This is a genomic window from Streptomyces daqingensis (assembly GCF_014645895.1).
GTDB lineage: Bacteria > Actinomycetota > Actinomycetes > Streptomycetales > Streptomycetaceae > Streptomyces > Streptomyces daqingensis.
Genome location: NZ_BMMP01000026.1, coordinates 1 through 57,671 on the forward strand (window position 1 = coordinate 1; position 57,671 = coordinate 57,671).

Consider the following 57,671-nt stretch of genomic DNA (forward strand, 5'->3'; position numbering starts at 1 on the left):
CAATCACCACCGCGCACACACCGCGCTCGGCGGCCAACCACCCGCCAGCCGCGTCCCCAACCTCACGGGGCAATACACCTAGGGCGGCCGCACGTCCGGTGCGAGCGGGGCTCGAACCGCATGAGGCAACGGCCCCGTCAGTGCGAGCCGCGCCAGTCGTCGCCCTCCACGATCAGCCCCGCGACGAGCGCGCCGGACATGCCCGCGTGAGCGAGCCCGCCCCCCGGGTGCGCCCAGCCGCCGGCCCTGTAGAAGCCTTTCGTCGCCGTCCTGTTGGGCGGACGGCGTTCCGTGCCGCTCCCGCCTCGCCTGCCGCCCGCGGATCCGGCGAGAGCGGGCGCGGGTACGAGCCCCGCGGGGGCTCCCGTCTCCGCCTCGATGTGATGGGGCGTGCGGACCTCGCGCCAGAGCGTCCGCGGTCCCAGCCCCAGTCCTGCCGCGTCGGCCGCGGCGACCAACTCTCCGGCCAGCCGCTCCGCCTCCGCCTGCCCGGGGACCCCCTCGGGGCCGACCGAGACCGACAGCACGGCAGTCTCGTGCGCGGCGTCCGGTGTGAGAGAGGCGTCGTCGGGGCGGAGCACGGTCAGGGGCTGCCCGGGGGCGTCCGCTCGGTGGACGACGGTGCGGTGCACGGTCTCGGCGGGACGTCCGCCGCGCAGCGCGAGAAGCACCGTGAGGCGTGAACGGGCGGGGACAGCCGCCAGGGCCGCTCCGTCCGTCCCGGCAGGCGCGCCGTTCCGGTCCGGCGGCCACCAGCAGCCGGCGATCACGGCGTCCGCGTAGACGTCGGGCGACGCGGCCAGGCACAGACCCGTCACCCGGCCGCCCTCCTCGCGTACGGCCGTCACCTCCGAGTCGAACCTGAAGCCCACCCCGCGCTCGAGGCAGCGCTCGTACAGCGCCTGGGCGAGCGCCCGCATCCCGCCGCGCACGTACCAGCTTCCGAAGGTGTGCTCGATGTAGGGCAGCACCGTCGCGCTCGCTGGGGCCGTCCGCGGATCGAGGCCGTAGGCGTCGGCGCAGCTGCTCAGCATGGCGCTCAGCCGGGGGTCGCGCAGTTCGTCGGCGGCGACCTCCGCGAGGGTGGGGGCGCGACGGCGCAGCAGGCCCCGGCCGCGCAGCGCGGGATACGGGTCGCGGTCCGGGACGGACCCGTGCGTCCGCGGCCCGACGGCGCTGAGCGGCTCCTCCAGGAGGGGCCGCCTGGTGGCTTCCCAGACCTCACGGGCCCGGCAGAGCAGGTCCGCCCAGCGCCCGCCGGTCCCCGGGCCCAGCGCCGCGTCCAGCGCCCGGACGGTGCCCGCGCGGGAGGCGTGCGGCAGCGACACCGTGGTGCCGTCCGGGAAGACGTGCCGCACGGCGGGATCGAGCTGTACGAGGCCGACGCGCTCCTCCAGCGGTTCGCGTCCGGTCTTGACGAACAGGTCGCGGTAGACGGCGGGCAGGTGCAGAACCCCGGGACCGGTGTCGAAGCGGAATCCGTCCCGTTCGTAGCCGCGCACCCCGCCTCCGTACGTGCCGGTGCGCTCGTGGACCGTCACCTCGTGCCCCGCCACGGCGAGCCGTGCGGACGCCGCAAGTGCGCCCAGGCCGGCGCCGATCACCGCGATACGTGCCATGACGAGGGACTTTAGCCGGGCGCCCCGAGCGCGGTTCGGGCGGTGCCCCTGCCGGGCGTCCGCTGCCCGCCGCGGCCGGGCCGCGCGCATGTCTCTGGTGTTCTCCGCCCGGGCGGGAGCGCGGACGGCTGAGTAGCGCTACTCAGTGGAGCAGTTGAGTATCCGAGCGGATGGGCGGCGCCGCACCGGGAGGGCAGAGTGATGCGCACAGCAAGGGGAGTTGCCCCGGCACCGCCGACACGGGGTGGCGGAACGGGGCAGCACCCCTTGCCGGGGGAACGCGGGTCACGGGGGCCCGCGGGGGAACGGGGAAACGGGGGAGTGGGGGAAGACCGTGCGCGGCCCCTCGAACCGGGTCGCCCGGGCGGACGCTCGCAGCCACTGCGGGCACCGCCTCGGCTACCGGGGCCGTGCACACCCCCCGACCCGTCCCTGCAGCAGCAGGGACAGTGCCGCGTGCACGTCGTCGAGGGAGCGCTCCGGCTGGAACGCCTTCCAGTCCAGTGCCGCCACGAGCACCATGCCGACGAGGGCGGACGCCGTCAGCGAGATGTCGATCTCGCCGCTCAGTTCGCCTTCCTCGACTCCGCCCCGCAGCTGCTCCTCCACCACGGCGACGGCCTCCTGACGTACCACCGCCAGCGTCGAGTTCCACGCCCTGTTCGTCCGCCACAGCTCGGCCACGTACAGCTGCGTGAAGGCGGGGTAGCGGTCGATGAAGGCCAGCCCGGCGCGCACCATGGCATCGAGTGCGTCGACCCGCCCGCCCCCGGCCCGCGCGGTCGACTCGGCAGCCTCGCGCAGGTCGGCGGTGAGCAACTCCACGCCGTACCGCAGCAGTTCCTCGAAGAGTTCGTTCTTGCTGGCGAAGTTGTAGTAGACGGTGCCCTTGGCGACGCCGGCCCGGTCGGCGATCTCCTCCACCGTCGTGGCGGAGAAGCCCTGTTCGGCGATGAGCGTGACCGCCGCGCCGAACAGCTTCTGGCGGGTCGAGCCGCGGTTGCGGCGGACGCGCGCGCCGCCGCTCCCACCGCTCCGGCTCCCGCTGTTACCGCTGGCGGCGTGCGCGTTGCGCGCGCCGCCGGGCCCCGGCCCGCCGTCCGGGGTGGTGCTCGTCATCGGTCCGGTCCTCCTCGCGCGGCGCGGCTCACAGGGCGATCTCCGGGTGCAGGCGGTCCAGCGTCCACACCTGCTTGCTCCGCGCCGTCCACGCGGTCAGTACGAGCGCGCTCACGGTGAAGGCCAGCAGCACCAGGCAGGCCCGCCAGACCGGCCACGGATCGCCGCCCGTGACGAGGTGACGCAGCCCGTCGACGACGTAGCTCATCGGCAGGTAGGGGTGAACGGCGTTGAAGAACCCCGGGCTGGTCTGTATCGGATACGTCCCGCCGGCCGACGTCAGCTGCAGCATCAGCATTGCGAGGACGAGGATGCGCCCGGCAGGCCCGAAGCGGGCGTTGAGCAGCTGCACCACGGCCGTGAAGCACGCCGTGACCAGAACCAGAAAGCCGACGGCGGCCGCCGGCCGTGCGAACTGCAGTCCGAGCCCCCAGTGCAGCACCGCGATCAGCGCGCCCGTCTGTGCGACACCTATCGCCGCGACCGGCAGCCAGCCCGCCAGGGCGATGCGCCTGGCCGGGGCGCCGGCGGCGAGTGCACGCTTGTTGAGCGGCTGGAGCAGCATGTACGCGATCATCGCACCGACCCAGAGCGCGAGCGGAATGAAGTACGGCGCGAATCCCGTGCCGTAGTTGGGCGCCGCATGCGCCTTGGCGGAGGAGAGGCCGACGGGGTCGGACATCACGTCCGTACGCTCGTCTCGCTCCTTCTCGCCGTAGTCGGGGATCTTCTTCGCGCCCTCGTGCAGTCCGTGCGACAGCTGCGAGGAACCGTCGGCGAGCCGGTACATCCCGCCGTTCAGCGTGTTCGCGCCGTCCGACAGCCGTCCCAGGCCGGCATCGAGCTGCGCCGCGCCGTCCCGGGCGCGAACGAGCCCCGCGTCCAGCTTGGCCGCTCCCGCGGATACCTTGTGGGCGCCCCGGTCGAGCTTGTGGATCTTCGCGACCGCCGCGTCCATGTCCTCAGCGAGGTGCGGTGCCCGGTCGGCCAGGGCGTTCGCCTGCTTCTGGAGCTTCGCCAGGCGGGCGTCGAGACGGTCGAGGTCCGTCTGCTCGCGCACGACGCCGTCGACATCCTCCGCGACGTCGGCCGCGGTACGCGCCGCAGTGACCGCCTTCTTCAACTGCGGGCAGGAGGCGTCCAGTTCGACGGGCCCTCCACAGCGCACCCGGTGGAGGCGGGCGAGGGCGTCGGCGGCCTTCCGGGCGTCGGCGGCCACCTTGCCCGTCCTCTCGGGGAGACCGTCCAGGTTCTCCCGCAGGGTTCCGCTGAGGCGTGCGACGTCGCGAGCGGCCTTGCCGATGTCGTCACCGTGCTCGTCGAGGAACGGGCGGACCTTGCCCGCGACTCCGTCGACCTTCGTCGCGAGCTTCCGCGTGCCGTCGGCGACCTGCCGCGAGCCCTTCTTCAGCTCACCCGCGCCGCTGTGCAGCCGCCGCGTGCCGTTCTTGAGCGTGCCGCTGCCCTTCTCCGCCCTGCCCAGGCCGTCCTCGAGCTCCCCGGTGCCCTTCCTGGCCCGGCCGATGCCGTCGCCGAGCTTGTCGGCTCCTTTCGCGGCCTTCGCCGTCCGGTCGTGCAGCGTCGAGAAGGAGACGAAGATCCTGTCGTAGAAGCCGCGCGACGCCTTGCCGGAGGCGGCGGCCCGTACCTCCGAGAAGACGGTGCGCGAGATCTGCCCCACGATGTAGTTGCTGGCGTCGTTCGTGCGCACCTTCAGGGCGCCGGTCCGCGGATCGCTGCCCGAGCTGGAGGCCACGCGGTCGCTGAAGTCGGCGGGCACGGTCAGCGACAGGTAGTAGCGCCCGTCCTCGACGCCTCGCCGTGCGTCTGCGGCGTCGGTCTCGCGCCAGTCGAACGTGTCGCTCTCGCGCAGCCCTTCGACGATCGAGTCGCCGGCGTCCAGCCGTTCGCCGTCCGCCTCGCTGCCCCTGTCGTCGTTGACGAGCGCGACCGGCACCTTGTCCAGACGCTCGTACGGGTCCCAGAACGACCACAGGTAGAGCGCGCCGTAGAGCAGCGGCAGCAGCATCATCGCCGCCATCGCCGCACGGGGCAGCCTTCCCCTCCCGAAGCGCTTGAGCTCAAGCGCGGCAAGCTTCGGCGAGCGCATCCGCCGCATCCCCCTCCGTGGTCGTGCCCGGCTCGCGGGCCGGTCCCTCTTCGTTCCCGGCTCCCCGGCCTGCGGACGAGTTCCGGCTCGCGCCTGCGGGCGCGCGGCCCGTGCACACCGTGAGCGCGTCGCCCGGCGCCTGACTGCACGCCGCGAGAACCGTCGTCCCCGCCTCGGCGACGGAGCGCAGCAGCGACCAGGCCTGTCCGGCTTCGTCATCCGCGAGCTTCAGCCCGACGTCGTCGACTGCGAGCAGCCGCGGTTCGCCCAGCAGCGCGATCGCGACGGACAGCCGCAGGCTCTCCAGCCGCTCCAGGTCCCGTACGAGCGTGCGCGGGCCCTTCGGCAGGGAGTCCAGGTCGAGACCGGCGGCGGACAGCGAGGCGTCGAGGCGTGCGCGGGAGGCCGCGGCGCGACGGGCGGGCGGGGTGAACAGGGCACGCAGCGAACCGTCGAACCGCCGCCGCAGCAGCATCTGTTCGCGCAGCTGCTCGGCGACGGACAGGCCGGGCTCGAGGTCGGTCACCCCCGGAACGGCTCCGAGCGCGCTGACACGGCGGACGGCTGCGAGCTCACCGGGCAAGCGGTGCCCGCCCACGACCGCGTGGCCGGAGGTCGTCCTCATCCGCCCCGTGAGCGCCAGCAGAAGGCAGGTGCGCCCCGAACCGGACGGGCCCTCCAGGGCGATGAGCGATCCCGCCGGCGCGGCGAAGCAGATGTCCGCGAAGACCTCTCCCCGGGGGCCGGTCAGGCCGAGGTCCTCAGCACGTACCTCAGCCCCCGCGCGGCCACCCGAGCCGTCGCCGGGCCGGGGTTCCTCCGGCGCATCGCCCATGTCTTCCGCCTCTCCGCTCTCCGCCGCGCGCACCGCGTCGTACCGTCGCGCAGTTTTTGTACTGACTGGTCAGTTCAAAAGTATGCCCGACCATGCAACGCTCCCCTCCGGGCACCCCCTTGAGTAACGGCGGGCCCCGGTACGGGGGCGGGCGCGAGCGGAACCCGGAGCGGCATGGGGCGGCGTCCGGGAGGGCCCGGAGCCCGAACTGCCCCGAGATGGGAGGTCACGCCGCAGCGGCGGGTGTTTGCGCAGGTCAGGGCCGATTGTCAGTGGTGTCCTCCACGATGGGCACATACGGCCGAACCGGCGAAGTGCCAGACGACGACAGGAGGTTGGTTCCCGTGCGGCGACATCCTCGGGGAGCGCCCCCGAACTCCTCACAGGCGACACCGGCAAGCGACGTCCATCCAGTGCTGCGCCGCGCGGCCGCCCCGCCGGCCGCTCTGGACCTGCTGGCCCAGGCACAGCACGGCCTGGACGAGGCGGCGGCGATGGAGACGCCGAACGAGCGGTACGCCATCGCGCACCTGGCGGCACTGCGCACCGCCGCGGCGGTGCTCGCCGTCCACGGCCGGCCCGAGAGCAGCGAGCGGCGCAGGCGCGCCATCCGCAGCGCATGGGAGGTGCTTCCCGAGGCGGCTCCCGAACTGTCCGAGTGGTGCCTGCTGTTCGCCTCCGGCGCCCCGAAGCGGGCGCGGGCGGAGGCCGGCATCCGGGGCGCGGTCAGTAAGCGCGAGGCCGACGACCTCGTACGCGACACCGAGGTCTTCCTGCGGCTCGTGGAGCGGATGCTCGTCTCGCAGCCGGCGCTGCCGCAGCCGCGCGTCGCCCCGGCCGACGACGAGCAGGGCGGAGCGGGCGCACCGGACGGGCCGGCAGGCCTTGCCCAGCCCATCGCGGGCCGCGCTTCGGGGCGAATACGGACCAGGAGCAGCCGCGCGGGGCAACCGCGGAAGCGGGCGGGCTGACGCCGGAGTCCGTGGCGGGCCGCCGTGCAGACCGGCCCTCACGGCGGCCGTGCGGCGCGCTGCCGTGCCACGGCGGCCGCCGCACCGTCCGTACGGGCCGGGGCGGTAGCGGGCCTGCGTGCTCAGGGGGATCGGCAGGGCGCACGAAGGCAATAGGGTGGGGCCTGCACGCCCCTGAGCCGCCGAGGAGCACCGTCCAATGTCCCGCCCCAGCGCATCACTCCGCACCGCCGTGGTCTGGGACGTCCTGCGGGGCGCTCTCGACCAGCGGGTCAAGACGTCCGGCAGCGAGTCCCTGGACGTACTGGACACGGGCGGCGGCACCGGCAACTTCGCCGTGCCCGTCGCCGAACTCGGACACCGGCTCACCGTCGTCGACCCGAGTCCCGACGCCCTCTTCGGCCTGGAGCGCCGCGCGGCGGAGGCGGGTGTCGCGGACAGGGTGCGGGGAGTCCAGGGCGACGCCCACGGTCTCTTCGACGTCGTCGAGCGCGGCGGCTACGACGTGGTGCTCTGCCACGGAGTCCTGGAGTACATGGACGATCCCGCCGAGGGCCTGCGCAACGTCGTCGCTGCGCTGCGCCCCGGAGCGGGCACGCTCAGTCTCCTCGCGGCCGGCCTCGGCGGCGCGGTGCTGGGGCGCGCCATCGCGGGCCACTTCACGGAGGCGAGGCACGCGCTCACGGCACCGGACGGACGCTGGGGCGAGAGCGACCCGATGCCGCGCCGGTTCACCGCGGAGCAGCTGACGGAGCTGATCGAGGCCACGGGCATGACGGCCGGTGCGGTGCACGGGGTGCGGGTCTTCGCCGATCTGGTCCCCGGAGCCCTGATCGACACCGAGCCGGACGCGGAGGCGGCGCTGTCGCAACTGGAGGCGGCGGCGTCCGAACTTCCCGCTTTCCAGGCCGTCGCGAGTCAGCTGCATGTCCTCGCCGAGACGCGGTACCACGGCGGGTGAACAGCGAAGGCCCCCTCGCGCCACGGGGCGGCGACCACCGGGCAGGCGCAGCAGTGCATCGGAGCTCACCCGATCAGCTGTTGACCGCCGTATGATCGGTGCACGCGGTTCGGCATGGCGGAAAGGCGGTGCGGGAATGCACGAATTGAACGGTCTCGCGCTCACGTCCGCCGTCTCGGCCCTGGTGAGAGGTATTGGCGCAGAGGGGCGGGTTTCACGGGGGCGATTCCCTGCCTATCCTTGGATGGTCGCATCCGGTCGCCCCCGCGACCGACGAGTAGGAGGACTCCGTGCCGCTCTCTGAGCACGAGCAGCGCATGCTCGAGCAGATGGAGCGAGCGCTGTACGCCGAAGATCCCAAGTTCGCGACAGCGCTCGAGGGAAGTGAGCTGCGCAGGTACACCCGCAGGCGGGTCTACCAAGCCGTCGCAGGCTTTCTGGTGGGCATCGCGCTGCTCATGGCCGGTATGGTCGCGCAGCAGATCTGGATCAGCGTCGTCGGTTTCCTCGTCATGCTCGGCTGCGCCGTGCTCGCGGTGACCGGTTGGCGCAAAGCCCCCAAGAACGGCGAGCAGCAGGAGCAGGGAGCTGCCCAGGGCAGCAGAGGAGGCAGCAGCGGGGCCCCCACCCGCCGTCAGCCACGCGCCCGGCGTTCGATGATGAACCGTATCGAGGAGCGGTGGCAGCGCCGCCGCGACGAAGGCCAGTAGCCCCTGGGGCACACGGCCGGTGAGCCGGCGAGTACAGCGCCGAAAGCGACGTCCTCCTACGTGACATGGCTGTGGGGCTTCCTTCCGTACCGCGGAAGGAAGCCCCACAGCCATGTCGTGATGCCGGACTGCCGCTGCTGACGGGCGGACCGTACAGGCGCGCGGCCGGGTCCCTCGGGGTCGGCCCCGGCCCAGCCGAGGGCCCAGATCGGCCACCCCCGAGGATCCCAGCCCCAAGCCGCAGCGGCCCGATCGGCCCCGGCCCCCGCCCGGCAGCCCCCGCGGGTCGCCGCCGAGGGCGCGGACCGGGGCAGGCGCCGGGACAGGGGCTCGAAGAGGAGCCGGCCGGCCTACTTGGCGAAGCGCACGCGCAGGGCCGCCGTCCACCGCTCACGCATCCGCGTCAGCCGCCCCGTCACCCGCCATATCACCCGAATGGACGAGGGCGGCAGCAGCAGTGCGCGGATCCGCAGGCCGCGGGGGGCGGCCTCCCGCAGCGCCCGGCTCACCTCGAGCACGTCCGCACGCACCTCCGCCCCTTCCTGCGGCCCGGGCGCGTACAGCACCCGTTCCACGACGAGGGCCACCCGGTACGCGGCCTCCGCCGCTTCCTGCTCCAGGTCGCCGATGCGGGCGATGCGCTCCGCCGCCTTCCTCGGAGTCGCCGAGTCCTCCGGCACCGCCCCGTAGTCCCAGCCGGTGTCGACGAGTTCACGCCAGGCCGCGAGGACGGCGTCCCCCGGATCGGCTCCGGGGGCGGCACGGGCGGGCAGCCTCCGCGCCCGCAGGCGTCTGCGCCACAGCATCGGCAGCAGAGGCACACCCACCGCGAGCAGCACCAGCGCGGCCACCCCCGCCGCTCTGCCGACCGGGGCACCGTCGTCCGTGCCGCCGCTGTCCGGGGGCGGGGCGGCCTGGCCGCACTCGGGGTCGAGCCGCTTCTCCTCCGCAGTGCACTCGTCCGACTCGGACGGCGTGGGGGTCGGCTCCGCGCTCTGACCGCGGTCGGGCAGCTGCTCGGCGGGGTTCTCGCTCGGGTCGGGGGTGTCCGGCTGCGCGTATGCCGGCGGGGTGCCCCGCGTCGGGGTCGGCTCGAAACGGGTCCAGCCCACTCCCTCGAAGTACAGCTCCGGCCAGGCGTGCGCGTCCTTCAGCCCGACCGCCATCTGCCCGTTCGCCCCGGCGGTCCCCGGGGTGAAGCCGACGGCGACGCGGGCGGGGATCCCGAGGGTGCGTGCCATCGCCGCCATCGAGAAGGAGAAGTGGACGCAGAAACCCTCCTTCGACTTCAGGAAGTTGGCGATCGCGGCCGACCCGCTGCCGGCTTTGGCCTGGGTGTCGTAGGTGAAGCCGCCCTCGGACGCGAACCAGTCCTGGAGGCGCACCGCCCGCTCGTAGGCGTTCGTCGCGCCGCTCGTGATGCGCAGGGCGGTGCTGCGTACGACCGTCGGCAGCGACTCGGGGACCTTGGTGTACTCCTCTGCGACCGGCTCCGGGGGGTCTGCCGCCCGCCGCAGCTGCCGCTCGGTCGGCTGCACCATCATGCTCTCGACCACGTAGCGCGCTCCGCGGGTCGTCTCCCCGCGGTCGCCGACGAGCGTGCGGCCCTCCGGTTCGAAGCGCCACGACCCGCCGATGTTCACGCGGCTCGCCGGATAGGGCATGGGCAGCCACGTCTGCGCGTACCAGTCGGCCGCCACGACAGTGCTGCGGACCCGCTCCGTGGCCACGTCGGGGGAGAGACCCGGGGGCGACGGCAGCGGATCGGGTACCGCGTCTATGCGGCGTTCCGAAGGCTTCCAGGAAGCGCCGTTGAACTGGTCCAGAGCGACGATCCGCATATACATGTCCTGCGTGTCGCGCGTGCTGGTCGTGTACGTCAGCGCCGTGCGGTCCTCGGGCTGGTTGAGGCTGTCCTGCAGCGCCACCAGGGGGTTCACCGCCGAGATCGTGCCGCCGTTCTCGCCGACCCCGCCGCTGCCGTTGCGGGCGGCGTCCAGCAGCCCGCTGCCCATCGACGGGAGCACCGCCGGGACGATGAGCGCGAGGCCGAGGCTGAGGGCGCCGATCCGGCGGCCCGTCCGTACGGGCGCGACCGCCGGGCCGTCGACCGACCCGGGCTGCGCAGGCGGAGCGCCGGGGCGTCCCCGGTCGGTGAAGACCAGCCCCCACTGGGAGAGCCGCTCGCGTCCCTCCGCGAGCAGCAGCAGCAGGTAGCCGCCGGCTGCGCAGAGGAACCACGGCCAGGCCGCGCCGTCCCGCGCCAGCCCGGCCGCGACGGAGTACAGCGCCAGCAGCGGCAATCCGGCCGGAGCGGCGCTGCGGAACGTCACCGCCATCGCGTCGACGAGCAGGCCGATCACGAGGACGCCGCCGACGAGCATGAGGCGTATGCCGTCCGTCACCGGCGCCGGTATGGCGTACCGGCCGACGTCGTGGCCGCCCTGGCTCAGCAGGCGCTGGAACTCCTCCAGGGCCGCGGGCCCGGGGATCATCCCGGCGAGCGCCTCGTCGCGGGCGAAGAAAAGCGTCAGCATCAGCAGCGACACCAGCACCTGCACCGCCACGGTCAGCGCACGTGCCAGCGGGACGCGGCGGGCGGCGGCGCCCACGAGTGTCTGTCCCCCCAGCAGCAGCGCGGCCTGCAGCAGCCACGTGGCCGGGTCCACCAGCGGCAGCAGCGCGCAGGCCGCTGCCAGCGTGGCCAGCGCCGCGCAGAGGGCGAGCCGTCCGCGTCCGCTCATCGCTCCAGCCCCTTCACCGTCGAGTTGTCGGCCTCCTGCCACAGGGCGGACATGGCGATGCCGGGGCCGCCGCGCAGCGCCGTCCAGCCCGACTCGCGCAGCACGCGCAGTGCGGGCTCCCCGCCCTCCTCGGGACGCGGCGGCGGTGCCGTCGCGTCACCGGTGTACGGCGTTCCGCCCCCTGGTCCGCCCGGCGGGCCGACGGTCCCTTCAGGGGCGTGGCCGGCGTCTTCCCCGTCCCAGGCGGGCTGCGCGGTGAAGGCGACCGCCCTGCTCGTGCGCTGCCGCATCCGGCCCACCGTGAGCGCCTGCTCCTCGTCGAGATCGCCGAGGAAGGCGACGAGCAGCCCCTCCTGGCCGCCGGTGCCGCCGCGCAGGATGTCGTAGGCGTACGACATCCCCGGCTCGGCGGAGTGCTCCACCAGCGCGAGGGTGTCCAGCAGCAGTCCGGCCGTGTCGGAGGAGTCACCGGCGAAGCCGACGCCCTCGGGGCCGGGCACCATCGTGCCGGTGTCGGTCAGCAGCCGCACCGCGTAGCCCTTCTCCAGCAGATGCAGGCAGACGGACGCGGCACCGGACACCGCCCACTCGAACGGCGAGTCGGGGCCGGTGCCCGTGTAGGCGTCGCGGCGCGTGTCCAGCAGCACCGTGCAGCGCGCCTTCTGCGGCTGCTCCTCGCGCCGCACCATCAGCTCGCCGTAGCGGGCGGTCGAACGCCAGTGGACGCGGCGCAGGTCGTCGCCGTGGCGGTAGCCCCGCGGGATGACGTCGTCCTCGCCGGCGAGCGCCAGCGACCTCTGCCGTCCGTCGCCGTAGCCGGTCGTGTCGCCCGACATCCGCACCGACGGCAGCGCCTCGACCTGCGGCACCACCGTGAGCGTGTCGAACGTGCTGAAGGAACGGGTGAGTTCGCACAGCCCGAACGGGTCGGTCAGCCGGAGCTGCATGGGCCCGAGGGGGTAGCTGCCGCGCATGTCGGACCTCACCCGGTACGAGACCTCCCGCTGCCCGCCCGGCTCCAGGCGGTCCAGTACGAATCGGGGCCTGGGCCCCAGCACGTAGGGCACCCGGTCCTGGAGCATCAGCAGCCCCGTCGGCAGGCGGGAGACGTTGTCGACGCGCAGATGCACCCGTGCCTCCGAACGGGCCGGCACGCGCGCGGGGGAGAGCCTGCGGGACCCGGCCACGCGGTAGCGCGTGCGGTAGAGGACGAGCACGCAGACCAGGGGCAGCGCCATCAGCAGCATGCCCACGCGCAGCAGGTCCGCCTGCCCGAGCAGGTAGGCGCAGACGGCTGCCGCCACGCCCGCCGCGAGGAACGACCGGCCACGTGTCGTCAGCCCGGCGAGGGCGGTGCGCAGCTGCCCGCGCTGCCTCTCGTCCTGGCCGGGCACGGTCCCGTCGTCCGGAGGCTCCTCGCCGCGGCGCACCCTGCTCCGGCCGCGCCCTCGACGGGCGGCGTCCGCTCCGGCAGCCGCACGCTCCGACATCAGTAGCCTCGCGGCGGCTGCTGTCCGTAGCCGTCGGGGGGCGGCGCGACGTTCGCGCCCCCCTGCGTGGCGCTCGGTACGGGCACGCGGTGCAGGATCTCGCCGACCACCTGCTCTGCCGTACGTCTGCTCAACTGCGCCTGCGCGGTGGGCAGCAGCCGGTGCGCGAGCACGGGGACGGCCAGCGCCTGCACGTCGTCCGGCAGTACGAAGTCACGGCCGGCCAGGGCCGCACCGGCGCGGGCGGCGCGCAGCAGGTGCAGCGTGGCGCGCGGCGAGGCGCCGAGCCGCAGGTCCTGGTGCGTGCGCGTCGCCGCGACCAGGTCCACGGCGTAGCGGCGCACCGGATCGGCGACGTGGACACCGCGCACCGCTTCGATCAGCTTGCTGATCTCGTGGGCGTGCGCCACCGGCTGGAGGTCTTCCAGCGGTGAGGCGCCGCCGTGCACGTCGAGCATCTCCAGTTCGGCCGCCGGGCTGGGGTAGCCGATGGAGACCCGCGCCATGAACCGGTCGCGCTGAGCTTCGGGCAGGGGGTAGGTGCCCTCCATCTCGACCGGGTTCTGCGTCGCCACCACCATGAAGGGCGCGGGTAGTTCGTACGTGTGGCCGTCGATCGTCACATGGCGCTCCTCCATCGACTCCAGCAGCGCGGACTGGGTCTTGGGGGAGGCGCGGTTGATCTCGTCACCGATCACGATCTGCGCGAAGATCGCACCGGGTTTGAACTCGAAGTCCTGGCGCTGCTGGTCGTAGATGCTCACGCCCGTGATGTCGGACGGCAGCAGGTCCGGCGTGAACTGGATGCGCCGCACAGAACAGTCCACGGACCGGGCGAGCGCCTTGGCCAGCATGGTCTTCCCCACGCCCGGAACGTCCTCGATCAGCAGATGCCCCTCAGCGATGAGCACGGTCAACGAGAGCCGCACGACCTCGGGTTTCCCCTCGATCACCGACTCCATCGAGCGGCGCACCCGATCCGCCGTGCTGCTCAGATCGCTGAGGTCCGCTCGCTCGTCATACGTCGTCACCGGCACTCCTCGGCCATCCCCGTCGCTCATCTGCTGCTCGTACACGCATTCTTCACGCCGGCGGCGCCCCGCGTCACCGTTCCCGGGGGATCTCTGGGTCGATCTCGCGGAGCAGACCGGTCTTCACGTCGAAGACGAAACCGCGTACGTCGTCCTTGTGCAGCAGGAACGGCGAGGTCCGCACCCGCTGCATGGACTGCCGCACGTCCTGGTCGAGATCCTGGAACGCCTCGACGGCCCAGGACGGCCGCTGGCCCACTTCCAGTTCCAGCTCGTGCCGGAAGTCTTCCGTCAGGTTGAGCATTCCGCAGCCGGTGTGGTGTATCAGCACGACGGTGCGGGTGCCCAGAGCGCGCTGGCTGATCGTCAGGGAGCGGATGATGTCGTCGGTGACGACTCCGCCCGCGTTCCGGATCGTGTGGCAGTCACCGAGTTCGAGCCCCAGGGCCTCGTGCAGGTCGATACGGGCGTCCATGCATGCGACCACGGCGACGTTGAGCACCGGACGGGCGTCCATGCCGGGGTCGGTGAAGTCCTCGGCATAGTGGGCGTTGGCCTCGACGAGGCGGTCCGTCACCGTCCCGGCGCCGTTCCTGCTGTCAAGGGCGGATTCTGAGGATGGCGGAGATTTCCGCTGGTAGGTCGACATGGGGACGACGTTAGACGGGCTCGGCCCGTATGGCTTCATCCGGGTGAGGACGAATCGGTCGGACGGCCGTTCTGTGAGGCACCCCACAGGCCGCGGGGCGCCTTCCCAACGCGCCTGCGCGCTTGTTGACCGAAGGGACGAGTGGACTAAAGTGGCGCGAAGTGGGAGGCGAGACGCTCCCGGGAGCTGAATTCCCCGCGTGCGCTGGGCGTACGTGCGGCTCGGCCTCCTCCCGCTCCGGCCTCCGGACCCCTCTTCCCCGGTACCGCGGGCCACTTCCCCTTCGAGCGGGTGGGGACCAAGCAGCACGTGGGCAGGAAAGGGCGCATGACGACCGAGGAACAGCCCACCAACGAGGAATCCGCAGTCCGGGAACGCCACAATCCGGTGATGCTGCGGCGGTGTCTCGACCTGCTCGCCCCCGCGCTCGCGGAGCCCGGCGCGACGGTCGTCGACTGCACCCTGGGCCTCGGCGGCCACAGCGAGGCACTGCTGGGCACCTTCCCCGCCGCCCGCCTCATCGGCCTGGACCGCGACCAGGCGGCGCTGCGGCTCGCGGGTGAACGGCTCGCCCCCTACGCGGACCGGGCCACCCTCGTGCACGCCGTGTACGACGAGCTGCCCGAGGTCCTCGAGCGCCTCGGCGTGCCGCGCGTCCAGGGCGTCCTGTTCGACCTCGGCGTCTCCTCGATGCAGCTGGACGAGCCCGAGCGCGGCTTCGCCTACGCCCAGGACGCCCCCCTCGACATGCGCATGGACCAGACGCGGGGCCGCAGCGCGGCCGACGTGCTCAACACCTACCCGCCGGGCGAACTCGTCCGGCTGCTGCGCGTGTACGGCGAGGAGAAGCAGGCCAAGCGCATCGTCGAGGCAGTCGTGCGGGAGCGCGCCGAGCGGCCCCTGACGAGCAGCGCGAGGCTCGTCGAACTGATCCGCGACGCCCTGCCGCAGGCGGCCAAGCGCACCGGCGGCAACCCGGCGAAGCGCACCTTCCAGGCGCTGCGGATCGAGGTGAACGGCGAGCTCGAATCGCTGGAGCGCGCGATTCCGGCCGCTGTGGGGGCGCTTGCCGTGGGAGGACGCATCGCCGTGCTGTCGTACCACTCGCTGGAAGACCGGTTGGTCAAGCGGGTGTTGACGGCGGGAGCCACCACCACCGCGCCGCCCGGACTGCCCGTCGTGCCGGAGCAGTACCAGCCGCGGCTCAAGCTGCTGACCCGCGGTGCCGAACTCCCCACCGAGGACGAGATCGCCGAGAACCGCCGCGCCGCACCCGCCCGGCTGCGGGGCGCCGAGCGCATCAGGGAGGAGCACACGGCATGAGTGCACAGCGGCTGTCCCGGCTCGCCCGGCTCGTACCGGCCGGAGCGAGCGCGGCCCGTACCCCGTTCGTGCTGCTGGTCGTCGTGATACTGGGCGCCGGCCTGCTGGGCCTGCTGCTGCTGAACGCCGCCGTGAACCAGGGGTCCTTCCGGCTGAGCAAGCTGGAGAAGCAGACGGGCGAACTGACCGACGAGCAGCAGGCGCTGCAGCAGGAGGTCGACTCCTACTCGGCGCCGGGGGCGCTGGAGAAGCGCGCCCGCGACCTCGGCCTCGTGCCCGGCGGCACTCCCGCCTTCCTCATGCCGGACGGCACGGTCAAGGGCAAGCCGGAGAAGGCCACCGGCGACCCGAAGCAGGAGGAGCGGTGAGCGAACGCCCGCGTGACCCGCGCCGCACCGGCCGCCCGGCGTCACGTGCGGGCCGCCCCGCGCGCGGCGCCGACTCGCCCAAGTCCGCCGGGAGCAAGGGCAGGGGACCGGGGGGCAGGTCCGCGCCGGGCAAGTCCGCCGGGAAGGCGGCAGGCCGTACGAAGGCCGTCGGCGCCAAGGCTCCTCTGCCGCCCCAGGGCGGCCGGCTGCGGCTGGCGCGTGCCCGTCCGCGTCTGCGGCTGATCGCCTTCGGCCTGACGGTGGTGATGCTGGCGTTCACCGTGCGGCTGCTGCAGGTGCAGGCCGTCGACGCCAGCGCGTTCGCCGACAAGGCCGCCGTCAACCGGTACATCACGGTGCCGCTCGCTGCCGAGCGCGGCACGATCTCCTCCAGGGACGGCGCCGCCCTCGCCACCACGGTCGACGCCTACGACGTCACAGCCGACCCGTACCTGTTCACGTCCAAGCAGACCGGCGTGAGCGACGCCCCGGAGCGCGCCGCGGCCCTCCTCGCCCCCGTGCTCCACGAGGACGAGCAGGAACTGACCAGGAAGCTGTCCCGGAAGAAGACCCGCTACGTGCTGCTCGCGCGGCAGCAGACGCCGCGGACCTGGCAGGAGATCAGGAAGCTGAAGCGGAAGGTCGCCGCGGAGGCGTCCGAGGCGGCCGCGAGCAAGAACGCGGGGAAGGCCGGGAAGGCCACCGCCGACGTTCTGGCCGGCGTCTACCGCGAGAAGCACCCGAAGCGCGTCTACCCCAACCGTGAACTGGCCTCCGCCGTGCTCGGGTTCGTCAACTCCGAGGGCAAGGGCGGCGCGGGCGTCGAGGCCATGCTCGACAAGAAGCTGGCGGGCCGGAACGGGAAGATCACCTACGCCCAGTCCGGCGGCCGCCAGGTCCCCACGGCGGGTAAGCGGGAACGCCCCGCCCGCGCCGGCGCGGACGTGCAGCTCACCCTCGACCGCGACATCCAGTGGGCGGCCCAGCAGGCCATCGGGGAGCAGATCGAGGAATCCGACGCGGACAGCGGCTACGTGGTCGTGCAGGACACCCGGACGGGTGAACTGCTGGCGATGGCGAGCGCCCCCGGCTTCGATCCCAACGACATCTCCCGCGCGGACCCGGCCGCCCTGGGCAACGCCGCGGCGCAGGACGTCTACGAACCCGGTTCGACCAGCAAGCTGATGTCGATGGCCGCGGTCCTCGAGGAGGGCAGGGCCACGCCGCTGACGAAGGTGACCGTCCCGAACCGCCTCAAGCGCGCCGACCGCGCCTTCGCGGACGACGTCGACCACGAGACCTGGAAGCTGACGCTGAACGGTGTCCTCGCCAAGTCCAGCAACATCGGCACCATCCTCGCCACCGAGCAGCTGGGGAAGACCCAGAAGGAGGCCAACAAGGTCCTCCACCGCTATCTGAGCGACTTCGGCATCGGCAGGCCCACCGGGCTCGGGCTGCCCGGGGCGACCTCCGGCATCCTCGAGCGTCCCGAGAAGTGGAGCGCGTCGCAGCAGTACACGATCCCGTTCGGCCAGGGCCTGTCCCTCAACGCCGTCCAGGCGGCCTCGATCTACTCCACCATCGCCAACGGCGGCGTCCGCAAGGTGCCCTCACTCGTGCGCGGCACGACGGGCCCCGACGGCGTCTACACCCCGGCGCGCAAGCCGGACAGCCGCCGCGTCGTCAGCGAGAAGACGGCCGGGACGCTCGCCCGGATGCTGGAGTCGGTCGTCAGCGACATGGAGGGAACGGGCACCACGGCCAAGATCCCCGGGTACCGGGTCGCGGGCAAGACGGGTACGGCCAACCGGGTCGATCCCAAGACCGGCCGGTACAAGGGGTACACGTCGTCCTTCGCGGGTTTCGCCCCCGCTGACAAGCCGCGGGTGACGGTCTACTGCGCGGTGCAGAATCCGAAGAAGGGCAGCTACTTCGGCAGCGACGTGTGCGGGCCCGTCTACAAGCAGGTCATGAAGTTCGCCCTGAAAAGCCTGCAGATCCCCCCGACCGGAGCAAAGGCCGACCCGCTGCCCGTCAGCGCCGAGAAGGACAGCAAGAAGAAAAAGGGCCGATGAGCCACGGAGACCGGGCGCAGAGGGGACGTACATCAGGTGGGAACGGACGCTCAGAACCAGCACGACGGGCCGGACGCAGCCCCTCCGGGGAGCCCCTCGCTTCGCGGCACGCCCTCCGCGCCCGGTACGCTCACCGCCGTGCCACAAGCTGATCAGAACTCCCTCTCGCCTTCGGCGGGGGGCCGCGCGGTCGCTCCCACCACGGAGCCGGCCCCGAAGCCGACGACAGACGTCTCGTCGGGCCCGCCCCGCCCCGCACACGTCCGGCCCGTGCCGCTCGCCGAGCTGGCCCTCCAGCTGAAGACCGATGCCCCCGCGGGCACGGAGGACGCCGCGGCGACCGGGATCACCCACGACTCGCGCGCCGTGCGGCCGGGCGACGTCTACGCGGCGCTCCCGGGCGCGCGGTTCCACGGTGCCGACTTCGCCTCGCAGGCCGCCAGCCTCGGCGCCGTAGCCGTGCTGACCGACCCCGCGGGCACCGAGCGCTCCGCGGCGACGGGCCTGCCGGTTCTGACGGTGCCCGACCCCCGCGGCCGCATGGGCGCGCTGGCCGCCGCGATCTACGGAGAGCCCGGCAAGGACCTGCTGCAGATCGGCATCACCGGCACCTCCGGGAAGACGACGACGGCCTACCTCATCGAGGGCGGGCTCCGTAAGGCCGCCGAGAAGGCGGGCGACCTGACGGGGCTGATCGGCACCGTCGAGTCCCGCATCGGCGACGAGCGGCTGAAGTCGGAGCGCACGACACCCGAGGCGACCGACCTGCAGGCCCTCTTCGCGGTGATGCGGGAGCGCGGCGTGACGTCCGTGGCCATGGAGGTCTCCAGCCACGCGCTGGTCCTGGGCCGCGTGGACGGAAGCGTCTTCGACGTCGCCGTCTTCAACAACCTCAGCCCCGAGCACCTGGACTTCCACCCGGACATGGAGGACTACTTCCGGGCGAAGCGGCAGCTGTTCACCCGGGCCCGCTCCCGTGCGGGCGTGGTCAACTTCGACGACGAGTACGGGCAGCGGCTGCTGACCGAGTCCGAGGTCCCCGTCACCACGTTCTCCGCGGAGGGCCACCCCGACGCCGACTGGCGGGCCGAGGACGTCCAGGTGGGGCCGCTCGGCTCCACCTTCACGGCCGTGGGCCCCAAGGACGAGTCGGTGCGCGCGGCCGCGCCGATCGCGGGGCCGTTCAACGTCGCGAACGCGCTCGCCGCCCTGACGGCCCTCGTCGTCGCGGGCATCGACCCGCAGACGGCGGCCGACGGCATCGCGTCCGTGCCGGGCGTCCCCGGCCGGCTGGAGCGCGTAGACGCCGGCCAGGACTACCTCGCGATCGTGGACTACGCGCACAAACCCGACGCCGTCGAATCCGTGCTGTACGCGATGCGGAAGGTCACCGACGGGCGCGTGCACGCCGTCCTGGGCTGCGGCGGCGACCGCGACCCGCACAAGCGCCCGGCCATGGGCTCGGCTCTCGCACGGCTCGCCGACACCGCCGTGCTGACTTCGGACAACCCCCGTTCCGAGGACCCCCTCGCGATCCTCGCCACCATGCTGGCCGGTGCCGCCGAGGTGCCCGCCTACGAGCGCGGCACCGTGGTGATGGAGGAGGACCGGGGCGCCGCGATCCGCCTCGCCGTCGCCCGCGCCGAGCCCGGCGACACGGTGCTCGTCCTGGGCAAGGGCCACGAGCTGGGCCAGGACATCGCGGGTGTCGTACGCCCCTTCGACGACATCGCTGTGCTGCGTGAGGCCATCCGGCTGAAGCAGGAAGAGGCAGGCGCGGCGGCAGCTGCCGCCATGCCGCCGAGAACCCCTACCAACGGGACAGACGCCTGAGACCGATGATCCCCCTCTCTCTCGCCGAGATCGCCGCTGTCGTCGACGGACAGCAGAGCGACATACCGGACCCGGATGCCCACGTCAGCGGCCCTGTAGTCATCGATTCGCGGGAGGTCGCGGAGGGCAGCCTCTTCGCCGCCTTCGCGGGCGAACGCGTCGACGGGCACGACTTCGCCCGCGGCGCGGTCGAAGCGGGAGCGGTGGCGGTGCTCGCCACCCGGCCCGTCGGTGTTCCCGCCGTCGTCGTCGACGACGTCACCCGCGCCCTCGGTGCTCTCGCCCGGCACGTCGTCGAGCGCCTGGGCACCCAGGTGGTCGCGCTGACGGGCTCCGCCGGGAAGACCAGCACCAAGGACCTGATCGCTCAGCTTCTGGAGCGCCTCGGACCGACGGTGTGGACGCCCGGCTCCCTCAACAACGAGATCGGGCTGCCGCTCACCGCGCTGCGCGCCGACGCCGAATCCCGCCATCTCGTACTGGAGATGGGGGCCCGCGGCAAGAACCACATCCGCTACCTCGCCCAGCTCACGCCGCCCCGCATCGGCGTCGTACTGAACGTGGGGTCCGCCCACATCGGCGAGTTCGGCGGACGCGAGCAGATCGCCGAGGCCAAGGGCGAACTCGTCGAGTCGCTCCCGCCCGCGGGGGAGGGGGGCGGCGTCGCCGTGCTCAACGCGGACGACGCCCTTGTGCGGGCGATGAGTTCACGCACGGAAGCCCGGGTCCTCCTCTTCGGTGAGGCGCCGGACGCGGACGTCCGCGCCGAGAATGTCCGGCTCACGGAGCGCGGACAGCCCACTTTCACGCTTCACACACCCACCGGGTGCGGTGACGTGACCCTGCGCCTGTACGGTGAGCACCACGTGTCGAACGCGCTCGCCGCGGCGGCCGTCGCCCACGAACTGGGCATGCCCGCCGGGGACATCGCCACCGCGCTCTCCGCCGCGAGCACGCTCTCGCGTTGGCGGATGGAGGTCACCGAGCGCGCCGACGGGGTCACGGTCGTCAATGACGCCTACAACGCCAACCCCGAGTCCACTCGGGCAGCGCTCCGCGCGCTCGCCGCGATGGGGCAGGGGAAGCGGACGTGGGCGGTGCTCGGTGCGATGGCCGAGCTCGGCGACGAGTCGCTGGCCGAGCACGACGCGGTCGGACGGCTCGCCGTCCGGCTCAACGTCAGCAAGCTCGTGGCGGTCGGTGGCCAGGAGGCCGTCTGGCTGGACATGGGCGCCAAGAACGAGGGTTCGTGGGGTGAGGAGTCGGTGCACGTGTCCGACGCTGAGGCGGCGGTCGAGCTGTTGCGGAGCGAACTGCGCCCGGGGGATGTCGTGTTGGTGAAGGCTTCCCGTTCGGTGGGTCTGGAGCGCGTCGCGGACGCGCTCACGGAGCCGGTGGACAACGAGGGTGAGGTCGCCGCCCGATGGGTATGAGTCAGATTCTCTTCTCCGGGGTCATCGGACTCTTCCTGTCCCTCATCGGGACCCCCCTGCTGATCAAGCTGCTCGCCCGCAGGGGATACGGGCAGTACATCCGTGACGACGGGCCGCAGAACCACCACAGCAAGCGCGGCACCCCGACCATGGGCGGCATCGCCTTCATCCTGGCGACGCTGGCCGCGTACGCCCTGACGAAGCTGTTGACGGGCAGTCAGCCGAGCTTCTCGGGCGTCCTGGTGCTGTTCCTCTTCGCCGGTATGGGGCTCGTCGGCTTCCTCGACGACTACATCAAGATCGTCAAACAGCGCAGCCTCGGTCTGCGTGCCAAGGCGAAGATGGCCGGGCAGCTGATCGTCGGCGTCGCCTTCGCGGTGCTGTCGCTGAACTTCGCCAACCTGCGCGGCCTGACGCCCGCTTCGACCAAGCTCTCCTTCACGCAGGACTTCGGCTGGTCGATCGGGCCCGTCCTGTTCGTGATCTGGGCGCTGTTCATGATTCTCGCCATGTCCAACGGCGTGAACCTGACGGACGGTCTGGACGGCTTGGCGACGGGCGCGTCGGTGATGGTCTTCGGCGCCTACGTGTTCATCTGCGTGTGGGAGTACCAGGAGTCCTGCGCCAACCCCTTCACCGCCGGCCCGGGTTGTTACGAGGTACGGGACCCACTCGACCTGGCGGTCGTCGCGGCGGCCCTCATGGGCGCCTGCTTCGGCTTCCTGTGGTGGAACACCTCCCCGGCCAAGATCTTCATGGGCGACACTGGTTCGCTCGCGTTGGGCGGCGCGCTCGCCGGCCTGGCCATCTGCTCCCGGACCGAGCTGCTGCTGGCCATCCTCGGCGGCCTCTTCGTCCTCATCACCATGTCCGTGGTGATCCAGGTCGGTTCGTTCCGGCTCACCGGCAAGCGGGTCTTCAAGATGGCCCCCCTCCAGCACCACTTCGAGCTGAAGGGCTGGTCGGAGGTCCTGGTCGTGGTCCGGTTCTGGATCATCCAGGGCATGTGCGCGATCGTCGGCGTCGGAATCTTCTACGCAGGGTGGGCAGCCAGCAAGTGAGCGTAGGGACGGGCCCGTTGGGCGACAACGCGACCGCCGGGGACCTCGCCGGCCGGCACGTGACGGTCGCCGGTCTCGGGGTCAGCGGCAGGAGCGCCGCGCTCGCCCTGGCACGGATGGGCGCCGGCGTGACGGTCGTCGACGGCGGCGACAGCGACACCCACCGCGAGCACGCGGAACGGCTGCGCAAGGAGGGCGTCACCGCACGCCTGGGCGACGCCGGGACGCTGCCCGAGGGTACGGATCTGATCGTCACCTCACCGGGGTGGAAGCCGGAGAGTCCGCTCTTCCGGGCGGCACGCGCCGCGGACGTCCCCGTGTGGGGCGACGTGGAGCTCGCGTGGCGCCTGCGCGGAACCGCCTCCGGCAGCACCGGCGCTCCCGCTCCCTGGCTCGCGGTCACCGGCACCAACGGCAAGACCACGACCGTCCAGATGCTCTCCGCCATCCTCCGCGCCGCCGGGCTCCGCGCGCCCGCCGTGGGGAACATCGGCACCCCGCTCATCGACGTCGTACTCGACGAGCAGGAGCCGCCGGACGTACTCGCGGTCGAACTGTCCAGCTACCAGCTCCACTGGGCGCCCAGCCTGAGGGCCCACTCGGGGGCGGTGCTCAACCTCGCCCCGGACCATCTCGACTGGCACGGCTCGATGGAGGCGTACGCCGCCGACAAGGGCCGTATCTACGAGGGCAACCAGGTCGCCTGCGTCTACAACTGCGCCGACCCGGCAACAGAACGCCTCGTGCGCGAGGCGGACGTCGAGGAGGGCTGCCGCGCCATCGGCTTCACCCTCGGCACTCCCGGCCCCTCCGAACTGGGCGTCGTAGACGGCATCCTCGTCGACCGCGCCTTCGTCGAGGACCGTCAGCGGCAGGCGCAGGAGCTCGCCGAAGTCGGCGACGTCACCCCCGCGGCACCGCACAACATCGCCAACGCCCTCGCGGCCGCCGCCCTTGCGCGCGCCTACGGGGTGCCCCCCTCGGCCGTACGCGACGGCCTGCGGGCCTTCAGCCCCGACGCCCACCGCATCGCGCACGTCGCGGACGTCGGCGGCGTCGCCTACGTCAACGACTCGAAGGCCACCAACACCCATGCCGCGCAGGCCTCGCTGGCGGCCTACGAGTCGATCGTCTGGATCGCCGGGGGCCTCGCGAAGGGCGCCACGTTCGACGAACTCGTCCGGACGTCGGCCTCCCGTCTGCGCGGAGCGGTCCTCATCGGCGCGGACCGCGCGCTCATCGCGGAAGCCCTCGCGCGACACGCCCCGGATGTCCCGGTGGTGGACCTCGCACGGACGGACACTGGTGCGATGACAGCGGCGGTCCACGAAGCGTCCCGGCTCGCCAGGACCGGGGATACGGTGCTGATGGCCCCGGCGTGCGCGTCGATGGACATGTTCGTCAACTACAACGCGCGCGGCGACGCCTTCGCCGAGGCGGTCCGTGAACTGGCCGCCGGACGCGCCGACAACGTGGAGTGACCCGCCGGTCCCGCTGACCGCACGCGGGAATTGACGGAGGGGAAGCGACAGATGACGCCCGACGGCCAGGCGGCCACCTCTCTCCGAGCCCCGTCGCTGCTGCGGACATCTCCTCTGCTGCGGACACTGACGCGAGCCCTGCGAGCCCCGGTCGCGCTCCGGATTCCGGCACACGCGCCGGTACCGTCCGCCGTCGCCGCAGGGGCCCTGCGCTCTCCGTCGACCCGTACGCGGCTCTCGACCGCCCTGCGGGGGACGCAGCGCGCCGGTGCCGCCCGGGTGGCCAAGTCGGGCGGAGGGAAGGGCTCTTCGGCATCCGCCTCGCAGCGTCCGCGTCTCCCCGGCCGGCAGCCGCGCCGTCCGGAACCGCGCCGTCGGGGCCTCCCGGCGCTCACCGACAAGGCGAGGCGGGCCTGGGACCGTCCGCTCACGGCCTACTACCTCGTCCTCGGCGGCAGTCTCCTGCTCACCGTGCTCGGACTCGTGATGGTCTTCTCGGCGTCACAGATCGAGGCGCTGCAGTCCGGCCTGCCCTCGACGTATTTCTTCCGCAAGCAGCTGATCGCGGCCGTCCTGGGCGCCGTTCTGCTGCTCGTCGCCGCCCGCATGCCGCTGAGACTGCACCGGGCGCTGGCGTACCCGCTGCTGGCCGTCTCCGTCGTGCTCATGTGCATGGTGCAAGTTCCCGGCATGGGGCACGAGGTGAACGGCAACCAGAACTGGATCTACCTGGGCGGCCCGTTCCAGCTCCAGCCGAGCGAGTTCGCCAAGCTCGCGCTCGTGCTCTGGGGCGCGGACCTCCTGGCGCGCAAGCGGTCGCGTCGGCTGCTCACCCAGTGGAAGCACATGCTCGTACCGCTCGTCCCGGTAGCGCTGCTGCTCCTCGGACTCATCATGCTCGGCGGCGACATGGGCACCGCGATCATTCTCACAACGATCCTGTTCGGACTGCTCTGGCTCGCCGGAGCGCCCACCCGGCTCTTCACAGGCGTCCTCGCGGGGGCGCTCGCCGTAGGGGCGTTCCTCATCATGAGCAGCCCCAACCGGATGGCACGGCTCGCGTGCATCGGCGCCACCGACCCGGGCCCCGACGACCAGTGCTGGCAGGCGGTGCACGGAATTTACGCGCTAGCGTCCGGCGGCTGGTTCGGTTCGGGACTGGGCGCCAGTGTGGAAAAATGGGGTCAACTCCCTGAACCGCACACCGATTTCATCTTCGCCGTGACCGGTGAGGAACTCGGGCTGGCGGGGACGCTGTCGGTGCTCGCTCTCTTCGCGGCTCTAGGCTATGCGGGTATCCGCGTGGCCGGACGCACGGAGGAGCCCTTCGTGAGGTATGCCGCGGGAGGCGTGACCACCTGGATCACGGCGCAGGCCGTGGTCAACATCGGTGCGGTGCTCGGTCTGCTGCCGATCGCCGGTGTCCCGCTCCCGCTGTTCTCCTACGGAGGGTCCGCCCTGCTGCCGACGATGTTCGCCATCGGGCTGCTGATCGCATTCGCGCGAAGCGACCCCGCTGCGAGGGCGGCACTGGCCATGCGGCAACCTGCTCTGCTGCAGCGCCTGCAGAGAAGGCTGGCAGGGGTGAGATCGAAACGATGAGACGGCGCCCGGTTCGGCGGCCGTCCGGAGAGCGGTGAATGAGAGTGCACGTCGTACTCGCCGGCGGTGGCACCGCCGGCCACATCGAGCCCGCGCTCGCCCTGGCGGACGCTCTGCGCCGGCAGGATCCGACGGTGGGCGTCACTGCCCTGGGCACGGAACGCGGACTTGAGACCCGCCTCGTCCCCGAGCGCGGCTACCACCTGGAACTCATCCCGGCCGTACCGCTCCCGCGGAAACCCACGCCCGAACTGATCACCGTCCCGGGGCGGCTGCGCGGCACCATCAAGGCCGCCGAGCAGATCCTCGAGAGCACCAAGGCGGACTGCGTCGCCGGCTTCGGCGGATACGTGGCGCTTCCCGCGTACCTGGCGGCGAAGCGGCTCGGGGTGCCGATCGTCGTGCACGAGGCCAACGCGCGTCCCGGCCTGGCGAACAAGATCGGTTCGCGCTACACGCGCCACGTGGCCGTCTCCACCCCGGACAGCAAGCTCCGCAACGCCCGGTACGTCGGCATCCCGCTGCGCCGCGCCATCGCCACGCTCGACCGCGCCGGGAAGCGGCCGGAGGCCCGTGCCGCGTTCGGGCTGGACGCCAATCTGCCGACGCTTCTCGTCACGGGCGGCTCGCAGGGCGCCCGCCGCCTCAACGAGGTCGTGCAGCAGGCCGTTCCGCACCTTCAGCGCGCGGGGATCCAGGTCCTGCACGCCGTCGGACCCAAGAACGAATTGCCGCAGCCGGACAACATGCCCGGAATGCCGCCGTACGTCCCGGTACCGTATGTGGACCGGATGGATCTCGCGTACGCCGCAGCGGACATGATGCTCTGCCGCGCCGGGGCGATGACCGTCGCGGAGCTGTCGGCCGTGGGGCTGCCGGCCGCCTACGTACCGCTGCCGATCGGCAACGGCGAACAGCGGCTGAACGCGCAGCCCCTCGTCAAGGCGGGTGGCGGACTCCTCGTGGACGACGCCGAGGTGTCGCCGGACTGGATCCTGAGCAACGTGCTCCCGGTCCTCTCCGACCCGCACCGTCTGCACGCCATGGCCCGCGCCGCGGCGGAGTTCGGCCGTCCGGACGCCGACGAGCTTCTCGTCGGAATGGTGTACGAGGCGATCGCGGCACGCCGAGGGGCGTGAGAGAAGGCAGGCAAGCGTGGCCGGACCGACGGGGCGGACGACCGAGAGCGCCGAGCGGCGCGGCAGGACGCCGCAGACCCGCCCCCGGGCCGGCTCCGGCCCGCACCAGCCCGCGGGGCGGGAGCGAAAGCCCGGCCTCCGGCTGCGACTTCCGGGCCGCGTCCTGCTGCTCGCGCTCGCACTGACGTTCCTTCTGGGCGGCTTCGGTACGTGGGCGCTGTACGGCTCGAACTGGGCGACCGTCGAGCGGGTGTCGGTCAGCGGGACCGAGGTGCTGACGGAGGAACAGGTCCGCGCCGCCGCCCGTATTCCGCTTGGGGCCCCGCTGCTCTCGGTGGACCGGGCGGCGGCGGAACGCCGTCTGCGTGGGGCCCTTCCGCGGGTCGACAGCGTCGACGTCGTACGGGCATGGCCCCATGGAATCGGCGTGAAGGTGACGGAACGGAAGCCGGAGTTGGCCATGAAGGAGGACGGGAATTTCGTCGAAGTGGACGACGAAGGCGTGCGTTTCGCCGTTGTTCCCAAGCAGCCGAAGGGCGTTCCGCTTCTGGTGATGGAAGTACAGCGCTCCGCGGGGCTCCGCCACTTCGGCAGTGAACGCCTGCGCCGCGAAGCCGTCTCAGTCGCCGGATCGCTCCCGAAATCCGTGGCGCGTGACACCCGGACCGTCCGCGTTCGTTCCTACGACTCCATCACACTGGAGTTGACGCAGGGTCGTACGGTGCTGTGGGGGAGCGGCGAACAGAGGGCTGCGAAGGCCAAGTCACTGACCGCGCTGATGAAAGCGGCCAAAGACGCCAGGCACTTCGACGTGAGTGTGCCCAGCGCCCCTGCGGCGTCTGGGAGTTGACGGACGTCAGTGCAGGCCAGCACCCTGGATGACGACGGCGGACCCTGATCACATAGGGTGAAAAGAAAAACGGGAGGTTCGGCGTGTTCGTTGAACACCCACCACTTGTCGACTTAGTGTCCGTTCCCAAGACTCCAAGGAAGACGGACACTGGTAACCCTAAACTTCGCGCTTGGGGTTCGGGTCGATGTGGACCGCCCTACAGGGATACGTAACTCGAGGCGAGAGGCCTTCGACGTGGCAGCACCGCAGAACTACCTCGCAGTCATCAAGGTCGTCGGGATTGGCGGCGGTGGCGTGAACGCCATCAACCGGATGATCGAGGTCGGTCTCAAGGGCGTCGAGTTCATCGCGATCAACACAGATGCGCAGGCCCTGTTGATGAGCGATGCCGATGTCAAGCTCGACGTGGGCCGCGAACTGACGCGCGGTTTGGGAGCGGGCGCCAACCCCGACGTCGGCCGCAAGGCGGCCGAGGACCACCGCGAGGAGATCGAGGAGGTCCTCAAGGGGGCCGACATGGTCTTCGTGACCGCGGGCGAAGGAGGCGGCACCGGCACCGGCGGCGCCCCCGTCGTCGCGAACATCGCGCGTTCCCTCGGCGCGCTGACGATCGGCGTCGTCACCCGGCCCTTCACGTTCGAGGGCCGCCGCCGCGCCAACCAGGCCGAGGACGGCATCGCGGGTCTGCGCGACGAGGTCGACACTCTGATCGTCATCCCCAACGACCGCCTGCTGTCCATCTCGGACCGCCAGGTGAGCGTGCTGGACGCGTTCAAGTCCGCGGACCAGGTGCTGCTCTCCGGCGTCCAGGGCATCACGGACCTCATCACGACGCCCGGTCTGATCAACCTCGACTTCGCCGACGTCAAGTCCGTGATGTCCGAGGCGGGATCTGCGCTCATGGGCATCGGCTCGGCCCGCGGGGACGACCGCGCGGTGGCCGCGGCGGAGATGGCCATCTCCTCCCCGCTGCTGGAGGCCTCCATCGACGGCGCGAGAGGTGTGCTGCTGTCCATCTCGGGTGGTTCGGACCTCGGTCTGTTCGAGATCAACGAGGCCGCACAGCTCGTCAGCGAGGCCGCGCACCCCGAAGCCAACATCATCTTCGGCGCCGTCATCGACGACGCCCTCGGCGACGAGGTGCGCGTCACCGTCATCGCCGCCGGTTTCGACGGGGGTCAGCCGCCGTCGAGGAACCGTGAGAAGGCCCTCGGCTCGCACACGCCGAAGGACGACTCCGGCCCGTCCACCAGCTCCTTCGGTGCGGATTCGGACGGTGAGCGGCCCTCCTTCGGCGGCCTGGGCACGGTCACGCCGCGCGAGAGCGACCCGGCTCCCGTGGGCGAGTCCTCCGCTTCCGGACGTGACTCGCTGCCTCCGACCGTCCCGCCGGCCCGTCCGTACACGGACAGTCAGGCCGAGGAGCTGGATGTGCCGGACTTCTTGAAGTGATAAACGAGCACCACTCGACGAGCGGCGCGCATTTCGCCTTCACCGACCGGTGGGGCGGGGTGAGCGCCGCTCCGTATGAGTCACTCAATCTGGGCGGCAAGGTCGGTGACGACGCCGCGCACGTCAGCACCAACAGGGCGAGGGCCGCGGCCGCGTTGGGCCTGAAGCCGTCGAACGTCGTCTGGATGAACCAGGTGCACGGGCGCGATGTCGCCCTCGTCCACCAGCCGTTCGGGGACGAAGCGCCACCGCTCGACGGCGTCGTCACGATGCGCCCCATGCTCGCTCTCGCCGTCCTCACCGCGGACTGCACGCCCGTCCTGCTCGCGGACCCCGTCGCGCGGGTGGCGGGCGCCGCGCACGCCGGACGGCCGGGACTGGTTGCCGGAGTCGTGCCCGCACTCGTCGAGGCGATGAAGGCGCGAGGTGCCGTTCCCGAGCGGTTCGTCGCCCGTACCGGGCCTGCCGTGTGCGGGAGTTGCTACGAGGTGCCGGAGGAGATGAGGTCTCAGGTCGCCTCGGTCGTTCCGGAAGCGGCGGCGCGTACGAGCTGGGGCACCCCCTCGGTCGACGTGGCGGCCGGAGTGCGGGCTCAGCTCGCGGCGCTGGGTGTCACAACTCTGGAACAGTCCTCTGTTTGCACCATGGAGTCGGATGATCACTTCTCGTACCGGCGCGAGAAGGTCACCGGCCGGCTCGCGAGTTACGTGTGGCTGGAGGCGAACTGAACTGTGACGGACCTCACTGCTCGCAAGGCCCAACTCGCAGAGAACCTCGCCCGGGTGGAGGAGCGCATCGAGGGCGCTTGTAGCGCGGCGGGGCGCAGGCGGGAAGATGTGACCCTGATCGTCGTCACCAAGACCTACCCGGCGGAGGACGTCCGTCTGCTGTCCGGACTGGGCGTGCGGGACGTCGCCGAGAACCGCGACCAGGACGCGGCGCCCAAGGCGGCGGCCTGTGCGGACGCCCCGCTGACCTGGCACTTCGTGGGTCAGCTGCAGACCAACAAGGCGCGTTCCGTGGCGGGTTACGCGGACGTCGTGCACTCCGTCGACAGGGTTCGCCTCGTCACGGCTCTCGGCAACGCCGCGGCGGGCCGGGACCGCCACCTGGACTGCCTCGTCCAGGTGGCACTTGACGCGGAATCAGGCGGCCCCGGCGGGAGGGGCGGAGCGGCCCCGGGAGCGGTCGACGAGATCGCCGACGCCGTGGCAGCGGCCCAAGGGCTGCGCCTGGCAGGCCTGATGACCGTCGCGCCGCTGTCGGGAGAGTACGCGGGACGCCCCGCCGCCGCCTTCGAACGGCTGCGGGAAATCTCAACTGACCTGCGGACGAGGCATCCTGCTGCAACCATGGTGTCAGCAGGGATGAGTGCGGATCTCGAAGAGGCAGTGGCCGCCGGGGCGACACATGTGCGCGTCGGCAGTGCGGTACTCGGAGAGCGCCCGCGGCTCGGGTAACGTCGCCAAGAGTCGGACCACAGTAGAAAATATGGTCATTTCGGGTTGGGAAACGACAGGCGGATGGGCCCGAGTATTTCCACGTCGCCGGTGACGGGCCGAGAGGCCTTCCCGCCGGGGGCAGGGGACCCACCACAGAGCGGAGGACGCAGAGAATGGCCGGCGCTATGCGCAAGATGGCGGTCTACCTCGGCCTCGTGGAGGACGATGGGTACGACGGCCCGGGGTTCGACCCCGACGACGAGTTCGAGCCCGAACCGGAGCCCGAGCGGGACCGGCGGAGGCACGAGCCGCTGCAGTCCCACGACTCCCTGCAGAAGGACGAACCGGCGGAACCGGTGCGTGTCATGCACCCTCCCGCCCAGCGGGAGAGGGAGCAGCCTTCGCCCCCGGCGGTCATCGAAAGTGGACGATCCGGGAGAATTGCCCCCGTGTCATCCATCACACCTGAACGCCAGAGTCTGGAGAAGAGCGCCCCGGTGATCATGCCCAAAGTCGTGTCCGAGCGGGAGCCCTACCGGATCACCACGTTGCACCCCCGGACCTACAACGAGGCCCGTACCATCGGGGAACACTTCCGCGAAGGCACCCCCGTGATCATGAACTTGACCGAGATGGACGACACCGACGCGAAGCGACTTGTCGACTTTGCGGCCGGTCTCGTCTTCGGTCTTCACGGGAGTATTGAAAGAGTGACGCAGAAGGTCTTCCTGCTGTCTCCTGCTAACGTCGATGTCACGGCGGAGGACAAGGCCCGCATCGCAGAGGGCGGGTTCTTCAACCAGAGCTGAAGACGCACGGATCAAGGAACGGGCCGTAAGGTCGCACGAGAGCGCCCACGCGGCGAGGGGAGAGGGAAGCGCAGTGAGTACCGCACTCGAGGTGGTCCAAGTCGCGCTGTACTGCTTCCTGCTCGTGTTGATCTTCCGGCTGGTGATGGACTACGTCTTCCAGTTCGCCCGCTCATGGCAGCCCGGCAAGGCGATGGTGGTCGTTCTAGAGGCGACCTACACTGTCACTGATCCGCCACTCAAGCTTCTGCGGCGGTTCATCCCGCCGTTGCGCTTCGGGGGCGTGGCGCTCGACCTGTCCTTCTTCGTACTAATGATCATCGTCTACATCCTGATCAACGTCGTGGCCAGGCTGTGAACGATCGGAATGGTCTTGCCGAGATGCCGACGACTTACGTTGAGGTGAAGAGATGCCACTGACCCCCGAGGACGTGCGGAACAAGCAGTTCACGACCGTCCGCCTCCGAGAAGGCTATGACGAGGACGAGGTCGATGCCTTCCTCGATGAGGTCGAAGCGGAGCTGACCCGCCTGCTGCGGGAGAACGAGGACCTGCGCGCCAAGCTGGCCGCGGCGACTCGTGCTGCTGCGCAGAGCCAGCAGCAGGGCGGTATGCGAAAGCCCGAGCCGCAGGACCGCCAAGGCGGAGGTCCTGTGCCCGCTGCCATATCAGGTCCGGTTCCCCCTGGTCAGCACGGCGGCCCCGGCCCGCACGGCCCGGGTCACGGCCACCCGCAGCAGGGTGGCCCCGGCGGTCCCGGTGGCCCGGGTGGTCCCGGTGGCCCCGGCGGCCCGATGGGTGGTCCGCCTCAGCTGCCGGGCGGCCAGCCGGCGCTTCCCGCTGGTCCTGGCGGCCCGATGGGCCCGGGCGGTCCGCAGGGCGGTCCGGGTGGACCTGGCGGTCCCATGGGCCCCGGTGGTCCCCAGATGCCAGGTGGCGGCCAGAACAACGACAGCGCGGCACGCGTGCTGTCCCTTGCGCAGCAGACAGCCGACCAGGCGATCGCGGAGGCCCGTTCCGAGGCCAACAAGATCGTCGGCGAGGCCCGCAGCCGTGCGGAGGGCCTGGAGCGGGACGCCCGCGCCAAGGCGGACGCACTGGAGCGGGACGCCCAGGAGAAGCACCGCGTCGCGATGGGCTCGCTGGAGTCCGCTCGTGCGACCCTGGAGCGTAAGGTCGAGGACCTGCGGGGCTTCGAGCGCGAGTACCGCACGCGCCTGAAGTCCTACCTGGAGAGCCAGCTGCGTCAGCTGGAGAACCAGGCGGACGACTCGCTCGCGCCGCCGCGGACTCCGGCGACGGCCTCGCTGCCTCCGTCCCCGTCGATGGCGCCTGCGGGCGCACCCGCCGGTGTGGGCACGATGGGCGGTCACCAGTCGATGGGCGGCAACGGCCACAGCATGGGCGGTCCCGGACAGGGCGGCCCGAGCTATGGCGGCGGTCAGCAGCAGATGTCCCCGGCCATGACGCAGCCGATGGCTCCGGTCCGTCCGCAGGGCGGCCCGCAGCCGCAGCAGGCGCCGTCGCCGATGCGCGGCTTCCTCATCGACGAGGACGACAACTGACGGTCTGACGGCCGCAGTCGCCACGACGTCACAGGGCCGGGCCTGGAAGTCTCCACTTCCGGGCCCGGCCCTGTTGCCGTGCCTTGCCGGGGCGCGGGGACCGGGTGGCGCTGCGGTGGACCGCCGAGGCGTCCGCTCCGCGGGTCCCAGCCGCCGCCCCGGCCGCGCGAGGCGCACAGGCGTTTCCTGCGAGCCAGGGGGGGCGCCGCCTCCCTCGTAGGGGGAGCGGTCCGCGTGCCACCGGGAGCCGTGGGGGCACCCTTCGTTCCGGGCGCCCCCACGTGGCTCAGCAGCGGTGGCGGACGGTCACGACTTGCGGAGGCGGAAGGTGAGCGCCAGCGCCTCGTCCTCGAAGGGCGGGCCGAAGGCAGGGTCCGCTGCCTCAGGCTCCCCGGGCGTGAAGTCCGCCGCGAGGACCTCCTCCGAGATCAGCCCGGAATGGTCGATCAGCGCCTGCTCGACTTCCTCGTCCGAGGTGGACCAGACGAGCGCGATGCGGTCCGCGACGTCGAGCCCCGAGTTCTTGCGGGCCTCCTGGATGAGACGGATCGCGTCCCGTGCGAGGCCCGCACGGCGCAGCTCGGGTGTGATCTCCAGGTCCAGGGCGACCGTCGCGCCCGAGTCGGACGCCACCGACCAGCCCTCACGCGGGGTCTCGGTGATGATCACTTCCTCGGGCGAGAGGGAGATCTGCTCGCCGTCCACCTCGACCGACGCGGTGCCCTCGCGCAGAGCTGCCGAAAGGGCGGCGGCGTCGGCGTCGGCGATCGCTTTGGCGACCTCCTGGGTGCGCTTGCCGAAGCGCCGGCCCAGCGCGCGGAAGTTGCCCTTGGCGGTCGTGTCGACGAGTGAGCCGCCGACCTCCGAAAGGCTCGCCAGCTGGCTGACGTTGAGCTCCTCGGTGATCTGGTTCCGCAGGTCGGGGGAGAGCGTCTCGAAGCCGTGCGCGGCCACCAGGGCGCGTGAGAGCGGCTGACGGGTCTTCACGCTGGACTCGGCACGCGTCGCACGGCCCAGCTCGACCAGTCGCCGTACCAGAAGCATGTCCTGGGACAGCTCCGGATCCACCCTGCTCAGGTCCGCCTCCGGCCAGTTGGCGAGGTGGACCGAGTCGGGGGCGCCGGGGGTGACGGGCACGATCAGGTCCTGCCACACGCGCTCCGTGACGAACGGGACGATGGGCGCCATCAGGCGCGTCACCGTCTCCAGGGTGTCGTGGAGGGTGCGCATGGCGCCGGCGTCGCCCTGCCAGAAGCGCCTGCGGGAGCGCCGGACGTACCAGTTGGACAGGTCGTCGACGAAGGTGGACAGCAGCTTCCCGGCACGCTGGGTGTCGTATCCCTCCATCGCCATCGTCACCTGGTCCACCAGCGCGTGCAGCTCGCTGAGCAGCCAGCGGTCGAGCAGCGGGCGGTGCTCCGGCGCGGGGTCCGATTCGGACGGCGACCAGCCGGACGTCCGGGCGTACAGGGCCTGGAACGCGACGGTGTTCCAGTACGTCAGCAGCGTCTTGCGCACGACCTCCTGGATGGTGCCGTGGCCGACGCGCCGCGCCGCCCAGGGCGAGCCTCCGGCGGCCATGAACCAGCGCACGGCGTCCGCGCCGTGCTGGTCCATCAGCGGGATCGGCTCGAGGATGTTGCCCAGGTGCTTGGACATCTTCCGGCCGTCCTCGGCGAGGATGTGGCCGAGGCAGACGACGTTCTCGTACGAGGACTTCTCGAAGACGAGCGTGCCGACGGCCATGAGCGTGTAGAACCAGCCGCGGGTCTGGTCGATCGCCTCCGAGATGAACTGCGCCGGGTAGCGCTTCTCGAAGATCTCCTTGTTCTTGTACGGGTATCCCCACTGGGCGAAGGGCATCGAGCCCGAGTCGTACCAGGCGTCGATGACTTCGGGCACGCGCGTCGCTTCCAGCGAGCAGTCCGCAGCGGGGCAGGCGAAGGCGACCTCGTCGATGTAGGGCCGGTGAGGGTCCAGTCCGGACTGGTCGCGGCCGGTCAGCCGCGTCAGCTCCGCGAGGGAGCCGACACACGTCAAGTGCCCTTCCTCGCAGCGCCAGATGGGCAGCGGCGTGCCCCAGTAGCGGTTGCGGCTGAGGGCCCAGTCGATGTTGTTGTCCAGCCAGTCGCCGAAGCGGCCGTGCTTGACCGATTCGGGGTACCAGTTCGTGCGCTCGTTCTCCTGGAGCAGCGCGTCCTTGATCTGCGTGGTGCGGATGTACCACGAGGGCTGCGCGTAGTAGAGCAGCGCGGTGTGGCACCGCCAGCAGTGCGGATAGCTGTGCTCGTACGGCACGTGACGCAGCAGCAGGTTGCGCGCGTCGAGGTCGGCGACCAGCGCCTCGTCGGCCTTCTTGAAGAACTGCCCGCCCACCATGTGCAGGCCTTCTTCGAAGGTGCCGTCCGCGCGGACGGGGTTGACCACAGGCAGCCCGTACGCGCGGCAGGTGCGCATGTCGTCCTCACCGAAGGCGGGCGACTGGTGGACGAGACCGGTGCCGTCCTCGGTCGTGACGTAGTCCGCGTTGACGACGTAGTGGGCGTTCTCCATCTGCACGAAGTTGAACGGCCGTTCGTAGCCCCAGCGCTCCATCTCGGCGCCGGTGAAGCGCTCCCGGGTCGCCTCCCAGCCCTCGCCGAGCGCCTTCTCCAGGAGCGGCTCGGCGACGACGAGCTTCTCCAGCCCGTTCGTGGCGACGATGTAGGTGACGTCGGGGTGTGCGGCGACGGCGGTGTTGGACACGAGCGTCCACGGCGTGGTCGTCCACACCAGCAGCGCTGCCTCGCCGGCGAGCGGACCGGACGTCAGCGGGAAGCGGACGTAGACCGACGGGTCGACGACCGTCTCGTAGCCCTGCGCCAGTTCGTGGTCGGACAGGCCGGTACCGCAGCGGGGGCACCAGGGCGCGACGCGGTGGTCCTGGACGAGCAGGCCCTTCTCGTGGATCTGCTTCAGCGACCACCAGACCGACTGGACGTACTCCGGGTCCATGGTCCGGTAGGCGTCGTCCATGTCGACCCAGTAGCCCATGCGCGTCGTCAGCTCGGCGAAGGCGTCGGTGTGCCGGGTGACGGACTCGCGGCAGCGCGCGTTGAACTCCGCGATGCCGTAGTTCTCGATGTCCTGCTTGCCGTTGAAGCCCAGTTCGCGCTCGACGGCCAGCTCGACGGGCAGGCCGTGGCAGTCCCAGCCTGCCTTGCGCGCTACGTGGTAGCCGCGCATGGTGCGGAAGCGGGGGAAGACGTCCTTGAAGACCCGCGCCTCGATGTGGTGGGCGCCGGGCATGCCGTTGGCGGTGGGCGGGCCCTCGTAGAAGACCCACTCGGGCCGCCCCTCGGACTGCTCGAGAGTGCGGGCGAAGACCTTGTTGTCCCGCCAGAAGTCGAGCACGGCGTGCTCGAGGGCGGGCAGGTCGACCTGGGCTGGCACCTGGCGGTACTGCGGCATCGGGACTTCCTCCGGCGGACTGTCATCTTCCGTCGGAGGGACGAGAGCGCCCGCCGAAACGGCGGCTGTCCCGCGGTACCACCCTCCTTGGCAGCGGACGGACCGCTGCCCCCTCATTGAGGTGCGCTGCCGGTTCTACTCGCACCGCCCGCGGTGCTTTCCTCCGGCGGCTCCGGGGTGATCTTCACGTCGCGCCGGCCCCCGGGCTCACACCGTCCCCGGGTCGCTCACGGCTGCTCACGGACGCTACTCGTCCCCTTCATCGCCTTTCGCTGCACCCAGTGTAAGGGCCTCCGAGGGCAGGGTCGGGCCGGTTTTCGCAGGGCCGGGCGGGGCACAACGGTTGCAGACCGGCGCGCCCCCGTTGTGGGGCACTCGCGGTCGATTTATCGTTCCGGTCACGTTTCGCGAGCAAGATCACAATATGTGAAGGGGCCGCGGCCATGGTGGCGAGAGGGTCTGCCGCGAGAAGCGCGGCAGCTGCGAAAAAGTCCACGCAGAAGGCTGCGACCACCGGCGGGGCCGCTCCCCGCAGATCCGCGTCGGAGAAGAAGGCAACGTCCTCCGGGCGCGGTGCGTCGAAGAAGGCGTCGAAGAAGGCGCAGCCGGCCGGGGAGGCGGCGGCGAAGGGGGAGACGCCTGCGAAGAGGGGTTCGGGGAAGAAGACAGCGACCGAGAGGCCCGCCGGGAAGACGGCCGCGGCGACCACGAAGAAGAAGGCCGCAGCGGGGAAGACAGCGAAGAAGACCACGAAGAAGGCGACGGCCGGCAGTACGGCGGCGACCCGGCGCGCCGCAGGGAAGACCACGGCGAAGAAGACGACAGGAGCCAAGACGGTGGCTGCGAAGAAGACTCCGGTGGCGAAGGCCGACAAGGTGCCCACAGCGCGCGCGGCGGGCGCCCCCGCCGAGGCGGAAGAGCTGGCCGTACGGGCCGGCGAGGAGCCCTGGACCCCGCAGGAGGTCGAGGAGGCCCGTGGTGAGCTGGCGAGCGAGGCCGAGCGTCTGAAGGAGGAGCTGGTCGCCTCCGGCGAGGCGCTGGACGGGCTCATGCGCGACTCCGGGGACGGCGCCGGGGACGACGACGCCGACACCGGCACGAAGAACATCACGCGGGAGCACGAGATGGCGCTCGCCGCCAACGCCCGCGAGATGCTCTACCAGACCGAGCGGGCCCTGGAACGTCTCGACGCGGGCACCTACGGGCTCTGCGAGAACTGCGGCAATCCGATCGGGAAGGCCCGCATGCAGGCCTTCCCCCGCGCGACGCTCTGCGTTGAGTGCAAGCAGCAGCAGGAACGCCGTTAGGGAGACTGGCAGGGCCGCCGGACGCCGGGGGAGCGGGCCACAGCGGGGGCCCATGTGTCGTACCCTCGTCGGGTGACAGAGGTGGAGCGGACTATCGGTACTCCTGACAAGACCACAGAAGAGCCCGCGGACGGCGCACCCGGAGACGGCGTGCAGAACGCGCCCCGGGGCGGCAGGCGCATCGGGGTGCTGGTCGTGGTCGCCGCCATCGCCTACGCGCTGGATCTGGTCACCAAGTTGATCGTGGTCGCCGAGCTGGAGCACCACGCCCCGATCCAGGTGATCGGCACGGTGCTGCAGCTCGACGTCGTACGCAACAAGGGCGCGGCTTTCGGTATCGGTGAGGCGCTGACGCTCGTGCTGACGGCAATCGCCGCGGTGGTGATCGTCGTCATCGCGCGCATCGCGCGCAGGCTCTACAGCACGCCGTGGGCGATCGCGCTCGGGATGCTGCTGGGCGGTGCCTTCGGGAACCTGACGGACCGTGTGTTCCGCTCGCCGGGCGTCTTCCAGGGCGCCGTCGTGGACTTCATCGCCCCCACGCACTTCGCGGTCTTCAACCTGGCCGACTCGGCGATCGTCTGCGGGGGCATCCTGATCGTGATCCTCTCTTTCCGCGGCCTCGACCCGGACGGGACGCTGCACAGGGACTGAGCGCGCCCCCGTCCTCCGCCGCGGTGGCGGTGGTGGCCGAGCGTCAAAGCAGGGTCAGAGGCACGAGCGGGCGTCCGGCATACTCGATCGGGTGAGCACCCTTCCCGAAACCCGGACCCTGCCCGTACCCGACGGTCTCGAGGGCGAGCGCGTGGACGCCGCCATAGCCCGGATGTTCGGGTTCTCCCGCACCAAGGCGGCCGAACTCGCTGCCGACGGCAAGGTGTTGCTGGACGGATCCGCTGCCGGGAAGTCGGACAGGGTGCACGGCGGTGCCTGGCTGGAGGTCGAGCTGCCCGCGCCGCCGGCGCCGGTCCAGGTCGTCGCGGAGCCGGTCGAGGGCATGGAGATCGTGCACGACGACACGGACATCGTCGTCATCGTCAAGCCGGTCGGTGTCGCCGCGCACCCCAGCCCGGGCTGGAGCGGGCCGACCGTGATCGGCGGGCTCGCCGCCGCCGGGTACTCCATCGCCACCTCGGGCGCGGCGGAGCGCCAGGGCATCGTGCACCGGCTGGACGTCGGCACGTCCGGGCTGATGGTCGTCGCGAAGTCGGAGCGGGCGTACACGCTGCTCAAGCAGCAGTTCCGCGAGCGCACCGTCGACAAGCGGTACCACGCGCTCGTGCAGGGGCATCCCGATCCGATGAGCGGGACGATCGACGCACCCGTCGGGCGTCATCCGCAACACGACTACAAGTGGGCCGTGACCGCGGACGGCAAGCCGTCCGTGACCCACTACGACCTGATCGAGGCGTTCCGCGCCGCGAGCCTCCTCGACATCAAGCTGGAGACCGGGCGCACGCACCAGATCCGCGTGCACATGTCGGCACACCGGCATCCCTGTGTGGGCGACATGACCTACGGCGCGGATCCGACGCTCGCCAAGCGGCTGCGGCTGGAGAGGCAGTGGCTGCACGCCGTCAGGCTGGGCTTCGAGCACCCGTCCGACGGCGGATGGGTCGAGTACGAGAGCACGTATCCGGAGGACCTGCAGCGTGCTCTGGACCGGGTGCGGGCGGAGAGTGCCTGACCGTGGACCAGCTCGCCCTTCTCTTCGCCCTGCTGCTCGGTGCCGTTCTCACCGTCCCGCTCGGTGACCGGATCGGGATTCCCTCGCCCGTCCTGATGACGCTGCTGGGCGGGGTGCTCGCCCTCCTGCCGTTCGTGCCGAACGTGGAGGTGCCGCCCGAGTTCATCCTGCCGCTGGTGCTGCCGCCGCTGCTGTACGCCGCGGTCTACCGGACGAGCTGGCGGCAGTTCGCCGCGAACAAGCGGCCCATCTTCCTGCTGGCGGTCGCGCTGGTGTTCGTCACCACCGCGGCCGTCGCGGCCGTCGCCCACACGCTCGTGCCCGGGCTGGGCATCGCCGGGGCGGTGGCGCTGGGCGCGCTCGTGGCGCCGCCGGACCCGATCGCGGCGACGACCGTGGCAGGTCAGCTCGGGCTCCCGCGGCGGCTGGTGTCGATCCTGGAGGGCGAGGGGCTTTTCAACGACGTCACCGCGATCACGCTCTACCACGTGGCGATCGCGGCCGCCGTGACCGGTACCTTCTCCGTCCCGGCCGCCGCGGGGGAGCTGGTGCTCTCCGCGCTCGTCGCCGTCCTGGTCGGGATCGCGCTGGGCTGGGCGACGAACAAGCTGGCGCTCTTCCTCGGGGACGCCACGCTCCAGACGGGTCTCTCGCTGCTGGTGCCGTTCGCCTCGTACGTGCTGGCCGAGGAGCTGAAGGGCTCGGGCGTCCTGGCGGTGCTGATGACCGCGCTCTACCTGTCGTCCGGGCGGGCGGTCGACGCGGACGACGTGCAGGGGCGGCTCGTCGGGCAGAGCTTCTGGTCGATCGTCGACACCTTGGTGACGGGCGTGGCCTTCGGGCTGATCGGCCTCGAACTGGCAGTGGTGGTGGGGCCCGTCAGCGGGCGCTGGAACGAGCTGCTCCCCGCCGCTCTCGCGGTGGTCGCCGCCGTCGTGGTCCTGCGTCTGGCGTGGCTGCTGCCCGCGTCGTGGCTGGCCAGGCGGCTGCACCACCGCAAGGACCTGGACGAGGACATCCCGCTCAACTGGCGTGAGACGACGGTCGTCTGGTGGGCGGGGATGCGCGGAGTGGCCTCCGTGGCGCTGGCGCTGGCCGTTCCGCTGCACGTGGAGGGAGGCAAGAGCTTCCCGGAGCGGGACGCGATCCTCTTCATCGCCTTCGCCGTGGTGCTGGCCACCCTCGTGCTGCAGGGGCTGACGCTGCCGTGGCTGGTCAGGAAGCTGCGCGTGCAGTCGGACAGCGCGCTCGAGCGGGAGCAGGAGCGGCGGCTCGCGATGCGCTGCGTGAAGGCGGCGCGGAAGCGGCTCAGGGAGATCGAGGAGGCCGAGGAGCTGCCGGAGGAGATATCCGAGGCCCTGCTGCGCCGTGCGTACGACGTCGGAGCGCGCATCTCACCGGAGATCGTGGACGAGGAGCGGCGGGAGACGCACGCCAAGCGGGCGACGCGGGTGAAGAAGATCCACAGGCTGAACGGGGAACTGCTGTCGGCGGCCCGGCACGAGATCATGGCGGCGCGCGGCGAGGCGGGCACCGACCCCGAGGTCTGCGACCGGGTGCTCCACCAGCTCGACCTGCGCAGCTACCGCGACTGAGGGCCGCTGAGGCCCCCATGGCCCGCGTGGTCCGGCCGGGGCGGGCCTGGAGGCCGGGCTCGCCGGCGCCCGCCCGCCTTCTGCTCAGGAGACCCGCTGGTTCCAGTGGCCGTTCGAGTACGCCGTGACCTCCTCGGGGGCGGCGAGCCGGACCCGGGGCAGGGCCGAGGGGTGCTCCCGGTGGAGCCAGTCGATCAGCTGCTCGCGCAGGTTGCAGCGGAGCGTCCACAGGTCGTCCGAGGTGCGGGCGGAGACGGCGACGCGCACCTCGATGTTGGTGGGCGTGGTGTCGGTGACGACGAGGCTCCAACTGCGCCCGTCCCAGAAGTCGTTCGCCCGCACGAGCTCCTCCGTCTTCGCGCGCAGTTCCTTGACAGGCGCGGAGTGGTCGAGCTGCAGGTAGACCGTGCCCGTCTGCTGGGGGCCGCCGCGTGACCAGTTCTCGAACGGCTTGCTCGTGAAGTACGAGACGGGCATGGTGATCCGGCGCTCGTCCCACGTGCGCAGCACCAGGTAGGAGACGGTGATCTCGTCCACGGTGCCCATCTCGCCGTCGACGACGACCTCGTCGCCGATGCGCACCATGTCGCCGAAGGCGATCGACAGCCCCGCGAAGAGGTTGCCGAGTGTGGACTGCGCGGCGATACCGGCCACGATGCCGAGGACACCCGCGGAGGCGAGCATCGAGGTGCCCAGCGTCTTCATCGCGGGGAACTGGAGCAGGATCGCGGAGGCGGCGATGACCACCACGACGGCGGTGACCAGCCGCTGGATGAGGGTGAGCTGCGTCTTCACGCGCCGGGCGCGCGCCGGATCGTGCGCCACTCCGGCGTAGCGGGCCGTGGCCGTCTCGACGACGGCTGCGAGGATGCGCAGCGCCAGCCAGGCGGCGGCGCCGATGAGGATGATGTGCAGCCAGAGGTTGACGGTCGGCTGGTCCCGGCGGGCGATGTCGGCGTGCTCGTAGAAGCCGTTGAGCAGCGCGACGAAGACCACCGCCTGCAGCGGCACGCGCCCGCGGCGCAGCAGCCCCCACAACGGGGTCTCGGGGCGCCGGGCGTCCATCCGGCGCAGGAACCGGTCGGTGGCCCAGGCGACAGCGAACGCGAGCACGATCGCACCGCCGAAGACGATGAGCGGTCGAAGCACGTTCTCCATGGCTGGACTCCTAGGGGGATCGGCGGGCACCCACGACGGTACCTGCCACCATGGGCGGGATCCCGGCCTCGCAGCGGGCTGCAGTTGCTATGTGAGGGAAGTGACATTTTGGCCACCGTCGTACTGTTCCACTCCGCGCACGGGCTGAGACCCGCCGTGCACGAGGCCGCGGCACGGCTGCGGGCCGCCGGGCACGAGGTGCACACGCCCGACCTCTTCGAGGGGCGTACGGCGGACACCGTCGAGGAGGCCATGGAGCTGAAGGACGAGATCGGCCGGGACGAACTGCTGATGCGGGCGGTGACCGTGACGGCGCCGCTGTCCGAACGGGGCCTGGTGTACGCCGGGTTCTCGCTCGGCGGCTCCATCGCGCAGAACCTGGCGCTCGCGGACACTCGGGCGCGGGCGCTGCTGCTGATGCACGGGACGTCGGACCTCGCGGAGGACGCGGCCGTGGACGAGCTCCCCGTGCAGCTGCACGTGGCCGAGCCGGACCCCTTCGAGCCGCATGACTGGCTGAACGCCTGGTACCTGCGCATGCAGCGGGCGGGCGCGGACGTGGAGGTCTTCCGCTACCCGGGCGCCGGCCACCTCTTCACCGACGAGGGGCTCGACGACTTCGACGGCGAGGCGGCGGAGGAGGCCTGGCGGACGGCGCTGGGCTTTCTGGAGGAGGTCGCGCCGGCCGGATCCGGGGTGTAGGGCCGCAGGCCGGTCCGTGCGCTCCGGCGGTCACGGCGGCCCCAGCGTGACCGCGGCCTCCCCTCCTGACATGGCGGGGAGGCCGCGGTCGGCGCGATGAGCGTCAGCCGCGCAGCGGTGCGTCGGCCTCTTCGAGGCGCTGGCTGCCGGAGAGGGTGCGGTAGGAGCGGCGCACCTCAGCGGTGGCGTCCTGCTCCTCCTTGGCGGACAGCACGTAGTAGTCCATGTGCGCCCGCTCGGCGTCGATGTCGAGGACTCCGTAGCCGTGCGAGTCCATGTCGAGCCATTTCACGTGCTTGTTGGTGGCCTTCACAGCCGCCTCCGCCACGGACGAGACGGTGTCCGGCGCGACGTTCAGGATGTCGTCGAGGTTGTCGGAGGTCACCGACGTGACGACGAACTCCGTGGCCACGGGGGCGTCTTCGGGGTACGTGGCGGCCTTGACCGGCACCTCGTTGGCGAAGGCCATGTGGATGTCACCGGTGAGGAAGACCGTGTTGCCGATCCCCTGGTCGCGCAGGTGGGTCAGGAGTTCGCGGCGGTCGTCCGTGTAGCCGTCCCACTGGTCGACGTTGAGGGCGAGGCCCTCCTGCGGGATGCCCAGCAACTCCGCGAGCGGGCCCAGGAGATGGGCGGGGACGGCGCCGAAGGCGATGGGCGAGATCATCACCGAGGTGCCGACCATGCGCCAGCGGGCATCGGAGCCCGAGAGGCCGGCCTTGAGCCAGTCCAGCTGCTTGCGGCCCGTGATGGTGCGGTCCGGGTCGTCGATCACGTCGCCGTCGCCGAAGCTCGCCTGCTGGTCGCGGAAGGAGCGCAGGTCGAGCAGGTGCAGGTCGGCGAGGCGGCCGAACTTCAGGCGCCGGTAGGTGGTGCCCTGGGTGGACGGGCGTACCGGCATCCACTCGAAGTACGCCTGCTTCGCGGCGCGTACGCGGTCCGCCCACTCGCCCTCTTCGCCCGGGGTGTGGTTGCCCGCGCCCCCGGACCAGGTGTCGTTGGCGACCTCGTGGTCGTCCCACATCGCGATGACGGGGTGCGCGGCGTGCATGGCGGCGAGGTCGGGGTCGAGTTTGTGGTGGGCGTGCCGGACGCGGTAGTCGGCCAGGGTGAGGGTCTCGTGCTCCGGCTGGACGGTCCGGATGACGTCGTCCTCGAGCGGGTACTCCTCGTGCCCGTACTCGTATATGTAGTCGCCGAGATGCAGGACCGCGTGCAGGTCGTCGCGGGCCGCCAGATGCCTGTAGGAGGCGAAGTAGCCGGCCTCGTAGTGGGAGCAGGAGACCACGCCCACGCGGAGGTTGGCGGCGTCCTCGTCGTCGGCGGGCGTCGTGCGGGTGCGGCCGGCGGGGGAGCGGACCTCGCCCGCGCTGAAGCGGAACCAGTACGCGGTGGCGGGCCGCAGGCCGCGGACGTCGGCCTTGACGGTGTGGTCGGTGGCCGCGTCGGTCGTGACGGTGCCCTGAGCGACGACGTTCTCGAAGCCCTCGTCCTGGGCGACCTGCCAGGTCACTTTCACGGGAGCGCCCTTGCCGGAGCCCGGCACGGCGTCCGAGGAGGGCGTGACGCGCGTCCACAGCAGGACGCCGTCGGGGAGGGGGTCGCCGGATGCCACGCCGTGCAGGAAGGCGGGGGATCCGGCGGCGTGCGCGCTGGGGAGTCCGCCCGCGAGGGGCAGCAGGGCCGCTGAGGCGGCGGTGGCCGCGACGACCGTGCGGCGCCGGGGATGTCCGGACGCGGGTCTTACTCCGGGGACAGAGGTTCGGGGTCTGTTATGGGTGTCGGTCACGGAGCCTGATGTTACGCACAAGTAGCCCCAACGGGCAGGCTGCGGACGGCAGTTCGTCTGCCCGTCGGGGCGGGTTCCGGCCAGGGCCGCGGCCGCGTCCTCCGGCGGGACAAGGCGGGGCCCGGGACCGGCGCCGGGCGGGGACGGCGGCACCGTGCGCCGCCGTCCCCGCCCGGGAGGCTCACTGCTTGGGAGGAGTGAGTTCGACGCCCAGCTTCTTCAGCTCGGCGGGGAGCTGCGACTGCTCGACGTCCTCGCCGTCGATGCGGATGGTCGGAGTCCCCTTGACCTTGCCCTTGTTGAAGTCCTCGACCATGTTCAGCGCCCACCTGTCGTAGGTGCCGTCCTCGACCGCCTTCTTGAACTCGGCGTTGCCCTTCAGCTCCGGCACCGAGTCGGCGACCTTCAGCAGGTAGGAGTCGTCGGCGAACTTGTCGGTCGACTCCTCCGGGTGGAACTCCTTGCTGTACAGCTTCTCGTGGTAGGCGAGGAACGCCTTCTCGCTCACGTTGAGGGACGCGCCCAGCGCGCTGATGGCGGTCTTCGAGCCCTCGCCCCCGACGTTGCCGTCGATCAGGTCGCCGAAGTGCATCTTGATCTTGTACTTGCCCTTGCTGGTCCCGTCGGAGAGGACCTTGCCGATGCCCTGCTCGAACTGGGCGCACGCGGGGCAGCGCAGGTCCTCGTACACATCGACCGTCTTCTTGGCGCTCTCCTGGCCGATCAGCACGCCGGAGCCCGAACTGCCCGTGGTGTTGGCCGGCTTGACGAGCTTCTGCTCCTTGGCCGCCTCCCAGCCGCTGGGCTCGTTCAGCTTGGTGATGCCGTAGAAGATGCCGCCGGCCACCGCGAGGACGCCGACGACCGAGACGCCGACGACGATCTGCCGGCGCATCTTCTCCTTCTTCGCCTGCCGTTCGCGCTCGACCCGCAGACGTTCGCGGGCGGCACGCTTGGCTTCCTGGCTGTTGCGCTTGCTCATGGGTCTTCTTCTCCGTATGACGTCACGCCGTGCGTGGGGGAGGGTGGACGGTTCGGTTCCGGCTCGGCTCGTGCGGCCCGGCGTCCGTGCCGGCGACCGGGCGCTCGCGGTGGCGGAGCCGCTCGCGGGCGCCGGGCGCGTACGCCTGCGAGGGTGCGGGACCCTCGCAGCCCGGTCTCAGGCCGCGATCGTCAGGGCGGGCGGGCCGCGCCGGTGCACGCTGTGCGTGAGCAGCGGCAGGGCGCGCGGCGCCTCGGGGGAGGCCCCGTTCGGCGCCGGCGCGGGGGATGCCTGCGCGCAGGTGCCGCGCCAGGCGGCGAACGCCACGCGCAGCGGCCGGAACGCGGCCACCGAGGCCGCGCGGAGGAGTCCCGCGAGCGCCGCCTCGCCGCGGCGCAGCCAGGCCGCGGCGGCGAGCCCTACCCCGACGTGGGCGGCGAGGAGCAGGAAGGGCGTCGTGGAGGGTGCCGTGTCCCACGGCCCCGGCGGCAGCCCCTCGGACAGGGACCGGGCGCCGTGGCGGCCCTCCGCGGCGACGCGTGCCAGGGGAGTGCCGAAGCTGCCCCCGCCGCACAGCAGGTCCACTCCGACCGAGCGCAGCGGCCCCGCGACGGGACCGCCCGCCTGCCCGTAACAGGTGTGCTGCCCGCTGGTGAAGACGGCGTCCGCCAGCAGTTCGAGCGGGACCAGCAGGGCGGCGATGCGCCCGTAGCCGCGTTCGCGGTCCGCGAGAGCGAAGGCCAGCAGGAAGATCACGCCGCCGACGGCGAGCAGCGGGGCGAGGGGGAGCGGCATCCCGGAGAGCAGCACATGCGCTCCGGCGGACAGGGTGACGCACAGCACGGTGAAGACGACCGCCCGTACTGTCCGTATGCCTGCCGCGTCCATGTCCATCGCCGGGAAAGTGTGCCACGGGGAGGGCTAAGAGGGCCCTAAAGATGCAGGGCTGTTTCCTCCGGCCCTCCCCCGCGGGCCCGTCACGGGTTCCGCAGACCGGGGATGCGGCCGTTGCGGAAGAGGTCGACGAAGACCTGGTGGTCCCGGCGAGTGGTCGATCCGTACGCGTGCGCGAACTCGACGAGCATCTCCGGGAAGCCTTCCTCGTCCTCGGAGATCGCGGCGTTGATGGCGTTCTCGGTGGAGAACGGCACGAGGGAGTGACCGCTCTCGTCGTCCGCTGCGGCGTGCATGGTGGCGGTGGCCCGGCCGAGGTCTCCGACGACCTGGGTGATCGCGTCCAGCTCGTCGAGGTCCGTCCAGTCGAGGTCGACGGCGTAGGGCGAGACCTCCGCGACGAGCTGGCCGACGCCGTGCAGCTCCGTCCAGCCGAGCCACGGGTCGGCGTGGGCCTGGAGGGCGCGCTGGGAGATCACCGTGCGGTGCCCCTCGTGGCGGAAGTAGCCGCGGATCTCGGGGTCGGTGACGTGCCGCGAGACGGCGGGCGTCTGCGCCTGCTTCATATAGATCACGAGGTCGTTCTCCAGGGCGTCGCTGTGCCCCTCCAGCAGGATGTTGTACGACGGCAGCCCGGCGCTCCCGATGCCGACGCCGCGGCGTCCCACGACGTCCTTGACGCGGTACGCGTCGGAGCGGAGACGCGTGCTGCCGGGGAGCGTGGAGACGTACGCGTCGAAGGCCTCCAGCACCCTGCCGCGGGTGTCCGCATCCAGCTCGACGGCTCCGCCGCCGGGCGTGAAGCGGCGCTCCCAGTCGCGCACTTCGGTCATCGTCTCCAGCAGGCCGAACCGGGTGTTGGAGCGGGCGGAGCGCAGCGCGTCCAGTACGGGGCCCCGCGCGGTGTCGAGGGTCAGGGACGGGACGTCCTCGCTCTTGGCGTCTCCGGCGAGGGCGCGGATGCGCTCGCGGTAGGCCTCCGCGTACGCGCGTACCAGGCCGGTGATCTGGCCGTCGCTGAGCGCCTTGGTGTAGCCGAGCAGGGCCACGGAGGCGGCGAACCGCTTGAGATCCCACGTGAACGGTCCGACGTACGCCTCGTCGAAGTCGTTGACGTTGAAGACGAGACGGCCGTTGGCGTCCATGTACGTGCCGAAGTTCTCGGCGTGCAGGTCCCCGTGGATCCACACCCTGCCCGTGCGGTCGTCGAGGTAGGGGCCGGTGTGCTTCCCGGCCTCGCCGTCGGCGGCCGTGGCGTCCGCGTAGAAGAGGCAGGCGGTGCCCCGGTAGAAGGCGAAGGCCGACGCGGCCATCTTGCGGAACTTGACCTGGAAGGCGGCCGGGTCGGCGGCCAGCAGTTCGCCGAAGGCGCAGTCGAAGACCTCGAGTATGCGCTCGGCACGCTCGTCCGCGGTGCCGTCCTGCAGCGTTGCCATGGGTGCCCTCCTGAGTGGGATGCCGCCGGTTCCCGGCGGATCGGCTGACCGAGCAGCAGTGGCAACGTACCGGGTGGCCGCGGCGCGCGAGTACCGGACTGCCGTGGAGGCGGCCGCTCGCACCGTCCGGCGTGCGGCTCGTACGGCGCGCTGCGCCGGAGGAGTGCGCGGGCGTGCCCGGCCCGGCTCCCGGGGCGTACCGGAAGGCAATATTCCGGGGGGAGTTGGACGGTCGCCGGAGCCGGGTGCGCGGACACCGGATGTCGGTGCCGGGACGTAGACTCCGAAGCCGTTCCAGCAATCCCCCCGGAGGTGTCCCGCGCCGTGACCCAGCAGCCGTTCACACATCTGCACGTGCACACTCAGTACTCGCTGCTGGACGGCGCGGCGCGGCTGAAGGACATGTTCAAGGCCTGCCGGGACATGGACATGTCGCACATCGCGATGACGGACCACGGCAACCTCCACGGCGCGTACGACTTCTTCCACCAGGCGAAGGACGCGGGGATCACTCCCGTCATGGGCATCGAGGCGTACGTCGCGCCGGACCACCGGCGCAACATGCGGCCGGTCAAGTGGGGCACCCCGCACCAGAAGCGCGACGACGTCTCCGGTAACGGTGCGTACACGCACATGACGATGTGGGCCAGGGACAAGGAGGGCCTGCACAACCTCTTCCGCGCGCAGTCCCGCGCCAGCCTCGAGGGCTTCTTCCGCAAGCCCCGCATGGACCGCGAGCTGCTCGCCGAGTACGCGAAGGGGATGATGGCCACCACCGGCTGCCCCTCCGGTGAGGTGAGCACCAAGATCCGCCTCGGGCAGATGGACGAAGCGGTTCAGGCGGCCGGCGAGTTCCAGGACATCTTCGGCAAAGAGAACTTCTTCGTCGAACTGATGGACCACAACATCGAGATCGACAGGCGGGCGCGCGCCGGCCTGGAAGAGGTCGCGAAGAGGATCGACGCCCCCTTCGTCGTCACCAACGACTCGCACTACACCTACGAACACGAGTCGGCGGCGCACGACACCCTGCTGTGCATCCAGACGGGCAGCAACCTCTCGGACCCGGACCGCTTCCGCTTCGACGGCGCCGGCTACTACCTGAAGTCCGCGGAGGAGATGTACGCCATCGACTCCTCCGAGGAGTGGCAGCAGGGCTGCCGCAACACGCAGCTGCTCATCGCCGAACGCGTCGACACGGCGGGCATGTTCGAGACGAAGAACCTGATGCCGCGCTTCGACGTGCCCGAGGGGTACGACGAGATCTCCTGGTTCAAGGAGGAGGTCAAGCGGGGCATGGCCCGCCGCTACCCCGGGGGCGTCCCCCAGGACCGGCAGGAGCTCGTGGAGTACGAGATGGACGTCATCATCTCGATGGGCTTTCCCGCGTACTTCCTCGTCGTCGCCGACTTCATCAACTGGGCGAAGGACAACGGCATCGCCGTGGGCCCCGGCCGAGGGTCCGCGGCGGGCTCGATCGTCTCCTACGCCATGGGCATCACCGACCTCGACCCCGTGACGCACGGGCTGATCTTCGAGCGCTTCCTCAACCCCGAGCGCGTCACCATGCCCGACGTCGACATCGACTTCGACGAGCGCAGGCGCGGCGACGTGATCCGGTACGTGACGGAGAAGTACGGCGCCGACAAGGTCGCCATGATCGGCACGTACGGCACCATCAAGGCCAAGAACGCCATCAAGGACTCGGCCCGCGTGCTGGGCTACCCGTACGCGATGGGGGACCGGATCACCAAGGCGATGCCGGCGGACGTCCTCGGCAAGGGCCTCCCGCTGTCGGGCATCACCGACAAGGACCACCCCCGCTACAGCGAGGCGGGCGAGATCCGCTCGATGTACGAGAACGAGCCGGACGTCACCAAGGTGATCGACGCGGCCCGCGGCATCGAGGGCCTGGTGCGGCAGATGGGCGTGCACGCGGCGGGCGTGATCATGTCCAGCGAGAAGCTGATCGACCACGTCCCGGTCTTCTCCCCGAAGAACGACGGCGTCGTCGTGACGCAGTGGGACTACCCCAGCTGTGAGGCGCTGGGCCTGCTGAAGATGGACTTCCTCGGCCTGCGCAACCTCACGATCATGGACGACGCGGTCAAGATGATCCGCAAGAACAAGGACGTCGACCTCAAGCTCCTCGATCTGCCGCTCGACGACCCCAAGACCTTCGAACTGCTCTGCCGTGGCGACACGTTGGGCGTGTTCCAGTTCGACGGCGGCCCCATGCGCTCCCTGCTGCGCATGATGAAGCCCGACAACTTCGAGGACATCTCCGCCGTCTCCGCGCTGTACCGGCCAGGCCCCATGGGCATGAACAGCCACATCAACTACGCGCTGCGCAAGAACGGCCAGCAGGAGATCACCCCGATCCACCCGGAGCTGGAGGAGCCCCTCAAAGAGGTCCTCGACATCACCTACGGCCTGATCGTCTATCAGGAGCAGGTGCAGAAGGCGGCCCAGGTGCTGGCGGGTTACTCCCTCGGCCAGGCCGACCTGCTCCGCCGCGCGATGGGCAAGAAGAAGAAGGAGGTTCTCGACAAGGAGTTCGTGAACTTCCAGAAGGGCATGCGCGACAACGGCTACTCGGACGAGGCGGTCCAGGCCGTGTGGGACGTCCTGGTGCCGTTCGCCGGCTACGCCTTCAACAAGGCGCACTCCTCGGCGTACGGCCTGGTCACCTACTGGACGGCCTACCTGAAGGCCAACTACCCCGCGGAGTACATGTCGGCGCTGCTCACCTCGGTGCGCGACGACAAGGACAAGTCGGCGGTCTACCTCAACGAGTGCCGCAAGATGGGCATCAGGGTCCTGCCGCCGGACGTCAACGAGTCGGTGGCCAACTTCACCTCGCGCGACGACCAGACCATCGTCTTCGGCCTGACCGCGGTGCGGAACGTCGGGCAGAACGTGGTCGACTCGATCGTCAAGTGCCGCAAGGCCAAGGGCAAGTACTCCTCCTTCCCCGACTTCCTGGACAAGGTGGAGGCGGTCGTCTGCAACAAGCGCACCGTCGAGTCGCTGATCAAGGCGGGCGCCTTCGACGAGATGGGGCACACCCGCAAGGGGCTCACGGCGCAGTTCGAGCCGATGATCGACAACGTCGTGCAGGTCAAACGCAAGGAGGCCGAGGGCCAGTTCGACCTGTTCGGCGACCTCGGCGGCGACGACGGCGACGACTCCCCGGGCTTCGGTCTCGACGTCACCTTCTCCGAGGAGGAATGGGAGAAGACCTACCTGCTCGCCCAGGAGCGGGAGATGCTCGGCCTGTACGTCTCCGACCACCCGCTCTTCGGCCTGGAGCACGTCCTGAACGACAGGGCGGACGCGGCGATCGCCCAACTCACCGGCGGCGACTACTCCGACGGTGCGATCGTCACCATCGGCGGCATCATCTCCGGGCTGCAGCGCAAGATGACCAAGCAGGGCAACGCCTGGGCCATCGCCACCGTCGAGGACCTGGCCGGCTCGATCGACTGCATGTTCTTCCCGGCGACCTACCAGCTGGTCTCCACCCAACTGGTCGAGGACGCCGTGGTCTTCGTTAAGGGACGTCTCGACAAGCGGGAGGACGTCCCCCGGCTGGTCGGGATGGAGCTGATGATCCCGGACCTGAGCGAGGCGTCCGCCAGCGCGCCCGTGACGATCACCATCCCCACGGTGAAGATCACACCACCGCTGGTGGAGAAGCTGGGCGAAGTGCTCACCCACCACCGCGGATCGAGCGAGGTGCGGGTCCGCCTCCAGGGGACGCGCAAGACGACGGTCCTCCGGCTGGACCGCCACCGCGTCACACCCGACCCGGCTCTCTTCGGAGACCTCAAGGAGCTGCTCGGCCCCTCCTGCATGGCGGGCTGAGCGGCAGGAACGGGAGGAGGGCGGCCCCGGGGCTGGGGCCGCCCTCTCCTTCGTGCGCGCCGACGTGCGGTGCCCAAGGGCACAGTGGTTTCAGTCTGACTTCGCTGACCTCTGTCCCGGCAGGGTCAGTTGTGGCCGAAGCGCCGCTGGTGCTTGCGTGCCACGTCTGCGGGGCTCGCCGTCCTTCCCGGCGACGGACGCTGCTGCCGGCCCTCTGCGGCACCGTCCTGGCTCGCTCCCTGATCGCGGTCGGCGGCCTCGGCCTTTCTCTGACTGCGGTCTTGGTTCCTGCCCTTGGTCATGATCGCCTCCTGGGGACCGTTGAACGTTGGGCCGAAATCAGCCTGGCATGCGGGAAACAAGCGCGCATTTCGAACAATCGGCGCGAGTGAGGCGCCTCTTCGCATTTCCATATCCGCACCACTCCGCTGTCGCCACGCCGATGAACGGGGCCCGGCTGAATAGCCCTGTACGGTCGGGCAGACTCGAAGGAAACGCAGCCTCGGCTGTGCTCGTGACCGAGAGTGGGTGGAACGTGGATCGCTGCGTCGTCCTGGTGGATGCCGGGTACCTGTTGGGCGCCGCCGCGAGTCTCCTGGCGGGTGAGCCGATGCGCTCCCGGATCAGCGTGGACCATGCGGCCCTGATCCGCGGACTGCGCGATCGGGCCGAAGCCGACACCCAGTGCGACCTGCTGCGGATCTACTGGTTCGACGGTGCCCCGGACAGGGTTCCGCAGCCCGAGCACCGCAGGCTCCGCGTGATGCCGCGCGTGACGGTGAGGCTCGGCGCTCTGACGCGGAGCGACGGCCGGTGGGCCCAGAAGGGCGTCGACGCGGCCATGCACGCCGAGCTCACCGAACTGGCCCGCAACCGGGCCTGCTCCGACATCGTGCTCGTCACCGGCGACGGGGACCTGCTGCCCGGCCTGATGTCCGCGAAGGAGCACGGCGTCGCGGTGCACCTGTGGGCCGTTCAGGCGGCCGACGGCGACTACAACCAGTCGGAGGACCTGGTCGCCGAGGCCGACGAGCGGCGCGTACTGGACCGCAGCTGGATCACCGAGGCCGTACGGGCCACCGAGCCGCCCGGCGTCTGCGCGCCGCAGTCCGCCTCCCGTCCGGAGATCGCCGCGATCCTCTCGGCGCCGCTGCCGGAGACGGCGAAGAACGGCAACGCGCCTTCCGCCCAGGCCCCGCCCACCCCGCAGGGCCAGGCCGTCCCGGCGGCCACACCCGCGGCGCCGGAGCCCGAGACGCCCGCCGACGCCGTCCCGGCGCCGCCCGCCGGAAGCGAACCGCAGGACGAGAGCGCGAGTACGGGCAGGAACGCCGCCGGAGTGCCCACGCCCAAGGACCTCGCGGGCCTCGCCCGCCCCCAGCCCGGGGGCGGAGGGCAGGCCACGCCGCCGGGAGCGACGCTGCGCTGGTCCTCGGAGCGGGGCTGGGTGGAGCGCGGAACGCCCGGAGAGAGCCCGGAGATCGCCGCCCTGCCCACCCTCGCCCAGCTCACGACCGCGGAGCAGCGCTGGGCGGACCGCGAGGAGGACATCACCGCCGTCAGCGGTGACCCGTTCGAGGTCGGCCAGGTCTTCGCCCGCCGCTGGCTGGAGCGGCTCTCCGCGTCCGCGAACGTCCAGACCCTCGCCGGGGAGTACCCGCGCATCCCGCACCGCATCGACGGTGAGCTGCTGCGCTATGCCGCCCGTTTCGGGCTGCTCGCACACAAGGACGACCAGATCGACGAGCACGACCGCTACGCGATCCGGGCCGGATTCTGGCGCGAGATCGACGCCCCCGTGGCGGGGCAGCAGGCCCCCGCCGAGGACGCCCCGGTCTCCGACTGAGCGGCCGCCGCCCCCTCCCGGTCCGCCGCCGCAAGGCCCGTTGTCCGCCGCCCGGCGCCGCAGCGTAGGCTCGTCGCTCGTGGGAACCGGCACGCGGCAGCAGCAAGTCAACAGCGTCGACGAACGGACGCGGGACGCCGTGCGCATAACCGGCCTAATCAAGACCTACCCCGCGGCCAGGGGCCGCCGGGGCGAGCCGCCCGCACCGCCCGTACGCGCCTGCGACGGTGTCGACCTCCGCGTCCGGCCGGGCGAGGTCTTCGGACTGCTCGGCCCGAACGGGGCGGGGAAGTCGACCGTCGTCAGGCAGCTCACCGGTCTGCTGCGCCCCGACGCGGGCGCTGTCGAAGTGCTCGGCCACGATCTCGTACGCCATCCGGAACGGGCAGCCAGGCTGCTCGCCTACCTCGGCCAGGAGTCCAGCGCCCTCGACGAGCTGACGGTCGCGCTCGCCGCGGAGACCACGGGCCGGCTGCGCGGTCTCGGCACCGCCGCCGCGCGCCGGGAACGCGACGCCGTTCTGGAGGAACTGGGCCTCGCGAAGATCGCCGGGCGCCCCCTGAAGAAGCTCTCCGGCGGGCAGCGCCGGCTGGCGTGCGTCGCGGCGGCGCTCGTCGGCAGGCGGCCGCTGCTCGTACTCGACGAGCCGACCACCGGCATGGACCCCGTGGCGCGCCGTGCGGTGTGGGCGGCCGTCGACCGCCGGCGCTCCGAGGACGGAGCGACCGTCGTGCTCGTGACGCACAACGTCATCGAGGCCGAGACGGTGCTGGACAGGGTGGCCGTGCTCGACCGCGGCCGGGTGATCGCGTGTGACACTCCCGGCGGGCTGAAGTCGCTGGTGGGCGACGACGTACGGCTGGACCTGGTCTGGCGGGACAGTCCGCCGCTCGACGTCCCGCGGCTCGCCGGACTGGCGGAGCGCGCCACCGTCTCCGGGCGCCGCTGGACGCTGCGCATGACGCCGGAGGACGCACGCGAGGCGGTCTCCGTCGTGACGACCGGTCCGGCTTTCGCTGCGTTGGACGACTTCTCGCTGGCCACGCCCAGCCTGGAGGACGTGTACCTGTCGCTGGGCGGCAGCGGGGAAGGTCTGGTGAAGCTGTGAGCACGGCCGCGACATCGCGGGCTGCACGCTCGGCCCGGGGGGACGCCCGGGCCGACCGGTCGGGACGAGCGGACGGAGCGGGACGGGAGAAGCCCGCGGACGGGCAGGTGCCCGCCGCCCGGCCGGCCCCCGACCCGGACGCGGCGGCCGTGGCCGCGGCGCTGCCCGACGCGTCCGGCGCGCAGCCCGCGCCGCTGGCGCCCCGCGCCCGGCTGTGGCCCTCGCTGGGCGCCGTCTACCGGGCGCAGCTGTCGCGGGCCCGCGTGGCCCGCATCCCGCTGCTCTTCGTGGCGACGTTCCAGTCGCTGGGGATCATGGTGCTGATGAGGGGCGTCGTGGACGGGGGAGCGGAGTCGCGCGCCGTCGTCGCCGGGTCCAGCGTCCTCGTCGTGGCCTTCGTCGCGCTGAACCTCCTCGCGCAGTACTTCGGCCAGCTGCGTGCCGGAGGCGGACTGGACCACTACGCGACGCTGCCGGTGCCCGCCGCCGCGGTCGTGCTGGGGGCGGCCGCAGCGTATGCGTCGTTCACGGTGCCGGGGGTTCTCGTGACGGCCGTCGCGGGCGGACTCCTGTACCAGCTGCCGCTGGGCGGGCTGTGGCTGCTCGCCGCCGTCATCCCGCTGGCGGGTGCCGCCCTGGCCGGGCTCGGTGCGGCGCTGGGGCTGCTGGCGCCCAGACCGGAGCTGGCCACGCTCTGCGGCCAGCTGGGGATGTCCGCGGCGCTGCTGCTGGGGGTGCTGCCCGGCGGCCAGCTTCCCGCGCCGGTCGCGCTGGTGCGGGACCTGTTGCCCTCGACGTACGGCGTCGAAGCCCTCACACGCGCCTTCGAGGCCCACCCCGACTGGGGTCATGCGGGCCTGGACCTGGGGGTGTGCGCGTGCGTCGGCGCCGTCTCCCTGGCGCTGGCGACGTGGGCCTACCGGCGAGCCGCGGTGCGCTGAGCAGCGGCGGGTGCGCCGAGGGTGACGTCATCTGCCGCCCGCTGCCCGAACACGCGCCCGTCCCTGGCACGATGGCGTCGTGAACGCACCGACGCCTTCATCACCCGATCCAGGACGCCCACCGCGCTCCCACCGCGACGACGGCCGGCGAGCGCGGTCCCGGCCGGCCGGACAGCCCGCAGATCCGCACGGCGCTCCCGGCGGCCCGTACGGCGGTCACGGCCCGTACGGCTCCTACGGCGAGCAGGGCGCGTACGGCTTCCGTGACTCCTACGGAGGCGGCGGGTACGGCGGGGACGCCCCGTACGGCGGCCGGCACGGCGGTGATCCGTACGGGGGCCCGAACGGAGGCGCCGGCGACCCGCATGGCGGCGGGTACGCCGGTGATCCGTACGAGGGGCGGAACGGGCAGGGCGACGACGTCCCGGCGTATCCGGAGTACCCCGAGTACCCGGAGCACAGGGCGGACCGCCCGGAGGTGCGGCGCGAGGTCCTCGACGGACTGCTGTGCGCCCTCGTCGTGACCGCGCTCGGCGTGGGCCTCGGACTGATGTGGCTGTGGCTGGCGCCCCGGGTCCCGCTGGTGACCGTCGACGGTGCGGTCTTCCTCAAGGACCCCGAGGGCGAGGAGGCCATCGGGGCGGACGGCACGTTCGTGCTCCTGGCGATCGGCTTCGGCGTGGTCACGGGGGCGCTGGCCTTCCTGCGCAGCCGCGGAGGCGGCGTCGGCATCGTGGTGGGGCTGACGGCCGGTGCGCTGCTGGGGTCCCTGCTGGCGTGGGGGCTCGGCGTGTGGCTGGGCCCCGACACGGATCTGGTGGCGGCGGCGAAGGCCGCCGGTGAGGGCAAGACGTTCGACGGGCCGTTGAAGCTGCAGGCGAAGAGTGCGCTGCTCGTGTGGCCGCTGCTGGCTCTGATCGTGCATCTGGCGCTGACCGGGTTGTTCGGAAAACGCGACCCCGACCCCGGGGACCCGTACTACCCGGCGCCGGGCGGCGAGGGAGCCCACGGCCGGTAGCGGCGTTCTCCGCCCGTCCGGAGCGCGGAGGCCGTCGGCTCTCGGCGAGGCGCGAGCGGGGTGCGTCTCACGCGCCGCCCGTGCGGGCGATGGGCGCCGTGACCGCCCCGGTGAGCGCGGCCAGGTCGCCCGGGGCCAGCTCGATCTCCAGCCCGCGGCGGCCCGCGGAGACGCAGACGGCGGCGTGGCCCAGAGCCGAGCTGTCGAGAATCGTGGGCAGCCGCTTGCGCTGTCCCAGTGGTGAGACCCCGCCGAGCACGTAGCCGGTCGTGCGTTCGACGTCGGCCGGGTCCGCCATGGCGGCGCGCTTCCCGCCGGCGGCGGACGCCAGTGCCTTCAGGTCGAGGGACGAGGAGACGGGCACGACGGCCACGGTCAGCGCTCCGTCGACCTGCGCCACGAGGGTCTTGAAGACCTGTCCGGGCGGCAGGCCCAGCGCCTCCGCCGCTTCGGCGCCGTAGGAGGGCGCCGCGGGATCGTGCTCGTAGGAGTGCGTGGTGAACTCCACGCCCGCGCGTGAGGCGGCGAGCGTCGCCGGCGTCGCCGCCGTCTGCTGCCGCTGCTTCTTCTTCGCCATGCTTTCCGCCCCGCCTTCGGACTGTCTCCGTCTGCGGCCCGGCGTGCGGACCGCCGTGTCCCACTGCCTGCGGTCAGGGCCTCGGGGAGACCCCTGGACCGCGTGCGAGCGACGAGGTGCCCTCGCCGCGCAACGCCGTCCGGCGCATCCCGCCGTACTGGACGCCGGTGCCCGACGCCCTTCCGGCCGGGCTCAGTTCGGGCTTGTCGGCTCGCGCGTGAGATCCGCCGCAGGCAGCGACGGCAGCTTCCCGATGACGGCTGTCTCGCGCCGCAGGAGCTTCAGTTCGTCCGCCAGCCGCGTCGCCGTGTCAGGTGCCTGGAGCAGCCGCTGCTTCGTCGGGGTGTCCAGGATGGTCGCCGCGGCCACCAGGTAGGAGACGACTGACGGGTCGTCCGGCAGTTCCTGCCCGGCGGCGAGTGTCCGCTCGCGGGCGCTGGCGAGGCGCTTCTGGTAAGCGCGGAAGGCGCGCAGCACACCGGAGGCGAGCGCTCCGGCGCCGTCCCCCTCCTCCTCCGGCAACTCCTCGATCTCGCCCATGAGGTACGGCCCGCTCGCGTCCACCGAGTGGAGCCTGAAGCGGGTGGTGCCCGTGGCGAGCACTTCGTACCCGGCGCTGTCGGAGGACTGCTCGTCCTC

Annotated in this window: 45 protein-coding genes and 1 pseudogene (1 of these 46 running past the window's edge); 29 read left to right on the forward strand and 17 right to left on the reverse strand. The window is 71.6% G+C overall.

Translation table 11 applies throughout. The annotated features are described in order from the left end of the window. Positions 1–137 precede the first annotated feature (137 nt). The 4 genes from IEY56_RS26580 to IEY56_RS26595 form a co-directional block, all read right to left on the reverse strand. Positions 138–1,619, reverse strand: a complete 1,482-nt coding sequence (locus IEY56_RS26580) for a phytoene desaturase family protein (protein ID WP_189039827.1) — start codon at positions 1,617–1,619, stop codon at positions 138–140. Positions 1,620–2,018: 399 nt separating this feature from the next. Then, positions 2,019–2,738, reverse strand: coding sequence for a TetR/AcrR family transcriptional regulator (locus IEY56_RS26585; protein ID WP_189039828.1), 720 nt, complete (start codon positions 2,736–2,738; stop codon positions 2,019–2,021). Between the two features lie 28 nt (positions 2,739–2,766). Further along, the gene (locus tag IEY56_RS26590; protein ID WP_189039829.1) at positions 2,767–4,848 is read right to left on the reverse strand and encodes a YhgE/Pip domain-containing protein; all 2,082 of its coding nucleotides are present in this window, start codon (positions 4,846–4,848) and stop codon (positions 2,767–2,769) included. Beyond that, positions 4,820–5,683 carry an ATP-binding cassette domain-containing protein gene (locus IEY56_RS26595; protein WP_189039830.1) on the reverse strand — a complete coding sequence of 288 codons (864 nt, stop codon included), beginning with the start codon at positions 5,681–5,683 and terminating at the stop codon, positions 4,820–4,822. Before IEY56_RS26595 ends, IEY56_RS26590 begins: the two co-directional genes overlap by 29 nt. A gap of 314 nt (positions 5,684–5,997) precedes the next feature. Between IEY56_RS26595 and IEY56_RS26600 the strand changes: the two genes are divergently transcribed. The 3 genes from IEY56_RS26600 to IEY56_RS26610 all read left to right on the forward strand — a co-directional run bounded on the left by IEY56_RS26600 (position 5,998) and on the right by IEY56_RS26610 (position 8,325). Then, positions 5,998–6,654: an SAV_6107 family HEPN domain-containing protein gene (locus tag IEY56_RS26600; RefSeq protein ID WP_373292200.1), complete on the forward strand. Its 657-nt coding sequence runs from the start codon at positions 5,998–6,000 to the stop codon at positions 6,652–6,654. 199 nt (positions 6,655–6,853) lie between these two features. Beyond that, entirely contained in the window at positions 6,854–7,615 is a 762-nt protein-coding gene (locus IEY56_RS26605) for a methyltransferase (RefSeq protein ID WP_189039832.1), read from the forward strand. Positions 7,616–7,905: 290 nt separating this feature from the next. Then, the gene (locus IEY56_RS26610; RefSeq protein ID WP_189039833.1) at positions 7,906–8,325 is read left to right on the forward strand and encodes an SCO2097 family morphological protein; all 420 of its coding nucleotides are present in this window, start codon (positions 7,906–7,908) and stop codon (positions 8,323–8,325) included. A gap of 350 nt (positions 8,326–8,675) precedes the next feature. Here the strand turns inward: IEY56_RS26610 and IEY56_RS26615 are convergent, their stop codons facing one another. The 4 genes from IEY56_RS26615 to IEY56_RS26630 all read right to left on the reverse strand — a co-directional run bounded on the left by IEY56_RS26615 (position 8,676) and on the right by IEY56_RS26630 (position 14,239). Continuing rightward, positions 8,676–11,069, reverse strand: coding sequence for a transglutaminase TgpA family protein (locus IEY56_RS26615; RefSeq protein ID WP_189039834.1), 2,394 nt, complete (start codon positions 11,067–11,069; stop codon positions 8,676–8,678). After that, the gene (locus tag IEY56_RS26620) at positions 11,066–12,559 is read right to left on the reverse strand and encodes a DUF58 domain-containing protein (RefSeq protein ID WP_189039835.1); all 1,494 of its coding nucleotides are present in this window, start codon (positions 12,557–12,559) and stop codon (positions 11,066–11,068) included. Before IEY56_RS26620 ends, IEY56_RS26615 begins: the two co-directional genes overlap by 4 nt. Beyond that, positions 12,559–13,590 carry an AAA family ATPase gene (locus tag IEY56_RS26625; protein WP_189039836.1) on the reverse strand — a complete coding sequence of 344 codons (1,032 nt, stop codon included), beginning with the start codon at positions 13,588–13,590 and terminating at the stop codon, positions 12,559–12,561. The genes IEY56_RS26620 and IEY56_RS26625 overlap by 1 nt, the downstream gene beginning before the upstream one ends. A 73-nt stretch (positions 13,591–13,663) precedes the next feature. After that, complete coding sequence (locus tag IEY56_RS26630; protein ID WP_189039837.1) at positions 13,664–14,239, reverse strand: beta-class carbonic anhydrase; 576 nt, start codon at positions 14,237–14,239, stop codon at positions 13,664–13,666. A 327-nt stretch (positions 14,240–14,566) separates the two neighbouring features. Here IEY56_RS26630 and rsmH point away from each other — a divergent pair, with 327 nt between their 5' ends. The 16 genes and pseudogenes from rsmH to IEY56_RS26710 all read left to right on the forward strand — a co-directional run bounded on the left by rsmH (position 14,567) and on the right by IEY56_RS26710 (position 32,675). Then, on the forward strand, positions 14,567–15,562 hold the full coding sequence (gene rsmH / locus IEY56_RS26635) for a 16S rRNA (cytosine(1402)-N(4))-methyltransferase RsmH (protein WP_189039838.1): 996 nt from the start codon (positions 14,567–14,569) through the stop codon (positions 15,560–15,562). After that, a complete protein-coding gene (ftsL, locus tag IEY56_RS26640; protein WP_189039839.1) occupies positions 15,559–15,930 on the forward strand; it encodes a cell division protein FtsL in 372 nt (123 codons plus the stop codon). The genes rsmH and ftsL overlap by 4 nt, the downstream gene beginning before the upstream one ends. Further along, entirely contained in the window at positions 15,927–18,005 is a 2,079-nt protein-coding gene (locus IEY56_RS26645) for a penicillin-binding transpeptidase domain-containing protein (protein ID WP_229712227.1), read from the forward strand. Before ftsL ends, IEY56_RS26645 begins: the two co-directional genes overlap by 4 nt. Positions 18,006–18,041: 36 nt before the next feature. Next, positions 18,042–19,838: a UDP-N-acetylmuramoyl-L-alanyl-D-glutamate--2,6-diaminopimelate ligase gene (locus IEY56_RS26650; protein ID WP_229712228.1), complete on the forward strand. Its 1,797-nt coding sequence runs from the start codon at positions 18,042–18,044 to the stop codon at positions 19,836–19,838. A gap of 5 nt (positions 19,839–19,843) precedes the next feature. Then, complete coding sequence (locus IEY56_RS26655; RefSeq protein WP_189039841.1) at positions 19,844–21,271, forward strand: UDP-N-acetylmuramoyl-tripeptide--D-alanyl-D-alanine ligase; 1,428 nt, start codon at positions 19,844–19,846, stop codon at positions 21,269–21,271. Then, positions 21,268–22,332, forward strand: coding sequence for a phospho-N-acetylmuramoyl-pentapeptide-transferase (mraY, locus tag IEY56_RS26660; protein ID WP_189039842.1), 1,065 nt, complete (start codon positions 21,268–21,270; stop codon positions 22,330–22,332). The genes IEY56_RS26655 and mraY overlap by 4 nt, the downstream gene beginning before the upstream one ends. Then, on the forward strand, positions 22,329–23,813 hold the full coding sequence (gene murD / locus IEY56_RS26665; RefSeq protein WP_229712229.1) for a UDP-N-acetylmuramoyl-L-alanine--D-glutamate ligase: 1,485 nt from the start codon (positions 22,329–22,331) through the stop codon (positions 23,811–23,813). The genes mraY and murD overlap by 4 nt, the downstream gene beginning before the upstream one ends. 279 nt (positions 23,814–24,092) lie before the next feature. Continuing rightward, a pseudogene (gene ftsW, locus IEY56_RS26670) lies at positions 24,093–25,453 on the forward strand (putative lipid II flippase FtsW). A gap of 6 nt (positions 25,454–25,459) precedes the next feature. Then, positions 25,460–26,554, forward strand: coding sequence for an undecaprenyldiphospho-muramoylpentapeptide beta-N-acetylglucosaminyltransferase (gene murG, locus IEY56_RS26675; protein WP_189039877.1), 1,095 nt, complete (start codon positions 25,460–25,462; stop codon positions 26,552–26,554). A gap of 16 nt (positions 26,555–26,570) precedes the next feature. Continuing rightward, positions 26,571–27,404 (forward strand): cell division protein FtsQ/DivIB, encoded by an 834-nt coding sequence (locus tag IEY56_RS26680; RefSeq protein ID WP_189039843.1) that lies wholly within the window; start codon positions 26,571–26,573, stop codon positions 27,402–27,404. A 237-nt stretch (positions 27,405–27,641) separates the two neighbouring features. Beyond that, positions 27,642–28,859 (forward strand): cell division protein FtsZ, encoded by a 1,218-nt coding sequence (gene ftsZ, locus IEY56_RS26685; RefSeq protein WP_189039844.1) that lies wholly within the window; start codon positions 27,642–27,644, stop codon positions 28,857–28,859. Then, positions 28,856–29,587 (forward strand): peptidoglycan editing factor PgeF, encoded by a 732-nt coding sequence (gene pgeF, locus IEY56_RS26690; protein ID WP_189039845.1) that lies wholly within the window; start codon positions 28,856–28,858, stop codon positions 29,585–29,587. Before ftsZ ends, pgeF begins: the two co-directional genes overlap by 4 nt. Before the next feature lie 3 nt (positions 29,588–29,590). Then, the gene (locus IEY56_RS26695; RefSeq protein WP_189039846.1) at positions 29,591–30,319 is read left to right on the forward strand and encodes a YggS family pyridoxal phosphate-dependent enzyme; all 729 of its coding nucleotides are present in this window, start codon (positions 29,591–29,593) and stop codon (positions 30,317–30,319) included. A 155-nt stretch (positions 30,320–30,474) separates the two neighbouring features. Continuing rightward, on the forward strand, positions 30,475–31,110 hold the full coding sequence (locus tag IEY56_RS26700; protein WP_189039847.1) for a cell division protein SepF: 636 nt from the start codon (positions 30,475–30,477) through the stop codon (positions 31,108–31,110). 73 nt (positions 31,111–31,183) lie between these two features. Then, positions 31,184–31,468, forward strand: a complete 285-nt coding sequence (locus IEY56_RS26705; protein ID WP_028435711.1) for a YggT family protein — start codon at positions 31,184–31,186, stop codon at positions 31,466–31,468. 52 nt (positions 31,469–31,520) lie between these two features. Further along, positions 31,521–32,675, forward strand: a complete 1,155-nt coding sequence (locus tag IEY56_RS26710; protein WP_189039848.1) for a DivIVA domain-containing protein — start codon at positions 31,521–31,523, stop codon at positions 32,673–32,675. 306 nt (positions 32,676–32,981) lie between these two features. Here the strand turns inward: IEY56_RS26710 and ileS are convergent, their stop codons facing one another. After that, entirely contained in the window at positions 32,982–36,125 is a 3,144-nt protein-coding gene (gene ileS, locus IEY56_RS26715; protein WP_189039849.1) for an isoleucine--tRNA ligase, read from the reverse strand. A gap of 443 nt (positions 36,126–36,568) precedes the next feature. Between ileS and IEY56_RS26720 the strand changes: the two genes are divergently transcribed. The 4 genes from IEY56_RS26720 to IEY56_RS26735 all read left to right on the forward strand — a co-directional run bounded on the left by IEY56_RS26720 (position 36,569) and on the right by IEY56_RS26735 (position 40,714). Then, positions 36,569–37,432, forward strand: coding sequence for a TraR/DksA family transcriptional regulator (locus IEY56_RS26720; protein ID WP_189039850.1), 864 nt, complete (start codon positions 36,569–36,571; stop codon positions 37,430–37,432). Between the two features lie 72 nt (positions 37,433–37,504). Further along, positions 37,505–38,086: a signal peptidase II gene (lspA, locus tag IEY56_RS26725; RefSeq protein WP_189039851.1), complete on the forward strand. Its 582-nt coding sequence runs from the start codon at positions 37,505–37,507 to the stop codon at positions 38,084–38,086. A 91-nt stretch (positions 38,087–38,177) separates the two neighbouring features. After that, positions 38,178–39,119 carry an RluA family pseudouridine synthase gene (locus tag IEY56_RS26730; RefSeq protein WP_189039852.1) on the forward strand — a complete coding sequence of 314 codons (942 nt, stop codon included), beginning with the start codon at positions 38,178–38,180 and terminating at the stop codon, positions 39,117–39,119. Positions 39,120–39,121: 2 nt separating this feature from the next. Further along, a complete protein-coding gene (locus IEY56_RS26735; protein WP_189039853.1) occupies positions 39,122–40,714 on the forward strand; it encodes a Na+/H+ antiporter in 1,593 nt (530 codons plus the stop codon). 84 nt (positions 40,715–40,798) lie between these two features. Here IEY56_RS26735 and IEY56_RS26740 read toward each other — a convergent pair whose 3' ends face one another. Further along, positions 40,799–41,872 (reverse strand): mechanosensitive ion channel family protein, encoded by a 1,074-nt coding sequence (locus tag IEY56_RS26740; protein ID WP_189039854.1) that lies wholly within the window; start codon positions 41,870–41,872, stop codon positions 40,799–40,801. A 108-nt stretch (positions 41,873–41,980) separates the two neighbouring features. Here IEY56_RS26740 and IEY56_RS26745 point away from each other — a divergent pair, with 108 nt between their 5' ends. Beyond that, on the forward strand, positions 41,981–42,574 hold the full coding sequence (locus IEY56_RS26745; protein ID WP_189039855.1) for a dienelactone hydrolase family protein: 594 nt from the start codon (positions 41,981–41,983) through the stop codon (positions 42,572–42,574). Between the two features lie 103 nt (positions 42,575–42,677). Here the strand turns inward: IEY56_RS26745 and IEY56_RS26750 are convergent, their stop codons facing one another. From IEY56_RS26750 to IEY56_RS26765, 4 genes are all read right to left on the reverse strand, one after another. Continuing rightward, a complete protein-coding gene (locus IEY56_RS26750) occupies positions 42,678–44,363 on the reverse strand; it encodes an alkaline phosphatase D family protein (RefSeq protein ID WP_189039856.1) in 1,686 nt (561 codons plus the stop codon). Positions 44,364–44,544: 181 nt separating this feature from the next. Next, positions 44,545–45,345, reverse strand: coding sequence for a thioredoxin domain-containing protein (locus IEY56_RS26755; RefSeq protein WP_189039857.1), 801 nt, complete (start codon positions 45,343–45,345; stop codon positions 44,545–44,547). Positions 45,346–45,522: 177 nt separating this feature from the next. Then, positions 45,523–46,239, reverse strand: coding sequence for a hypothetical protein (locus IEY56_RS26760; RefSeq protein WP_189039858.1), 717 nt, complete (start codon positions 46,237–46,239; stop codon positions 45,523–45,525). An 83-nt stretch (positions 46,240–46,322) separates the two neighbouring features. After that, a complete protein-coding gene (locus IEY56_RS26765) occupies positions 46,323–47,675 on the reverse strand; it encodes a DUF2252 domain-containing protein (protein ID WP_189039859.1) in 1,353 nt (450 codons plus the stop codon). Positions 47,676–47,999: 324 nt separating this feature from the next. On the opposite strand from IEY56_RS26765, the gene dnaE reads away from it, so the two are divergent. Next, on the forward strand, positions 48,000–51,542 hold the full coding sequence (dnaE, locus tag IEY56_RS26770; protein ID WP_189039860.1) for a DNA polymerase III subunit alpha: 3,543 nt from the start codon (positions 48,000–48,002) through the stop codon (positions 51,540–51,542). Positions 51,543–51,667: 125 nt separating this feature from the next. On the opposite strand, the gene IEY56_RS26775 is transcribed toward dnaE, so the two are convergent. Further along, positions 51,668–51,844, reverse strand: a complete 177-nt coding sequence (locus tag IEY56_RS26775) for a hypothetical protein (protein WP_189039861.1) — start codon at positions 51,842–51,844, stop codon at positions 51,668–51,670. 233 nt (positions 51,845–52,077) lie between these two features. Here IEY56_RS26775 and IEY56_RS26780 point away from each other — a divergent pair, with 233 nt between their 5' ends. The 4 genes from IEY56_RS26780 (at position 52,078) to IEY56_RS29155 (ending at position 56,455) form a co-directional block, all read left to right on the forward strand. Next, positions 52,078–53,388, forward strand: a complete 1,311-nt coding sequence (locus IEY56_RS26780) for an NYN domain-containing protein (RefSeq protein ID WP_229712234.1) — start codon at positions 52,078–52,080, stop codon at positions 53,386–53,388. Between the two features lie 79 nt (positions 53,389–53,467). After that, positions 53,468–54,496: an ABC transporter ATP-binding protein gene (locus IEY56_RS26785; protein ID WP_373292197.1), complete on the forward strand. Its 1,029-nt coding sequence runs from the start codon at positions 53,468–53,470 to the stop codon at positions 54,494–54,496. Between the two features lie 149 nt (positions 54,497–54,645). Then, positions 54,646–55,437 carry an ABC transporter permease gene (locus IEY56_RS26790; RefSeq protein ID WP_229712235.1) on the forward strand — a complete coding sequence of 264 codons (792 nt, stop codon included), beginning with the start codon at positions 54,646–54,648 and terminating at the stop codon, positions 55,435–55,437. 79 nt (positions 55,438–55,516) lie between these two features. Further along, a complete protein-coding gene (locus IEY56_RS29155; protein WP_373292198.1) occupies positions 55,517–56,455 on the forward strand; it encodes a hypothetical protein in 939 nt (312 codons plus the stop codon). Positions 56,456–56,522: 67 nt separating this feature from the next. Here IEY56_RS29155 and ybaK read toward each other — a convergent pair whose 3' ends face one another. Together ybaK and IEY56_RS26805 are read right to left on the reverse strand one after the other, a co-directional pair. Beyond that, on the reverse strand, positions 56,523–57,032 hold the full coding sequence (gene ybaK, locus IEY56_RS26800) for a Cys-tRNA(Pro) deacylase (protein ID WP_189039863.1): 510 nt from the start codon (positions 57,030–57,032) through the stop codon (positions 56,523–56,525). A 192-nt stretch (positions 57,033–57,224) separates the two neighbouring features. Next, positions 57,225–57,671: the 3' portion of an LON peptidase substrate-binding domain-containing protein gene (locus tag IEY56_RS26805; protein ID WP_189039864.1), read on the reverse strand. It continues 396 nt past the right edge of the window; the window shows 447 of its 843 coding nt (coding positions 397–843); its start codon lies off the right edge, out of view; it ends in the stop codon at positions 57,225–57,227.

Excerpts from the sequence above, each read along its gene's own strand:
- IEY56_RS26760 (WP_189039858.1), bottom strand. The coding sequence starts at position 46,239 with ATGGACATGGACGCGGCAGGCATACGGACAGTACGGGCGGTCGTCTTC.
- IEY56_RS26710 (WP_189039848.1), top strand. The coding sequence starts at position 31,521 with ATGCCACTGACCCCCGAGGACGTGCGGAACAAGCAGTTCACGACCGTC.
- IEY56_RS26590 (WP_189039829.1), bottom strand. The coding sequence starts at position 4,848 with ATGCGCTCGCCGAAGCTTGCCGCGCTTGAGCTCAAGCGCTTCGGGAGG.
- IEY56_RS26655 (WP_189039841.1), top strand. The coding sequence starts at position 19,844 with ATGATCCCCCTCTCTCTCGCCGAGATCGCCGCTGTCGTCGACGGACAG.
- IEY56_RS26630 (WP_189039837.1), bottom strand. The coding sequence starts at position 14,239 with ATGTCGACCTACCAGCGGAAATCTCCGCCATCCTCAGAATCCGCCCTT.
- ileS (WP_189039849.1), bottom strand. The coding sequence starts at position 36,125 with ATGCCGCAGTACCGCCAGGTGCCAGCCCAGGTCGACCTGCCCGCCCTC.
- IEY56_RS26775 (WP_189039861.1), bottom strand. The coding sequence starts at position 51,844 with ATGACCAAGGGCAGGAACCAAGACCGCAGTCAGAGAAAGGCCGAGGCC.
- IEY56_RS26740 (WP_189039854.1), bottom strand. The coding sequence starts at position 41,872 with ATGGAGAACGTGCTTCGACCGCTCATCGTCTTCGGCGGTGCGATCGTG.
- IEY56_RS26765 (WP_189039859.1), bottom strand. The coding sequence starts at position 47,675 with ATGGCAACGCTGCAGGACGGCACCGCGGACGAGCGTGCCGAGCGCATA.
- IEY56_RS26580 (WP_189039827.1), bottom strand. The coding sequence starts at position 1,619 with ATGGCACGTATCGCGGTGATCGGCGCCGGCCTGGGCGCACTTGCGGCG.
- IEY56_RS26605 (WP_189039832.1), top strand. The coding sequence starts at position 6,854 with ATGTCCCGCCCCAGCGCATCACTCCGCACCGCCGTGGTCTGGGACGTC.
- rsmH (WP_189039838.1), top strand. The coding sequence starts at position 14,567 with ATGACGACCGAGGAACAGCCCACCAACGAGGAATCCGCAGTCCGGGAA.
- ftsL (WP_189039839.1), top strand. The coding sequence starts at position 15,559 with ATGAGTGCACAGCGGCTGTCCCGGCTCGCCCGGCTCGTACCGGCCGGA.
- mraY (WP_189039842.1), top strand. The coding sequence starts at position 21,268 with ATGAGTCAGATTCTCTTCTCCGGGGTCATCGGACTCTTCCTGTCCCTC.
- IEY56_RS26595 (WP_189039830.1), bottom strand. The coding sequence starts at position 5,683 with ATGGGCGATGCGCCGGAGGAACCCCGGCCCGGCGACGGCTCGGGTGGC.
- IEY56_RS26585 (WP_189039828.1), bottom strand. The coding sequence starts at position 2,738 with ATGACGAGCACCACCCCGGACGGCGGGCCGGGGCCCGGCGGCGCGCGC.
- ybaK (WP_189039863.1), bottom strand. The coding sequence starts at position 57,032 with ATGGCGAAGAAGAAGCAGCGGCAGCAGACGGCGGCGACGCCGGCGACG.
- IEY56_RS26700 (WP_189039847.1), top strand. The coding sequence starts at position 30,475 with ATGGCCGGCGCTATGCGCAAGATGGCGGTCTACCTCGGCCTCGTGGAG.
- IEY56_RS26615 (WP_189039834.1), bottom strand. The coding sequence starts at position 11,069 with ATGAGCGGACGCGGACGGCTCGCCCTCTGCGCGGCGCTGGCCACGCTG.
- IEY56_RS26755 (WP_189039857.1), bottom strand. The coding sequence starts at position 45,345 with ATGAGCAAGCGCAACAGCCAGGAAGCCAAGCGTGCCGCCCGCGAACGT.
- IEY56_RS26620 (WP_189039835.1), bottom strand. The coding sequence starts at position 12,559 with ATGTCGGAGCGTGCGGCTGCCGGAGCGGACGCCGCCCGTCGAGGGCGC.
- IEY56_RS26720 (WP_189039850.1), top strand. The coding sequence starts at position 36,569 with ATGGTGGCGAGAGGGTCTGCCGCGAGAAGCGCGGCAGCTGCGAAAAAG.